The organism is Flavobacterium sp. LHD-80 (assembly GCF_030929605.1).
Lineage (GTDB): Bacteria > Bacteroidota > Bacteroidia > Flavobacteriales > Flavobacteriaceae > Flavobacterium.
In genome coordinates, this window is record NZ_JAVFVS010000013.1 from 1 (window position 1) to 57,671 (window position 57,671).

At 38.7% G+C, this 57,671-nt stretch carries 48 protein-coding genes and 1 pseudogene (1 of these 49 running past the window's edge); 22 read left to right on the plus strand and 27 right to left on the minus strand.

The annotated features are described in order from the left end of the window. Positions 1-90: 90 nt before the first annotated feature. The 8 genes and pseudogenes from RB619_RS18885 to RB619_RS18920 form a co-directional block, all read left to right on the plus strand. Positions 91-240: pseudogene (locus RB619_RS18885) on the plus strand (alpha/beta hydrolase); the annotation flags it as partial. Between the two features lie 120 nt (positions 241-360). Next, positions 361-735 (plus strand): hypothetical protein, encoded by a 375-nt coding sequence (locus tag RB619_RS18890; protein WP_308100425.1) that lies wholly within the window; start codon positions 361-363, stop codon positions 733-735. Further along, positions 719-1,402, plus strand: coding sequence for a PRTRC system protein E (locus RB619_RS18895; RefSeq protein ID WP_308100427.1), 684 nt, complete (start codon positions 719-721; stop codon positions 1,400-1,402). Before RB619_RS18890 ends, RB619_RS18895 begins: the two co-directional genes overlap by 17 nt. Positions 1,403-1,426: 24 nt before the next feature. After that, positions 1,427-1,645, plus strand: a complete 219-nt coding sequence (locus RB619_RS18900) for a PRTRC system protein C (protein ID WP_308100429.1) — start codon at positions 1,427-1,429, stop codon at positions 1,643-1,645. Between the two features lie 16 nt (positions 1,646-1,661). Next, positions 1,662-2,204: a hypothetical protein gene (locus RB619_RS18905; protein ID WP_308100431.1), complete on the plus strand. Its 543-nt coding sequence runs from the start codon at positions 1,662-1,664 to the stop codon at positions 2,202-2,204. An 81-nt stretch (positions 2,205-2,285) separates the two neighbouring features. Further along, the gene (locus RB619_RS18910) at positions 2,286-2,843 is read left to right on the plus strand and encodes a hypothetical protein (RefSeq protein WP_308100433.1); all 558 of its coding nucleotides are present in this window, start codon (positions 2,286-2,288) and stop codon (positions 2,841-2,843) included. Continuing rightward, entirely contained in the window at positions 2,827-3,555 is a 729-nt protein-coding gene (locus RB619_RS18915; protein ID WP_308071063.1) for a PRTRC system protein B, read from the plus strand. Before RB619_RS18910 ends, RB619_RS18915 begins: the two co-directional genes overlap by 17 nt. Then, positions 3,552-4,355 carry a PRTRC system ThiF family protein gene (locus tag RB619_RS18920; protein ID WP_308100435.1) on the plus strand — a complete coding sequence of 268 codons (804 nt, stop codon included), beginning with the start codon at positions 3,552-3,554 and terminating at the stop codon, positions 4,353-4,355. Before RB619_RS18915 ends, RB619_RS18920 begins: the two co-directional genes overlap by 4 nt. A gap of 235 nt (positions 4,356-4,590) precedes the next feature. On the opposite strand, the gene RB619_RS18925 is transcribed toward RB619_RS18920, so the two are convergent. From RB619_RS18925 to RB619_RS18995, 15 genes are all read right to left on the minus strand, one after another. After that, positions 4,591-5,142 (minus strand): hypothetical protein, encoded by a 552-nt coding sequence (locus RB619_RS18925; protein WP_308100437.1) that lies wholly within the window; start codon positions 5,140-5,142, stop codon positions 4,591-4,593. A 194-nt stretch (positions 5,143-5,336) separates the two neighbouring features. Beyond that, positions 5,337-6,227: a conjugative transposon protein TraN gene (gene traN, locus RB619_RS18930; protein WP_308100439.1), complete on the minus strand. Its 891-nt coding sequence runs from the start codon at positions 6,225-6,227 to the stop codon at positions 5,337-5,339. 18 nt (positions 6,228-6,245) lie between these two features. Next, positions 6,246-7,544, minus strand: a complete 1,299-nt coding sequence (gene traM / locus RB619_RS18935; protein ID WP_308100441.1) for a conjugative transposon protein TraM — start codon at positions 7,542-7,544, stop codon at positions 6,246-6,248. A gap of 50 nt (positions 7,545-7,594) precedes the next feature. Next, positions 7,595-7,816, minus strand: a complete 222-nt coding sequence (locus RB619_RS18940) for a nitrogen regulatory IIA protein (protein ID WP_308100443.1) — start codon at positions 7,814-7,816, stop codon at positions 7,595-7,597. Positions 7,817-7,828: 12 nt separating this feature from the next. Further along, on the minus strand, positions 7,829-8,254 hold the full coding sequence (locus RB619_RS18945; protein WP_308100445.1) for a hypothetical protein: 426 nt from the start codon (positions 8,252-8,254) through the stop codon (positions 7,829-7,831). A gap of 10 nt (positions 8,255-8,264) precedes the next feature. Continuing rightward, the gene (traK, locus tag RB619_RS18950; protein ID WP_308100448.1) at positions 8,265-8,888 is read right to left on the minus strand and encodes a conjugative transposon protein TraK; all 624 of its coding nucleotides are present in this window, start codon (positions 8,886-8,888) and stop codon (positions 8,265-8,267) included. A gap of 20 nt (positions 8,889-8,908) precedes the next feature. Beyond that, a complete protein-coding gene (gene traJ / locus RB619_RS18955) occupies positions 8,909-9,904 on the minus strand; it encodes a conjugative transposon protein TraJ (protein ID WP_308100449.1) in 996 nt (331 codons plus the stop codon). A gap of 3 nt (positions 9,905-9,907) precedes the next feature. Next, a complete protein-coding gene (locus RB619_RS18960) occupies positions 9,908-10,540 on the minus strand; it encodes a DUF4141 domain-containing protein (RefSeq protein ID WP_308100451.1) in 633 nt (210 codons plus the stop codon). Between the two features lie 25 nt (positions 10,541-10,565). After that, on the minus strand, positions 10,566-13,070 hold the full coding sequence (locus RB619_RS18965; RefSeq protein WP_308100453.1) for a TraG family conjugative transposon ATPase: 2,505 nt from the start codon (positions 13,068-13,070) through the stop codon (positions 10,566-10,568). Beyond that, on the minus strand, positions 13,067-13,399 hold the full coding sequence (locus tag RB619_RS18970) for a DUF4133 domain-containing protein (protein ID WP_308070932.1): 333 nt from the start codon (positions 13,397-13,399) through the stop codon (positions 13,067-13,069). The genes RB619_RS18965 and RB619_RS18970 overlap by 4 nt, the downstream gene beginning before the upstream one ends. Positions 13,400-13,410: 11 nt before the next feature. Beyond that, complete coding sequence (locus RB619_RS18975) at positions 13,411-13,716, minus strand: DUF4134 domain-containing protein (RefSeq protein WP_308070930.1); 306 nt, start codon at positions 13,714-13,716, stop codon at positions 13,411-13,413. Between the two features lie 211 nt (positions 13,717-13,927). Continuing rightward, positions 13,928-14,776 (minus strand): hypothetical protein, encoded by an 849-nt coding sequence (locus RB619_RS18980; RefSeq protein WP_308070928.1) that lies wholly within the window; start codon positions 14,774-14,776, stop codon positions 13,928-13,930. Between the two features lie 35 nt (positions 14,777-14,811). Further along, positions 14,812-15,441 (minus strand): conjugal transfer protein TraD, encoded by a 630-nt coding sequence (locus RB619_RS18985; protein WP_308100455.1) that lies wholly within the window; start codon positions 15,439-15,441, stop codon positions 14,812-14,814. A 2-nt stretch (positions 15,442-15,443) separates the two neighbouring features. Continuing rightward, positions 15,444-15,860, minus strand: coding sequence for a DUF3408 domain-containing protein (locus RB619_RS18990; RefSeq protein WP_308070926.1), 417 nt, complete (start codon positions 15,858-15,860; stop codon positions 15,444-15,446). A gap of 4 nt (positions 15,861-15,864) precedes the next feature. Next, a complete protein-coding gene (locus RB619_RS18995) occupies positions 15,865-16,632 on the minus strand; it encodes a ParA family protein (protein WP_308100457.1) in 768 nt (255 codons plus the stop codon). A gap of 863 nt (positions 16,633-17,495) precedes the next feature. Here RB619_RS18995 and RB619_RS19000 point away from each other — a divergent pair. From RB619_RS19000 to RB619_RS19020, 5 genes are all read left to right on the plus strand, one after another. Beyond that, positions 17,496-18,044: a BfmA/BtgA family mobilization protein gene (locus RB619_RS19000; protein ID WP_308070925.1), complete on the plus strand. Its 549-nt coding sequence runs from the start codon at positions 17,496-17,498 to the stop codon at positions 18,042-18,044. Positions 18,045-18,046: 2 nt separating this feature from the next. Further along, the gene (locus tag RB619_RS19005; RefSeq protein WP_308100459.1) at positions 18,047-19,024 is read left to right on the plus strand and encodes a DUF5712 family protein; all 978 of its coding nucleotides are present in this window, start codon (positions 18,047-18,049) and stop codon (positions 19,022-19,024) included. Positions 19,025-19,136: 112 nt separating this feature from the next. Beyond that, positions 19,137-21,155: a conjugal transfer protein MobC gene (gene mobC / locus RB619_RS19010; RefSeq protein ID WP_308070923.1), complete on the plus strand. Its 2,019-nt coding sequence runs from the start codon at positions 19,137-19,139 to the stop codon at positions 21,153-21,155. A gap of 237 nt (positions 21,156-21,392) precedes the next feature. Next, a complete protein-coding gene (locus RB619_RS19015; RefSeq protein WP_308070922.1) occupies positions 21,393-22,436 on the plus strand; it encodes a hypothetical protein in 1,044 nt (347 codons plus the stop codon). Between the two features lie 27 nt (positions 22,437-22,463). Further along, positions 22,464-23,078: an NADAR family protein gene (locus RB619_RS19020; protein WP_119790813.1), complete on the plus strand. Its 615-nt coding sequence runs from the start codon at positions 22,464-22,466 to the stop codon at positions 23,076-23,078. A gap of 38 nt (positions 23,079-23,116) precedes the next feature. Here the strand turns inward: RB619_RS19020 and RB619_RS19025 are convergent, their stop codons facing one another. The 7 genes from RB619_RS19025 to RB619_RS19055 form a co-directional block, all read right to left on the minus strand. Continuing rightward, positions 23,117-28,501 carry an N-6 DNA methylase gene (locus RB619_RS19025; protein ID WP_308100461.1) on the minus strand — a complete coding sequence of 1,795 codons (5,385 nt, stop codon included), beginning with the start codon at positions 28,499-28,501 and terminating at the stop codon, positions 23,117-23,119. After that, the gene (locus RB619_RS19030) at positions 28,488-28,925 is read right to left on the minus strand and encodes a DUF1896 domain-containing protein (RefSeq protein ID WP_308070921.1); all 438 of its coding nucleotides are present in this window, start codon (positions 28,923-28,925) and stop codon (positions 28,488-28,490) included. Before RB619_RS19030 ends, RB619_RS19025 begins: the two co-directional genes overlap by 14 nt. Positions 28,926-29,092: 167 nt before the next feature. Next, positions 29,093-31,180 carry a DNA topoisomerase gene (locus RB619_RS19035; protein WP_308100463.1) on the minus strand — a complete coding sequence of 696 codons (2,088 nt, stop codon included), beginning with the start codon at positions 31,178-31,180 and terminating at the stop codon, positions 29,093-29,095. A 5-nt stretch (positions 31,181-31,185) separates the two neighbouring features. After that, positions 31,186-32,628, minus strand: a complete 1,443-nt coding sequence (locus tag RB619_RS19040) for a DUF3945 domain-containing protein (RefSeq protein WP_308100465.1) — start codon at positions 32,626-32,628, stop codon at positions 31,186-31,188. Between the two features lie 95 nt (positions 32,629-32,723). Then, complete coding sequence (locus RB619_RS19045; protein WP_119790821.1) at positions 32,724-33,020, minus strand: helix-turn-helix domain-containing protein; 297 nt, start codon at positions 33,018-33,020, stop codon at positions 32,724-32,726. A 253-nt stretch (positions 33,021-33,273) separates the two neighbouring features. Beyond that, complete coding sequence (locus RB619_RS19050) at positions 33,274-34,122, minus strand: RteC domain-containing protein (protein WP_374119738.1); 849 nt, start codon at positions 34,120-34,122, stop codon at positions 33,274-33,276. 106 nt (positions 34,123-34,228) lie between these two features. Beyond that, complete coding sequence (locus RB619_RS19055) at positions 34,229-36,652, minus strand: aminotransferase class I/II-fold pyridoxal phosphate-dependent enzyme (protein WP_308100470.1); 2,424 nt, start codon at positions 36,650-36,652, stop codon at positions 34,229-34,231. Between the two features lie 244 nt (positions 36,653-36,896). On the opposite strand from RB619_RS19055, the gene RB619_RS19060 reads away from it, so the two are divergent. From RB619_RS19060 to RB619_RS19075, 4 genes are all read left to right on the plus strand, one after another. Continuing rightward, the gene (locus RB619_RS19060; RefSeq protein ID WP_308100472.1) at positions 36,897-37,280 is read left to right on the plus strand and encodes a hypothetical protein; all 384 of its coding nucleotides are present in this window, start codon (positions 36,897-36,899) and stop codon (positions 37,278-37,280) included. Positions 37,281-37,326: 46 nt separating this feature from the next. After that, the gene (locus tag RB619_RS19065) at positions 37,327-38,271 is read left to right on the plus strand and encodes a helix-turn-helix domain-containing protein (protein ID WP_308100474.1); all 945 of its coding nucleotides are present in this window, start codon (positions 37,327-37,329) and stop codon (positions 38,269-38,271) included. An 81-nt stretch (positions 38,272-38,352) separates the two neighbouring features. Beyond that, on the plus strand, positions 38,353-39,885 hold the full coding sequence (locus RB619_RS19070) for a DoxX family protein (RefSeq protein ID WP_308100476.1): 1,533 nt from the start codon (positions 38,353-38,355) through the stop codon (positions 39,883-39,885). A 90-nt stretch (positions 39,886-39,975) separates the two neighbouring features. Then, positions 39,976-40,254: a DUF6520 family protein gene (locus tag RB619_RS19075; RefSeq protein ID WP_308100478.1), complete on the plus strand. Its 279-nt coding sequence runs from the start codon at positions 39,976-39,978 to the stop codon at positions 40,252-40,254. A gap of 66 nt (positions 40,255-40,320) precedes the next feature. On the opposite strand, the gene RB619_RS19080 is transcribed toward RB619_RS19075, so the two are convergent. The 3 genes from RB619_RS19080 to RB619_RS19090 are packed head-to-tail and all read right to left on the minus strand — an operon-like array spanning position 40,321 to position 47,444. Continuing rightward, entirely contained in the window at positions 40,321-42,975 is a 2,655-nt protein-coding gene (locus RB619_RS19080) for a prolyl oligopeptidase family serine peptidase (protein WP_308100480.1), read from the minus strand. Positions 42,976-43,006: 31 nt separating this feature from the next. Beyond that, the gene (locus tag RB619_RS19085; RefSeq protein WP_308100482.1) at positions 43,007-44,410 is read right to left on the minus strand and encodes a RagB/SusD family nutrient uptake outer membrane protein; all 1,404 of its coding nucleotides are present in this window, start codon (positions 44,408-44,410) and stop codon (positions 43,007-43,009) included. 10 nt (positions 44,411-44,420) lie between these two features. Next, a complete protein-coding gene (locus RB619_RS19090; protein WP_308100484.1) occupies positions 44,421-47,444 on the minus strand; it encodes a SusC/RagA family TonB-linked outer membrane protein in 3,024 nt (1,007 codons plus the stop codon). A 962-nt stretch (positions 47,445-48,406) separates the two neighbouring features. Between RB619_RS19090 and RB619_RS19095 the strand changes: the two genes are divergently transcribed. From RB619_RS19095 to RB619_RS19110, 4 genes are all read left to right on the plus strand, one after another. Next, entirely contained in the window at positions 48,407-48,670 is a 264-nt protein-coding gene (locus RB619_RS19095) for a helix-turn-helix transcriptional regulator (protein WP_308100486.1), read from the plus strand. 419 nt (positions 48,671-49,089) lie between these two features. Further along, complete coding sequence (locus RB619_RS19100; protein WP_308100488.1) at positions 49,090-50,205, plus strand: AAA family ATPase; 1,116 nt, start codon at positions 49,090-49,092, stop codon at positions 50,203-50,205. A 1-nt stretch (position 50,206) separates the two neighbouring features. Next, on the plus strand, positions 50,207-50,869 hold the full coding sequence (locus RB619_RS19105) for a DUF4276 family protein (protein ID WP_308100490.1): 663 nt from the start codon (positions 50,207-50,209) through the stop codon (positions 50,867-50,869). 151 nt (positions 50,870-51,020) lie between these two features. Beyond that, complete coding sequence (locus RB619_RS19110; RefSeq protein WP_308100492.1) at positions 51,021-52,670, plus strand: zinc finger domain-containing protein; 1,650 nt, start codon at positions 51,021-51,023, stop codon at positions 52,668-52,670. A gap of 300 nt (positions 52,671-52,970) precedes the next feature. Here the strand turns inward: RB619_RS19110 and RB619_RS19115 are convergent, their stop codons facing one another. Together RB619_RS19115 and RB619_RS19120 are read right to left on the minus strand one after the other, a co-directional pair. Continuing rightward, a complete protein-coding gene (locus RB619_RS19115) occupies positions 52,971-54,059 on the minus strand; it encodes an SMEK domain-containing protein (RefSeq protein WP_308100494.1) in 1,089 nt (362 codons plus the stop codon). Between the two features lie 152 nt (positions 54,060-54,211). Continuing rightward, positions 54,212-57,355, minus strand: a complete 3,144-nt coding sequence (locus RB619_RS19120; protein WP_308100496.1) for an AAA family ATPase — start codon at positions 57,353-57,355, stop codon at positions 54,212-54,214. 65 nt (positions 57,356-57,420) lie between these two features. On the opposite strand from RB619_RS19120, the gene RB619_RS19125 reads away from it, so the two are divergent. Next, positions 57,421-57,671: the 5' portion of an HNH endonuclease domain-containing protein gene (locus tag RB619_RS19125; RefSeq protein WP_308100498.1), read on the plus strand. The gene runs 793 nt beyond the window's last position; 251 of the gene's 1,044 nt are visible here — the first part of the coding sequence; it begins with the start codon at positions 57,421-57,423; its stop codon lies off the right edge, out of view.

A 57,671-nucleotide genomic window follows, 5' to 3' on the forward strand; every position in this document is an offset into this window, starting at 1 on the left:
ATACATGGAGACATGTACGTACGGTTCGGGGGAGAGTTCAGGAAAACCTGTCATAGTGATATGATAAGGCATCAGGTGCTTATCCTACGCTACTTCCAGAATATGAGAAATTACAAAGACAGCGAGGCTAAACTGCAGTCCATCGTAATGGGCGGTACAGCGCAGGGGAAAAGCCAAAAGGCTTTTGAGCTCTGCACGGCTTTTCAGGCAGATGGCGCTGAAATCCTTAACCTTAACTAGAAAGGCAGATAAAGCAAAGGCTGTTGCCCAAACAGCGACAGCCTTATAAATCAAGTTACAGGATGCAGATAGCCAATCGAGAATCTGCGAAATTGAAATGATACAAAATAGTTTGAAAGCATGGCAAAGCAGGACAAAAATGATTTTGAGTTTATACTGTACCTCTATAATGAGTTTGTCAGCAAACACCGCAGTATAGGCAAAGAAGCCCGAGTGTACTGGCATATTTTGGATATGTACATAGAACTGAGGCTTTCAAAAAAAAGCCAGGGAGCCGAAAAAAAGTACGCCCAAAAGCTCATCGCTATAATCAGGGAAGCTGTAGTGGATTGGAATACCCATCTGCTTATCTTAAAAGGAGAGGAAGGGGAAAAGGAATATAAGCAGAATATGGAAAGCTACATCGAACGCCTCTACAAGCTGGGGTATGATGAGAAGAGCATCATGGAGTTAATCATCAAAAAATTAAAATTAAATTATGGAAACGACAACTAATTTTTTCAATCAGATAGCGCAGCTGCAGATTATAGGCGATCTGCACATTACCATTGCCAAAGGGGCAGAGGATAGGCTTATTGTTCTTGTCATGCTTCAAAACGAGGCATGCGCAGATACTGCCAAGCACAGCATACCGCCTTTAAACCTGCGCGGTACTGCCGAGGAACTTGACGAAGGTTTTTTTGAGAATATTACAGCGCCCATTGAATCCGCATCGGGTCTGATGGTGGATATGGAAGGCTATATGAAACAATTGGAAACAGCTAAAAAGCAGTCGGCAATGGAAAAGGAAAAAGCAGAGAGCCAAAAGAAAGAGGCTGAAGCGAAAGACAAAAAATTCAGTGACGCTATGGCAAAAGCCGAAGAGCTTGAAAAAGAAGGCAAATTCCGTGAGGCATGGATAAAAGTGCCCGAAATACATGAGTTTCCGCTGAAGGCGGAGCAGATACGCAAGAGAAAATCGGAATTATCGGCAAAATTTGCACCTGATTTGTTTGATAGTACAGCCCAAACTTCAAAAGCCGAACCGCCCCGAGAGGCACTTTTTCCCGATTATGGCAATGCCGATGCTCAGGAGCAGGAGCATGAAGCCCAAGATGAAGAAACTGAGGTGGAAGAAACGGAGTATTGGGACGAGGACAGTCAAGAAGAACAGGAAACATAAATTATTAATCTAAAAACGCCAATTATGTTACTAGCGACACAATTACAGCGGGTCTTTATACTCAAAGACAAGGGACAGGAAATTCGATTGGCTGACCCCGAACCCAAATGGAGCGCAGAAGCGGTGCTTAATTTTTATGCAGGCACATACCCGATACTGACCACCGCCAAAATATCCGCCCCTGAAATCAGGGACGATGCGGTGGAATATAGATTTGAAAGTGTAATGGGGACGAAAGGTTAACCAAATTTTCTAAGTGATGGATTATGCAAAAGACAATTATATCGGGAAGAGTGCAACTGCCCGAGCGAAAAAGACAAAAAGAGCTTCATACACAGCTCAGCGGGTTTATGGCTTGGATGCAGAGACCCAAAGATGCGGGCGAGGTGCAGAAAGACAAGCCAAGGTCAGTGCCTGCGGGGATGCTTCCGATGGTTTTTTAAAGGTTTCTTTTCTGCCTAAATTACAGGCAAACAAAACAGTACAGGCTTGTGGGGAAACTGAAAGAATGCAGGAGGATTTTTTTGCCTCCCTAGCTGAGCTTTCCGAGCATTACCAAATTGAACCAATGCAGACAGGACAGTTTGAATATCCTTATAAAACGGCGCTCGCTCTATGGGATATAGAGGAAAAATTAAAAAAGAGTGTTTTAAACTGCCCTGAAATCCGCCTGCTGAAGGACGGCAAGAAAACCTATTTTATCAGCGAGGAAAAACACAGTACAGGCACAACGCTTTATTATATCCCAATTCAGCCGTTATATCAAATGCTTCACGACCCGAGGCATAAAAAAAACGCATAGCTTCTTGTGTCAGTCTGCTCTTATCTCTACCATATTGCCGATATTCCATACTTCAGACAGGAAAACAGCTATCTGCATTGGATGTACGAAATGCACAGGGATTGGACAGAGCAGGACGATGAGACGGAAGGATTTCAAAAGGATTTAGGAGAGTTTGATAAAGCGAAATTCATTGGAGACCGCATAGAGCAGAAGATTTTTAACCGCATTAATTTAGCCGTTTTTCAAAAGCGTTTAAATGCCTTTAAAAGCCGTGATGCATTTGACCGCGAGTGTGTGCTTACCGCGCGAAAAGCTTTTGATTTATACAGCGAATATCCAAATGAAAGCATTTTCAGAAACGCGCCCATCAGAGAAGAAGATACCGACGAGAGCGAAAACGAAACTATTGGGATGGAAAAGTACATTTCCTTTATATATGACACTAAAGGATGGCTGTATGAAAGTATTGCCGAGAGCATCAACAGCGAGTTCAACGAGTACGGTGCAATGGACGAGCCGACGATTATAAAGTGCTTTAACGGTGTGGATGCGCCAGCAGTCAGCCTTGATTTTGAGAACCGCTTATTTGCCCTTTTGGACGATATGTGCCAAATATTATACAACTATAAAACCACAGCAGATGAATACGGCAACTGATATAACCCAAAGTTTTGGGACACTCTATTACCCAAAATCCGCCCTTGTATTCTATGAAAGCAAAGGTTTAAGTAAAGAAGTCTATGTAGAGCATTTTGATATGGATAAAAACGGCAGTCCCATCAATGCGCACCCTCTTACAGAGCGTGAAGCGCAGAGGCTTGCCAAGGCACTGCACACCGAAAAAAATAAGGATAGAGCCTTTTTGCAATCCGAGGGAATTCTGCCGACTGCTGTCCTGCATATTAACCCAGGCACGGATAAAGGCGCTGTGCTATGGCATACCAAATCCCAAAGAAGACCGCTTTATTTTATCGAAGGCTTAGGGATTCCAAGCGGGCAGGCTTTTGTGCCTGCAATGGTCTGGCAGGCGGACAAAAACAGCCTTAGGGTATTTGCGCTTTCAAGCGACAGGAGACCCACAGCCAATACACCGCTGTACTGCGCCCCGTTTTTCAATATCTATGAGGACGGCAGGGTGTGCATGGGGTCGGTCAGCATCGATATCAAAAACTCCGCATCGGTGGAGGAATTTACAAGGGCTTGGGAAGACTATTTTTTCAACAGCTACTTCAGCCACCTTATGGGAGAGAACAGCCCTGTAAAGGGCAATTGCGTAGGTCTTTGGAAAGAACTTATCGCAACAAATAGAACCTTTCCGAAAGAAATGCTCAAAAAGAATAACAAAACACTCAAAAATCTACTGCCATGAAAACCGATAAAACCAAAATGCATTTTACAGACCCTTATCTGATAAGTCCAACAAACCCCATCTGTATTAATCTTATCGGGGCAGGCGGTACAGGCTCAAAAGTGCTGACCGCCCTTATGGAAATGAACCACAGCCTCATAGCCCTCGGGCATGCAGGGCTGTGCGTGCGCCTTTGGGATGATGATATTGTGAGCGATGCCAATCTGGGAAGACAGCGTTTTGCGCCCAGCGAGGTCGGACTGCATAAATGCGTTGCCCTTATCAACCGAGCGAACCGTTTTATGGGAACAAACTGGAAAGCCGAAACGGTAAAGTTTGAAAAAGATGCCCTTGGCAGAATTCCTCAAAATACTAAAAGCTCAATTTTCATCTCCTGCACGGACAGCGCAGGGTCCCGCTTTGAAATTGCCGAGATTTTAAAGCGCACCAACAGCAGACAGCACAGGGACGAGCCGAAATACTGGATGGATTTCGGCAACAGCCAGCATACAGGGCAGGTACTGCTCTCCACTATTGGGGAGATTGCACAGCCGTGTTCCGATAAGTTTGAAACCGTTGCAAGCCTGCCTTTTGTAACAGAGGAATTTGCAGAGCTGTTGAAAGAGTCAGAACTCACGGATGATACGCCGAGCTGTTCGCTTGCCGAGGCGCTCGAAAAACAGGATTTGTATATTAATTCTACACTCGCTCAGATGGGATGTTCGCTGTTGTGGAGCCTGTTCCGAGAGGGCATGACCCAAAACAGGGGATTTTTTCTGAACCTGAAAGATTTCCGATCACAGCCCATTGCGGTGGGATAAGCCCCGATCGGGCGGCAAAAAGACACTCCCTTGCACCGGCAGGGAGCGTCTTTTTGCGTTTTAATCGGTAGAGCGCCTCTGCCAAAATGCAGTGCCCGCTATTTTAGAAGACCCGCTGCGTTTTTTTTAAGGGATGTCCGGCATCCCTTATGCTGTTTTTGGCGGGCTTCTTTTCTTTGGGTCTGCGGTCAAAGAAAAGAAGCAAAAGAAGACCGCTTTTTATGCTGGCTTTTACTTATTTCAATTGTTCAATAGGCTGTTTTTTCCAGAGCGCAAATCCTTTGAAAAGGTATTCTATATTTTCAGATTCGATAAAGGCAATGAGCTCTTCTTTGCACTTTGTTTTAAAGCCCCGGAGGCACAGAAAATCTTGAAGCGGAATATCCGCCAGTTCCCCGATGGTGAGTATGTCCAAAGCCTCAAAGATGCCGTTCATCCTCCCGCTGAAATGAAAGCGGCTGTTAAAGAGCAGTTTCTGCCTGTCTTTTTCCATTTTGTCTCTTTTGATTTGGGCAGGGCTCGGATTTAATTCATGCTTTAGCTTCTGCAGCTTTTTATTGTGATGTCCAATTTCTGAAAACAGTTCAGCCGCCGCTTTTGCTTTAATGCAGGCTTTCTCGTATAACTCGCCGACATATTCAGGCGTGACCCCATGAAGTTGGGCCGCTTGCTCTAAGGACATTTTTTCTATCAGGAGTTTCTCAAGCACTCCATACTCTTTTTTAGAGAACAGATGCCGGGACATTAGCAGGTAAAATTTGTTGGTGCGGTCGATAACATTTTGCATAATAATACAATTAAAGTTTTACAGCTTATAGAGATATGTAAATATACTGATTTTTAGATTGTTGTTTGAATTTTTAAAGCATAACGGCAGAAGCTGTAAACAAAACAGCCCGAAGATCATCTTCGGGCTGCCAGGAATGCTAAATGCTGGAGCGGCAATTAGAATCAAAATCCTCTCCAATCCATGCTGAAGTTTTACTGCAGCTGCTGACCGCTTATCAAACCAGCTTTTACAAGATCTGAATTTTTCACACGAAGCGTCTGGTGCCGCCCGCCGTTTTTCTCGAAGATCTCAATGAGCAGTATTTTGTTGTCTTCAAGGGTAAACTGATCCAGAAGAAAGACATTCTGATCCGATGAGTTCCCTTCAATCACGTCCTGGGCTTTATATACAGATAAAGGCTGCAGCTCCCTTTGCTGCAGCGCGGTGCGTCTGGCTGTCTTTTTGTCCACAATCCTGAAATTGACAAAGTCGATGTTAAATGGAACATTGGTGCGGTTCAGCACCTGGGTATGGAAAAAGTATTTCCCCTTGTCGATGTACAAACCTTTTAAGGTAAAGGTTATGCCAAAACTATTATGCCTTAGATGTTTTACAGTGCGCTTGCTGCTATTGTAAATGCACTTCATTATAATTCCGGCGCGCGAGGGGGAAATATTTCCCAACGCTTCAAAAAGGGCATCGTTTGTCCCAGGCTTATTTTTAGTGTTCTGTATTGTTTTCAGGTCATAGCTGACGGTCTGCGGACTGGGGCTGTAATGCACATTAAAGCTGTAAAAACGTCCGTCATCAGTAATGACCGAAAAGTTAGTTTCCGGCTCAAAGTCCTTAATGGCCGCTTTGACGCGCAGTACATTGCGGGCATCCTGAGCCTTTGAAGCCATAAGGTATTCGCTTCCCAGATCAACGTACACAATAGGTGCCGGGAAAATTAAATGCGAAGTTTTATCATAGGTCACTTCCATACTGTAGGGCTCTATTTTTTCCAAAACAGCAGCAGCCGTTTTGTTGTGCTGAGAAAAACAAGGCTGTGCAGCTGTCAAAAGAACAGCACAGGCCAAAAGTATTTTAAATTGATTTTTCATGATTCACTTGATTTAGAATTACTGTTTTTTAGATACCAGCAAAAGCTGATGCCCTGCTTTTAGCGTCACTTTAGAGGTTTTCACTTTTCTGGAGAAGTAACCTGAGATTCCCTGGACCACACCCCGGCTCAGATCCGCTGCCGCCTGCTGCGTGGCAGACTGGGTCAGCATCACACTTGTCCCTGCATTCTGTCCCATATTGGCTGCTATTTCCTTCAGGGCGCTCATCTCGGCAGAGTATGGGATATTAAGGCCCTGCTGGCCGTCCAGATCATAAATGATGATATCCACAGGGATTATGCTGCCCTGGAGTTCTACCGAACTGACCTTTAGCTGCAGGCGTCCTGTCTGAATCTTAGCCGCTGCAGTTAAGATGGTGCCCGGTGGGATAATGCGGTTTTGCAGCTGCGCGGGCTCCAGTAAACGCAGTCTAACCAAACCTTCCAAGACTATGGTTTGCTGATGGTCAACATATGCCTTAATGCTGTTTTTAGGTGCGGTATTAAGCTTTTCGGCATCCGCTGTATAAAATCCGTGATCGGGGTTATAAATGACACTCGGAGAAGGCTCGCACCCAAGTGCTGAGACAATGTTTTTTGATGCCGGCGCCAGAGCTGAGAATTCTTCTTTTTTCGACGCTGGGTCCGAAGCGGCGGCACTGCTGCTCTGGACATCACTTTTGCCTGTTCCCGAGGGAAGATACTTGGCGGCCATCTGATAGGATTTCTCCATAAGGGCCAGCTGGTCGGCCGCGGTTACGCCTGCAGGCACTTCCTTTTCAGCGAGCTTCTTTTTTGTCTCTTCGAGCTGTTTTCGAAGCTGCAGTGTTTCGCTGTTATCATTCTGATAGAAAGACCCCAGCGTATTTTGGGCATTTCGGTAGCTGCTCAGAGCCGGATTCCCTGATTTTTGCGGATTATGGCTTTCTTGCTGCTCTTCATCTGGGACTGCATTTTGATCCTCCTGCCCGCTGTCCTGATTCCAATAATCGGCTAAGGTAGTCAGGGCATTGCGCTTTTGCTGCTCATTCTCTTCGAGCATTTCCTGCTCATAGGCCTTCTGCTTGTCTGCCTGCAGCGCTTCTTCGCTGGGCTGGGGCACCGAATCGTTCAGCCCCGTCTCCTGTTTTTTTTCCTTTTGGAAAGAAGGCTTAAAAATCAGCAGCATGCAGCCTATAAAGACAACACCCATTAAAGCGAAGATGAGCGGCTTTATAAGGCGTCCACTGCCGCTTTTTTTTTCATCATAGCCTAGGAATTCTGTGCTGTGACCGTCTTCTTCTACCAGAATGCCGACCTTTTTTTTATTTTCTTTCATACAAATTTGTTTTTAGGATTGTTGTTCAAGTTTGTTTTATCTGCAGTGTTTCATTTCTTTTTCAGGACAGGATTTTCAATGTGGTTAATCTCCATCGCAGCATTGGATTTTGCTGTGTCGAGGCAGATTTTAATAAGGATCCCAGCTGTAAGAAGCACATAGGCCATAAAAAAGTAAAGGGTGCATTGCTGCTGCCTGCGAAGTTCCAGTGCCCGCCAGCGCTTATCAAGGGACTCAAACCACTTGTCCAGATCTGCTTGTAATTTTCTCATAATCTTATCTTTTTAAAATTTGAAACGCCTTGCTGATTGAATCGTTTTCTGCGCCGCAGCTTCTTTGACAAGCGCTATTGCTTCACTGGCTTTGGGCAAGGATTCAGAAGAAAGGTCCCTTAGTGAGCAGTGCTTCAGCGGAAGTCCGAACTGATCTTTTCTCACGATGTCCATTTTTTGAAGCTCAAAGTTTCCTTTTTCGTGTTTTACCCAGAGCATACATTCAACACTTGGCTTATCATCTCCCGACCACTCCAGATATCCCATCAGAAATAGTTCGGTCTTTAAGGGTTCTGCGCCTTTAGCGCAGGCCTCAAGGTATTCACTGATGCTGTCCTTTAGTTTTCCCGGATAAGCAGCCTGTGTGGTAAAATAGCCATCGTAGCCTTTATCGCAGAGTGCCTTAGTGAATGAGTCTAAATCTAGTAACTGTTTCATAGCTTGTTTTTTAGCGTTCGATGACCTCTAGATTCTTATTCTGTGTTACGGCGAACTTTTCGATATTGAAGCCCTGCGGGTTATTGTCCGAACGTACCGAGTTGACCAAAAAACATGTGGTAACTAGGCTTCGCCTTGTCACATTGCTTGAGCGGATAATGAATTCCCTGGCATAGGTGCGCACCGCATAAGGATAGGTTTCAAAATTGCACACCACGCTGTCTATCTCCACACGCTGCTGCACATTGCCCGATATAATGCGGTTGAAATACCCTTTTTCCGAAAGGTCTTTGTAATAATCAAAAGCACTTTTATCAGCCAGATTAAACGCGCGTTTCATATTGCTTTCAATAGCGTTTTTGTCAGGGGCCAGGGTAAAGAAGAGTTCGTGAAAGCGCCTTACGTGTTCGCGCGCTTCCACAGGGCGGTTAATCGAGGCATCCTGGGCAAGGGCCAGCATGAGTGATTTGCCGTTGTCCAGCACATAAATTTTTTGGCGCTGCTGCTCGGCAAAACGGTAGGACTTCCACAGGGTATACCCTGTGATTCCTGCACAGAGAAGGGCAAATACAAGGGAGAACAGCCTGATCTGCCTGAAACTGTTTTCGATATTTCTGAGTGTTTTGAATTCCATTTTTTTATAGTGTTAAAAGATTACTTGCTCATGAGTCTGCCGCCGATATTGCCTGTTGTTGAACCGGCTGCCGCCCCGGCTAGATTTCCGGATTTCATAGCAGTCTGGTTCACATTACGGGTAAAATTTCCAGCGCCTCCTGCTTGAATAATCCAGCCTGTTACAGTGGGGATTGTAAAATAGCCCACGATGCCTATAATCATAAAGATGATGTAAACGGTATTGGAGGTATCAGGAATAAAAGACGGGTCGGTGAGCATTTCGATATCCCTTTCAATAATCAGCGACTGGATCCTGGCCAGCATCGAGCTGAAAAGGTCCGCAACGGGAAGCCAGAGGTAGACGCTAACATATCTGGTAATCCACTGGGTGAGTGTGGACTCAAAGCCATTCCATACCGATATTGCAAATGCAATAGGGCCCAGGATAGAAAGTACAATGAGAAAGAAAGTCCTGATAGTATCGATAACTAAAGCTGCCGCCTGAAAAAGGATCTCCAGCAGATTTCGGAACCATTCCTTTATTATTTTCTCAATCTGATAGGTCTGCCTGTCCATGTACATGCCCGCCATTGTTCCAATGTCCGAGGGCGACCATCCCAGTTCATCGAGTTTCTTATCAAACTCCACGTCCGATACCATATAAGCGGTTTCCGGGTTTCGGATCATCGCTTCGTGTTCCAGCAGGTCTTTTTTGGCCTGCAGATCGTTCAGGTCCAGCACCTGATGCTCCAGGATACTGTGGGTTCCCTGTACAATGGGGCTGAGTATGGCATTGATGGTGCCCAGCACCATAGTGGGGAAAAACATGATGCAGAGCCCCAGGGCAAATGGTCTCAGGAGCGGATAAACATCAATAGGTTCCGCCCGGCTGAGTGCCTGCCAGACTTTTATTGCCACAAAAAATAGAGCTCCAAGACCGGCCAGCCCCTTGGCCACTGCCGCCATATCGGCGGACAGCGGTAGCATTTCATCATACAGCGAGCGCAGGACTTCATGCAGGTTATTGAATTCCATAGCCTACCAGTATTTTTGGCTGGGTGTTCCATAGAGGTCCAGCACTCTTTTGGTATTGTTCAGCTTCTTTGCCCTTAGAATGCTTACCGAAATATTCTTGTTGGTGTAGTAGCGTACCAGACTGTGGTATTCTTTCACTTCTTTGTACACGCGCTCAATGATATCCATACGCTCTTTATCATTGAGCGACAGGCTTGAAGAGTTTACAATCTGTTTGAGCTCTTTGAGCAGCTCCGTGCTTTCACCCAGAAGCACCGAATATCCGTTGGCAATAGCTGATAGTTCCTGCGCAGAAAAATTCGGGTCATTTAGCATCCTGCCAAAATTCTGAACATACATCTGTGATACATCGCCAACCAACAGTACAGTCTGCTGTACCTTTCTTGCATCTTTGACCAGATTGTTGATGGCCTGCAGTTTGTCATAATATTCCTTGCCCTGCTTGTAGACCTTTTCTACCTCTTTGAAATTTTTCACAACATTGCTTACCGTAGAGGAGGTCTGTATGATTTCATTGGCGCTGTTAAGGATACCTGAAGCCAGATTGGCCGGATCTGTAACTACAAATTGGGCTTTTGCTGAAGGTGTCCCGGCAGTCAGTATTGCCGCGGACACCATAAATAATAATTTTTTCATTTTTGTAAGATTTTAAATTAGTTGACTATTGATTTTCTTTCTCGCGGCGAGAAGCAGCGAGCTGTTTGATGGCGAGCTCTACATTACCGTCAAGCGCCTCTGCAAGCTGCATGACTTCGAGTTTTTCAGTTTCTTCGGTGGTGTAGGCCATATATTCCTCAAGGCTCACTTCTGTGGCATATACCGCAGAGTGCGTGCCGCCCAGTCCGATCCAGACTTCCTTGTAAAGGCGCGAGGGATCATTGTTCATATTAATGGAAAGCACCTGCGCCTTTTCTTTATCGGTAAGACCGAGCATTTTTTGGATCTCATCAAATTTGTTCATGTACTTGCGCTGGTCCAGTAGGATTTTACAGTCCGAATTGTTGATGATGCTTTCCTTGACAATAGGGGACTGGATGATGTCATCGACCTCCTGGGTGACCACAATGGCTTCGCCAAAAAATTTACGAACAGTCTTAAAAAGGTACTTCAGATATTCTGCCATTCCTTCCTTGGCAATGGCTTTCCATGCCTCTTCAATCAGGATGAGCTTGCGGATGCCTTTAAGCCTTCGCATCTTATTGATGAACACTTCCATGATGATGATAGTGACAATGGGAAACAAAATTTTATGTTCCTTGATGGCATCAATTTCAAAGACGATGAAACGTTTGGACAAAAGGTCAAGCTGTTTGTCGGAATTCAGCAGGTAATCATACTCGCCGCCCTTGTAATAGGGCTCCAGCACATTAAGGAAATTGGCAATATCAAAATCTTTTTCTCTGACCTGTTTTTCCTGAAGCTCTTCTCGGTAATCGTCCTGCACATAACGGTAGAAATCATTAAAAGAAGGACAGGCATCACAGCTCTTGACAAAATCGATGTACCCGCTTACAGCGTTGGACAAAGCCACTTCTTCTGAGCGTGTGGGAGGCTCGTCATCTCGTTTCCAGAGTGTGAGAATAAGGGTTTTTATGCTTTCCCTTTTCTCGATATCAAATACGCCGTCATCGGTATAGAAAGGATTAAAGGAAATCGGATTCTCCTCGGTGTAGGTAAAGTAGACCCCGTCTTCGCCTTTGGACTTGGCCCTTATCAGTTCACAAAGCCCCTGGTAGGAATTGCCGGTATCAACCAGCAGCACGTGCGCCCCTTGCTCATAATACTGCCGGACCATGTGGTTGGTGAAAAAAGACTTGCCGCTTCCCGAGGGTCCCAGTATAAACTTGTTGCGGTTGGTAATTATGCCGCGTTTCATGGGCAGATCTGATATGTCCAGATGCACTGGTTTACCGGTCAGCCTGTCAGCCATTTTGATCCCAAAGGGCGAGGGCGAATCATGGTAATTGGTTTCCTGCGTGAAAAAGCATAATGCAGGTGCGATGAAAGTATAAAAGCTTTCCTCACTTGGGAAATCACCTGCGTTACCGGGAATTGCCGCCCAGTAAAGCGTGGCTGCATCAACAGTGTTGTGCCTCGGCCTGCATTCCATCAGCGCCAGGGCGCTGCCACAGTCATTCTTGATCTGTTTCATTTCGGAGGGCTCTTCCGACCATGCCATAACGCTGAAATGCGCCCTGATAGCCGACAGCCCAAAAGAATGTGCCTCATTCAAGTAGCGTTCTGTCCATTCTTTGTTGATCTGGTTGGCGCGGCTGTAGCGGGCCAGTGAGTGCATATTTCTTGCAGATTTTTCAAACCTGCGAAGGCTTTCCTCACTGTTGTCCAAAAACAAATACTGATTGTAAATATGGTTGTAGCCTAGAAGGAGCCCTGCAGGTGCGGCAAAGGACAATCGGCAGTCGCTGCGGTCCGTTGAAAGCTTTTCATACCGGGTATCTGATGACACCGTACCGGGCAGATCATCGGTATCAGACAGCGTGTGAAAGCATAATCTTTTGCTGCCTACGCGCACCTGTTCGCTACCCAGTGCTATATCCTGAAGCGGCGCTCCGGCTTCCCTGGAAAGGGTCAGGTATTGATCCAGTATTCCCTGTTTTTCTTCTGAGCCGATAATATCCTCTTCGCTCAGAGGTTCCAGCTTGATAAATCCGCTGTCACCCATGATGCGCTCGAACTGCGCCACTGCCTCCATAAAACGGTGTATCGTTTCTTTATCCCTGATTTCCTTTGGCAGCAGCGAGCCTTTGCAGAGCGAGGAGAAATTGCTTTGGGCCGCCATGCGCTCTTTGGTAGTCTTGGTCAGAAAAAGATAGCAGTAATGGTTCAGAAACGGGCGCTCGTTGAAATGGCGCTCGTAGGACTTCGCTAAAAAACTCTGGTCCTTGTTTTGTATTTCTGGCTCGTAGCTTTCTTTGATATACCAGTCCTGTTTGTGCACCACCGTGAAATCGGGCAGGGTCTTAATGGCTTTATGCCAGGCAGCATGTATGGCTTCATACTCAGAAGCGCCAGCTGTAAAGAGTTCGGGCAGCTGTACTTTATAACAGGCTGTTATATCTGCATTCTTGGATACTATGCAGTTGTTCTCCACTGCCAGCAGGGGAAACCTGCTCTCTAGTGTGGCGGTCTTTGCTGAATTTCTCATACTCTGTCTTCTTTAGTATTCAACTTTAGCGGGCTCCCTGCAGCCCTTCGGGAGATAAGGTAGCGCGGATGCCTTTTCTTTGCGCCCATTTTCATCAGTCCGTGCTGGCCGTACTTTTTGTTCAGCGCGAAGGTCTGCCACACCAGAAGCGAAGCGCCGCCTGCACCCAAAAACAAACAGATGTAGGAACCGGCGCCAGCCATATAGAGTATCATGACCAGAATAAGGATTCCAAGCAGTCCGCCGGCGAAGATGAACAGGTACTGCGCTTTTAGCCCCTTAAATTCCACTGTTCTTCCAATTCCCTTATTGATGCTGTAAGTGCTCATAACGTTGCAGATTAAAGGAAGAAGGAGCGAAGAATGGTCGCAGCTACGATAAGGAAGATGCAGGCGCCAAACCAGCTTGCTGCGGTTTTGCTGGTATCGGGATCCCCGCTGCTGAATTTGTTGTACACCTTAACCCCTCCGATCAGCCCTACCACAGCTCCAATGGCATAGATGAGCTGCGTGGCGGGATCAAAATAGGAGGTGACCATCTGCGTGGCTTCTGTGATGCCCGCTGTACCGTTTCCCTGCGCCGCGGCGCCCAAACCTGCCAGCATTGTTAGTGCTGCCAGCAGGATTTTTTTTCTTTGTTTTTTCATGATCAATCACTTTAAATTGTTGTCTGTATCCCGCAGGATGCGGGTCTCAGCAGCAAAAGTGTTGTGAAAAACAGCAGTGTATAATGAATTGGAAACCAGCGGTATTACTTGTCTGGCAGTGGCAGTACCAGTAGAGAATCGGACATAAAAAAGCGCCCAAACCATTTGATTTGGGCGTTTGTGTTTCTAATGGAATATGCTTGCGGGCATGCTATAATTTTCGTCCCTTTTTAATTGGTAAAGAATTATCGGGTCCCATTTCATCTGAGGGTTTATTCTGGTCCTGTATTCTTTTTTCCTCCAGATTAAGCTTTATGCTGTTGGGGATATTGGTCGCTTCCCAAGGCAGGGTCTGGGCTTTAAAATGCAGCTTATATTGGTCTTCTTTAATACAGTGGGCGGGTCCAAAGCCATATTTTACATTCCATCCAACCCGGTCCAGCTCCTGAAGATGCGCAAACTTTACTACAATTATGTCTTTGGGCAGTTCTGTAATTTTGAGATGGTCAATTTCCTGGAATTCGTGTGTTTTAGGATTGTAGGGAATGATGTAGGCTCGGGCAAAGCGGTCATAGTACTCGAGGATCTGCTCAAGTGAGATTCCTTTGGATTTAAAATCATCTTTTGGACGCAGTTTTCCGGCGGCTATATCAACAAAAAAAGGATGTCCGGCAATATTTAATATGGGCAGTATTTTTTTATTCCATCTTAAGTCCAGTGGGCTTCCCGGGGTTATAGTCAGCTCAAAATCGGTTTTCCCTTTTATATATTCTACCGTCTGCTTGTACCTTTTGGCCATCCCTTCAGGATCAAGAGCAGTAAGATTGGGAATACTGATGTTTTTTATGTGCCTGTTATTGGTTAAATGAGTATATGATTCAAATGCAGCCAGATTCTTCGTGTTGATGTCATAATGAAAATCATAACCAGAGCCTGTATAAAGCATGTTTGTAATATTCATCCGATTTATAGGATCTGCTTTTTCTATCAATTGCTCATTCAGGCAATCAACGATAAATTCGGTTCCTTCAATGTTCAGTGTAGGGAATATCTTTTCCATGATGGGTGTTTATAAAAAAATGGGGATTTTTATCCTTAGACAAAATCCCCAATATTAAAATCATTCAAATCATCCTTTTGCAAATTAATGAGGCCGGCTCGCTTTTCAGAAGAAAAGCTCTCGTCCAGCAGCGCTGTTATTTTGCGCGAGGCACTGTCAATGGAATTCTCCAGCAGGCTGAATAATTCGGTCCCCTGTATTTTATGAACTAAAGTTATCGCTGTTTGCTTTTTAGAGGGCTCCAGTTTGTTTTTTTGAAGGAGCATCTCTACAGCGCTTAGTTCTTCTAAGGTAACCCCTTGGGCCAGACCGTCATCGCTGATGGAGATTCCATAACTGTTCCATTCCTGCTGCTCTTGTTTCAAATCAGCTGCATTTTTGAAAACATCATCCAGCTCTTCAGACAGATGCTGCATCTGGGGATCTTCGTTGATTTCAATATCAAAATTAGCTCTTTGCGCTTTCCCATTTTTATCGGGGCTCTCAGCAGTACGCTTTGGCATCAAAAGGCTTCTTAAAGGTTTAGACTTCCCCATAATATCGGGCAGTTTGGGACGTTTTTTTTGCTGCGCTGATTTTTTCTTTTGACTTTTAGCTGTCGGGATTTTATCGCGCAGGAGCAGGACAATAATAACGAGCAGGCAGATAACAATCAGATTTTCCATAATTATAAAATAGGTTTGTATTTATCGTTGAAACTTGTGGTAATCTGCTCTCTGAATTCCTGAAAATGATAGTCAAGAAGATTGTCCAGATAGGCGTAAATAGTTATTTTATCTTCGCCGATTACCTGTACGATCCGCGTGAGTTTCTCATGAAAATCCGGCCGGATATATACCGTCTTTCCATTACGCGCATTGGTTGCGGGTCTTTTGAAAAACACGCTTTCATAATCCTTTTCGTTTACTTTTTTAACCTTGTGACGTTCCTTCACTGCAGGCTTTTCAGGTAAAGCTTCAATAGGATCTTCAGGTTCTTCTTTGGGAAGCCGCAGCCCTTCTTTTTTCACACCGTCCACCATCAGACTCATCATCAGCTCCTCGTTGATTTCAGGAATTGGCTTTTTCTTATTGTATTTTTCCATAATCTTACAATTGAACAATTCTTAAAAATTCGCTCATAAATTGATCCAGTCGGCAGGCTTTCATCAGTCGCTCATCGGGTGGCATTAAAGTGGAGCGGAAAACAGTTCTCGCACCCGCTTCGCTTTCTTTGCGGAAACGGGTGCTGTTCATGATCTGGGATTGCATCAAAGGGAGGCCAAGCTCATCAATAAGTGAAGTATAAACTTCGTACAGCGGGGAGCGTTCGCGCCCGTCTACCTGATTCCAAAACAGGTTAATGGATTTGATTGCCGTTTCACCTTTTTTCATAATGACATCCCGCATGAGCTGGGTAAAAATAAGCGTACTTTCCATAACCACACGGTCAGCGGTAATGGGAGTGAAGATATGGTGCATACCGGCAAGGGCTTTTAAAATCCCAGGTGTGTTTACAGTTCCCGGAAGGTCAAAAAAGATAAAATCAACCGGGACGGGGAGAGCTTCTATAAAATCATTTGCCGCCTGAAGCACCCCTTCGGCTTTATGCTGGATGACGGGATACGCTTTTTTGTTAATGGCTGTAAACTGTCTGAATGCCGCCCTTTTTAAAAAGTCATTTTCCATGACCATAGCCAAGTCGCGTGCCTTCATTTTCATAAGGCTGTATTGTGGGAAGTCGGCATCGAATACCGCCACGTTGTAACCCATTCGATAATGAAGGGTACTAGCGGCAAGAGCGGTAAAAGTGGATTTACCTACACCTCCCTTCTGGGAAGAAAAGGCAATAAATACGGGTTTGTGTTCTGTTTTCATTTTTAATGGTATTTAATTATTTATTTATGTTGGTGTGCAGGCAGGCAGGTAGCTATCAGCTGATGTATGTATAGAGTTACTCAAAAAAACAGGCAGCTCTTTAAGCAGTTATTGCCGGGCATCCATAGATACTCAAAGAGGTATAATTACAGCTGTGCGGCTAAATATGCTGCTACCATCAGATTTAAATATGTACATCTCCTGATCTGTAAATCAACACTTACGGAGCTGTGTAATTTTGTACACTTGTATTGCTCTATTTATAGCTGTATGTTTTTTTTACAATAAGTTTACAGATACATGCTTGTGAAACTGCGTAACAACTTATATACGGTTTTACATCTGTTTGGAGAAACAAATAAACGCACATAGGTATGTCGTTTTTCTTTGACGGCTTACATTGGCGTGGTAAAGCATTGTTTGGCGTTATTGCTTGAGAAATTCTCCAGTCACTTTTCCTAGACGGATTAAATGATCTCAAAGGCTGGTTTTTTGTTTTACTAGAATCAATCTATTTACAAATTGATTTTTAGCCAGACTCAGCAGCGCTGAGTATTTTGTTAAAGCGCAGGTTTTATATGGCGTTTAGTGTCGCCTTTTGGCAATACATCACCTTATGCTCTTTTTATTCCGATGTCATTACTTTGTAAAGGGTTTAAGCCAGTTCCTATTGTGTTTTGAAAAAAGCAAGCGGGAGTTGGGCAGAGCCTTACTCGCTTGCCCCTTTGCTGGGGCTGCGGGGGTTTTAAGTATACTCGGGGTATATTCACAGACCTGCAGAGGTATTTATGTAAAGCGATTAGGTATACCCGATGGTATACCGCCATATAGAATGAATAATAGGGATTAAAAAAAAGGATGTTATGAAAGAGAGAGAGACCAACAGTATCCGATATCCAAAAGAAACGGATGATAAGATGCAGAAGCTTTCTAAAAACTTCAGGAGAAGCAAGAAAGAACTCTTCTGCCAGATGGTGGATTATTTTTATAGAAGCAAAAAAGATCCGGCAGACCCTGGTGATGAAATGCTAAAGCGCGAACTGTCTTCGGGCATCAGCCGTATAGTGTCTTTTATACGCCAGCAGGAGAAAGATTTTCTGCTGCCGCTGCTCAGCGATACAGGTAATTTGAAGGCTGTTTTTTCCCGGCATATGGAAATTCTTGAAGGGATAGGCAGGCATCTTTTAGCCGAAAGTGAGAAAAATGTTATTCTTGCCAGCCACAGCCAGCAGCTTATAAATGGTATTAAGCACCTCATTTCAAAGCAGAAAGAGAAAGAAATGCTTAAAGAACAGTTCAGCCAGTTACTGGATTATTACATATCTCAGCGCGAAGAAATGGGCTGGGGTAAAGCGGCGGCAAGGAAAGAAGAACTCATGGTTCGTGTAAAAAAGACACTCGCAAACCTATAGTTATGTATATCAGCATTACGGATTCTGAGACCGGCAGCAATAAAGCAGGCTCTGAGCAATTGGTAAATTATCTGGAAAAGGAGAATCGGGCCGTACGTGAAGACGCTACTAACGCAAGGGAATTGTGGTTCAATACTGCCAGCAAGGAGATCATCCCACAGGAAGTCAGGATAAGAATAGACAATAATATTGCTAAGCTGGGCAGGAATGATGCGAAGTTTTTCCTTATCAATATCAGTCCAAGCCAAAAAGAGATTGGCTTTTTAAAAGAACGTTTCGGGGTGCAGGGAGCAGAAGAGAAACTAAAACAGTATGCTGTGAGGGTAATGGACGCATACGCTGATAATTTTAAACGGCCTTCAGTTCATGACAGTAAAGATCTTTTGTGGTATGGTAAATTAGAGCGCAACCGCTATTACAGTTTTAAGGATGACGAGGTTATACAGGGAACAGTCAAGGCAGGAGACCGCAAGCCAGGGGAACAGCTGCATGTACAGATCATTGTCAGCAGAAAAGACATCTCAAACAAAATAAAACTGAGTCCTCTGAACAATTCACGGGGACTAAACAAAGAGCATTCCGAGAAGCTGGGCCAGTTTGACCGTGTGGCTTTTAAAGGCTCGTCAGAGCAGATTTTTGATCAAATGTTCGGATTTGACCGACCGCTGGAAGAAACCGTTAACTATGCCCTGACCATGAAAAAGGGCTGCACAGATCAGAAACAGGATATTTATCTGAAAAATCAACTTCAAAGCAGACCAATTGATTCACAACAGAACTCGCTCTATGATACAGTCAAGGTTATTTCCCCTCACAATAAACCTGAACTGCAGCAGCTCATTGATGGAATTGATTTTCCCGCAGCAGGCCTTTTTGATATCCTTTCTGCTGACAATGGTTTAGTCTATGAGAATATGGAGGATCAAATCAAGGACTTCAGGAAGAAAAAAAAGAAAAAAAGGCGTCCACCAGGGATTTAAGCAAGCACAAGGTAAATAATCAAACAGTTCCTATCCGTGCCAAATATCGCCATATTATTAATTGCCCTCTGCGCTTGCTATACTTTCATGTCCAATATTGAATAAGTGAAAAATGCAGGGAGACGATGATTTAAGAGGGCTTGCCAAGATTATGGCTTTTATGAGAGCAGTTAGCATACTCATTGTGCTGATGCATTTATATTGGTATTGTTACGGTTTTTTTCTTGAAAGAGGGTGGACTCTGCAGACCATCAATAAAATTTTACGTGGATTCGACCAAAAAGCGGATTTATTTTCGCACATACTATATACCAAAGTTTTCGCCTTACTGCTGCTGGCCTTAAGCTGTCTGGGAACCAAAGGTGTCAAGAATGAAAAAATTACATGGACAAAGATCTATAGTGCTTTAGGGATCGGTTTTGTCCTTTTCTTTTTCAATACTCCATTACTTAAGCTTTCACTGGAAACCGCAGTTTTCTTTTATATCCTCACTATGGGAATTGGTTATATCGCACTTATGATGGCTGGTGTCTGGATCAGCCGTCTTTTACGTACGAACCTTATGGAGGATGTTTTTAACAATGAGAATGAGAGTTTCCAGCAGGAAACCCAGCTTATGGAAAATGAATATTCGGTTAACCTTCCAACCCGTTTTTATTATAAAAACAAATGGAACCATGGCTGGATTAATATTGTTAATCCGTTCCGTGCGACCATTGTGCTGGGTACTCCGGGATCGGGTAAATCCTATGCCATTATCAATAATTATATCAAACAGCAGATTGAAAAAGGCTTTTCGATGTACATCTACGATTTTAAATTTGATGATCTTTCTACCATTGCCTACAATCATTTATTAAAGCATCATGATAAATACAAAACAAGACCAAAATTCTACGTCATCAATTTTGACAATCCTAGAAAAAGCCATCGGTGCAACCCGCTTAATCCTGAATTCATGACCGATATCTCGGATGCCTACGAGGCTGCTTATACCATTATGCTTAACCTGAATCGCAGCTGGATACAGAAGCAGGGAGATTTTTTTGTAGAAAGCCCGATAATTCTTTTAGCAGCCATTATCTGGTTTCTTAAAATCTATGATTCCGGAAAGCATTGTACTTTTCCGCACGCCATTGAGCTGCTTAATAAAAAGTATGCTGATGTGTTTACCATCCTGACTTCTTATCCTGAACTTGAAAATTATTTATCACCCTTTATGGATGCCTGGCAGGGAGGAGCTCAGGATCAATTGCAGGGACAGATTGCATCAGCTAAAATACCACTGTCCCGGATGATCTCTCCGAGTTTGTACTGGGTCATGACAGGTGATGATTTTTCATTGGATATCAATAATCCGAAAGAACCTAAGATACTTTGTGTAGGGAATAATCCCGACCGCCAGAACATTTATTCTGCAGCACTGGGATTGTACAATTCTCGTATTGTAAAACTGATCAATAAAAAAGGGCAGTTAAAAAGTTCTGTTATCATCGATGAGCTGCCCACTATATACTTTCGGGGACTGGATAATCTCATCGCCACTGCCCGTAGCAACAAAGTAGCTGTATGTCTGGGATTTCAGGATTTCTCACAGCTGAACCGTGATTACGGGGACAAGGAAAGCAAAGTGATCCAAAATACGGTAGGTAATATCTTCAGCGGCCAGGTGGTAGGAGAGACCGCTAAGAACCTTTCGGAGCGTTTCGGGAAAGTACTCCAGAAAAGACAAAGTTTGTCCATCAATCGAAATGATACCTCGACATCCATTTCCACACAGTTGGACAGCCTGATTCCGGCTTCTAAAATTTCTACACTTACTCAGGGAGTTTTTGTAGGGGCTGTATCGGACAATTTTGATGAGCGTATCGAACAGAAAATCTTTCATGCAGAAATTGTTGTGGATAATGAAAAAGTGGCAGCCGAAACTAAGTGTTATAATAAAATACCAGAGATTTTATTCTTTCTGGATGAAAAAGGTGAAGATAATATGAAGCAGGAGATTGAAGCGAATTACAAGCAGATAAAAAAAGATATCGTTTTGATTATCGAAAGCGAACTGGAACGTATAAAGAATGACCCTAACTTGCAGCATTTGATACCGAAGGATCCTGGTAAAGCAGATAAATAAATGTAAAAATAATCCGGAAATTCATTTTTAAGATAGCGAGATCTTTGATTGGCTAAATTTAAAAAAACATCCCTATGGAAAGGGCTTAGGAACTGACGGGACATAAATGGCTGTTAACAATTGTGATGCATATTAAAGTGAGCATATCAGAGCAGAGAGAATTGATAAATAGATATTTTCCTGTTATATAATTTTATTACTTTTGAGAAAATATTTAAATTGTAACCAGATTAATTGATGAAAGAAATTGCGGATAAGATATTAGAAACTATTAAAGATTATAGAAATGATGACGGGATTTTTTTAGACAGCGACTATATTATCAATTGGGGAAAACAGTTTAATGAAGATGCTGAATTTGTGCTTAATGAAATCAGTGAGATAATACCGAAGGTTTATGTGTCAAAGGAAAAAGCAAAGGAATATGTTGATCAGCATATTCAAGCTCTGCTGAAAGATTTTAAATATAATAATATATCTCAATTTTTAATTGATACTGAGTTTTTAGATCTGCAGCTGCCTCATAAGAGCCAGCCTGCAATTTTAAGCATACTCGAAACGCTGCTGAATGAAAAATACGACGAGTCATATGTAAAATATAAAACTTATCCCAAAATTAATTTTATTTACTTGGATGATATTTTAGCATCCGGGAGTACAATAGGTAACCATTTGGTAACTTGGCTGAAAGAAACTAATTCGGAAGGTGTGAGTAATTCAGATAATATCTTAAACGATAATTATAAATTGTCAATTAATTTATTTTGTCTTCATAACTGGGGACATTCTTTTCAGAAGTTTAGATTGATGAAAGAATTTGAGGATAAGATTGATAGAAAAATATTTTGGTATTGGAATTATCGTATAGAGAATCATGCTAAATGGAATAATCAGTCTTTAAATGTTGCTTTCCCAACTGATGAACAGCCTACCAATGTCAAATCATATCTGGCAAATTTAGAAGCACCCAAGTATGAGGATTATGCATATAGAAAGTCTAATCAGCCTGCTGCGGAAAGTTTTTTTACATCTGCTGAAAACAGGATTCGTTACGAAAATATTATATTGCAGAAAGGAATATCAATTATCGAAATGATCCAAAATGAAATAAAACCCAATATAAGACCGTTAGGATTAATAAATCCGAGTTACAAAACATTTGGGCTGGGGACACATTTTTTTACTTGGAGAAATATTCCTAATAACAGCCCGCTTGTGTTTTGGTGGGGAGTAGCTGGCCACGATTGGATTCCGTTATTTCCTGTTGCAAATAGAGGTTAGTATAATAAAATTGTTTTAATTTGTATTATGAAAATTAGTGAAAGAATATACAACAAGAATGAAGTAATTACTTTTAGTAAAACTACTGGCAGATTTGGAGGTCTTTCGAATATGGCTCCTGGCTATTCTATATTTGTAAATGAAACTAATATTGCAAATTCTGAAATTCTATATCAGGCGTGCAGGTTTCCATTATTTCCAATGATTCAGGAAGAAATCATTTCCCAGACCAATCCAATGGATGCAAAAGAGATCAGCCGAAAATATAATCAATTTACCAGACAGGATTGGGAGACAGTGAAGTTTGATGTAATGCGCTGGTGTTTACAGATAAAACTTATTCAGAATTTTGATAAATTTTCTGAGATTCTCTTGAGTACAGGAAACAGTACTATTGTTGAGTTCTCAACTAAGGACAGTACATGGGGAGCAATGCCCGTAAATAAAGATGAACTAAAGGGGAAGAATGCATTAGGCAGATTACTGATGGAAATAAGGGAAGTAAACCTCAAAAATCATCAGGATTTAGAATATGTAAAACCATTAAGCATACCCGCATTTTTACTTTTTGACAACCCTATAGATAAAGCATATAAGCCTGAATTTGTCATACATGATCTAGACGATATCTATGCCTATTAAATAGAAAAAATGAAATAAATAAAATGGAAAAGCCCTCATTAATGAGGGCTTTTCCATTTTATAGTAAATTTTTCTTGCACCTGATCATCATCAATTTTAATAGCTTTTTCTTCATTGAGTTGCTCTTTACTTTCAGCAGTAATTGATGACTGTATCTTTCTTTCAATGGCAGCCAATTCTGTTTTTAGTTCGCTTAGTCTGCTCTCTTTAGACCAGCTGGATCTTACTAGCTCCTCAAGCACAGGAAGATCCCTTTGCATTTCTGAAATTTTCTTTTCTTCCTCTTTGATATATCTTGGAAGTTTTTCCAATGCATTGAGAAAATTAAGAGCCGCTGTTTGGGGATCTTTAGCCATTATACCATTGTTGTAAGTGTACTTGATATTGCCGTCGCCCTGAACAAAAAAACGGTTGAATTTTAAATCAATATCCTCTTTTTCCGATATTTCAGTTTTGACCAATGCAATAAAACCATAAAGGGTTCCGATTTCTTGGTATTGGCCTGCTGTTTGGGATAACTCGGCAAGTTGGTTCAGTTTGGTTCCCATTTGTTTAAAATCAGAGTTTATTGGAAGTCCGTCAAGCTGAAGCTGATTTACAATAGTTCCGTCAGGAAGCTTCTGAAGTCGTTTCTTTAAGTTTTCCCAGTCAAGGCTTATACGCTGCAGACGAGTTTGGGAAGAGCCAAGTGATGCTTTAATATCTTCCAATTTATATTTAGAGCCGTACTTGGAACGGTTGAAGGCTTGTTTCTCGCTTTCGAGTCCGGCAACCTGTTTTTCAAGTTTTGCTTTTTCCAAAAGATCCGTATTGCCAGATAGTATGGCAACGTATTCTGAGAAGTTCATCCCCGATTTTTCATCCATGCTTCCTTCATCAATGGTACGCTTGCCTAGGGTGTTGTTCTTGAGCTGGTTTATGAAAAGCTGTTTATTGTAAAGAAGGTTGAATTTATAACTGTCCAGGGATTTCTCTACAGCATAAATAATCACATCGACGTTGTTAGCTGCAAAAAACTTGGCTATCTCATTGCCTTTACGAATAGCCCTGCCATCGCGCTGGGCGAGATCACTTGGCCGCCACGGCGTATCGAGGTGATGTACGGCAACTGCTCGTTTTTGTGCATTTACGCCCGTACCAAGCATATCAGTAGAGCCGAACAATATTCGAATCCTGCCGTCATTCATACCATTTATGAGTTCCCTGCGCTGTTTATCATTTTTAGCTTCCTGTATAAATCGTATTTCGGGAACTGGGATGCCGTGGTCCTGCACCAGTTTGCGTTTGATTTCCGAATACACATTCCACGCATCAGGTTTATAAGTTCCTAAGTCCGAAAATACAAACTGTGTTCCTTTTTGTGCCTTAAATCTGCTGTGGTATTTGGCTATATTAGCCGCGCAGTGTGATGCTTTATTATCAGGATGGTCATCATATTTACTGCTTACCATCCGAAGATCCAATGACATTTTACGGGCATAATCTGTTGCAATTAGCATTTTGGCTTTTTCTTCACTCTGCGATAAAGGAGCCCGTCCAAGTAGAGCCGCATTGCCTGTTCTTGCAAATTCCATAAGGTTTTTAATAAAGGCTTCCTGTTGGGGTGTAGGTGTTATGTTGTAAAGGATCTCATTTTTTTCCGGACGGTCAATACCGATATCCCTGGCAGTGCGATAGTCTGTGATTTCGGAATAAAACTGCGCCAGCTCAGGCACTTTTATAAAGTAACGGAATCGTTCTTTCTGCACTATATTATTGGCCACCGAAAATTCATAGTCCGTTGTTTTTCTGGCATAAATAGCTGCCCAGGCATCAAAACAATGGATCCCTTGTTTCTCTAACGCCTGAGGACGCAGGTATTTAAAGAGCAGGTAGAGTTCAGTGAGTGAATTGCTTATGGTAGTGCCCGACAGAAAAGTTGCGCCCAGATCCTTTCCCGTTCGCTCCTGAATGGTGCGAATGGCAAAAAGCAGGTTTATTGCCTTCTGGCTTCCTGACATATTGCCCAGACCGGCAACCCGCTCATGACGGGTATTAAACATCAGGTTTTTAAAACGATGACTTTCATCTACCAGTAAATGATCAATGCCCATCATCTTAAAGTCTACAACATCATCTTTGCGGTTTTCAATATCGTGCTCCAGGGTTTTAAGTTTTACTTCAAGGTTCTGTTTTCTAAGAATCACACCTTTGAGCATTCCTCTTGATATTTCACTGCCTTGTGCCTCTAAGGCTGAAAGGTTGTCCTGAACAGAATCAAGCTCAGCCTGCAGTATCTGTTTCTGTATTTCAGGGGACTGCGGTATCATCCCGAACTGGTCGTGGGTGAGTATTACACAGTCCCAATCGTTATTTTTAATATCTCCAAAAATTCTGTGGCGTTTTTGAAGTGTAAAATCTTCTTTTCCAGGGTATAGTATTTTTGCATGCGGATAAGCGGTCCTGTAAGTTTCAGCAATTTCATGTACATTGGCCTTAAGTCCCATAATCATGGGCTTATGCACCATTCCCAGCCGTTTCATTTCCTGCGCCGCGCTGCACATAATGAGCGTTTTACCAGCGCCTACTTCATGATCGCAGATTGCGCCACCATTTAGTTTTATCATCCACACTGCGTCTTTCTGGCTGGAGTAAAGGTCTTCGATGTCTAAGGCTTTTCTGTCAAGTCCCGGGAAATCCTGATGACCGCCATTATACCTTGGGCGGACAAAGCAGTTAAAAGTGTTGTTGTACTGATCGGTCAGCTGTTTTTTAAACTCTTCATCTTGCGCATGAAGCCAATCGGTAAAAGCAGTACGGATCTCATCAATTTTGGTATTTGCCATCTGTATGGCCTCCATATCACGAACTTTTATTTCCTTATCATCAATTGTAATTTTCTTGGTTATCTCCGGTGTGGTGTTGACCAGCGCGTGCTTGAGCAGTGCTATTCCATCATAAGTGTGGCTATCGGATTTGACTGCGTATTTATCGCGTATGTGCACGTTTTTAACATTGCAGTTAATATTAAAATCGTCGCTGTCCTCAGAGAAGTGGACACGTACATCTGAATCAAATAAATGCGAAGCGAAATCAGCATAAATGCCGGTAGGAATCCACCGCTCGCCAAGGTTAAAGTCGAGTTCTTCAAATTCGATGCGTCGAGGCTGGGCTTCTTCCAGTGCAGTAAGGCTTGCCTTGGATTCCCCAGTATAAGAATTCCTTTCAAAATAAGATTTTAGCTGCTGGGATTTTTCAACTACATTTCCTGCTATCCATCTTTCGGCTATTTCGTAATGTTTTTCAATAGGATTATAAAAAATTTGCCCCATCAGCGCTTCTTTCAAATCGTGCTCGTTCATACCGCTTATTCTGGACATGTAGTCCAAATCAACATTGCCGTATTTGTTCAGTGATGCAGCTAGCGCTTCATCAGGATTGCCTGCTGTGAGTTCAGTAATGGAGAAACTAACGGGATGGTCGAATATATCAGCCTTATGTACCACACCGCCGATAATACGCTCCAGATAAGGGATTTCTTTTCCTGAACTGTCGGTTTTAATGAGCTTGATATTTTCTGAGCTGTTGAGTCTGCCGTAATTTTTTACAAAAACATCGTATAGTCTGTTTAGGTTTTCCCTTTCCTCAGTATGTAGTGTCTGCAGCTTTGCCTCTTTCTGATAGAGATCCAGATAAGAATCTCTGAGATTAATATACGCCTCGGTTCTTGCTTTCTGTAATACTGGAAGCTTTAAAGGGTGGAAAATCATCTGGCTGTTGTTGTCCTCAGAATCTTTGAGATAGCCTACCCATCCATGATCCATAGCAAGGCAGCCGCTTCGGTAAAAAGACTGCTTTGCTTTGGAATAAATTGCAGGCTGGGGGATAGTTCCGTTTTGGTAAATTGTTTCAGTCTGATCGTCTGCTCCCAAACCTGAAAATAGGTCACCGGTAATAACCAGCTTGCTTTTATTGCTTTGTGTATTCTCTCTGTTGTAAGAGTCAGATTTGTTTAGAGTATCAACTTGTTTCAAACCACTGAAGAGATCCGGTTGCTTTTTGCCGATATTTCTGCTTTTTTTAAAGGTTTGTTTTTTAGTTTTATCAGATGGAGGTGATGTAATTATTTCTCCAAGGTCTTCAAATATATCAAAAAGGCTCAATTGCTTTTCTTGTTTTCTAGCAGAATTATTGTCTTGGGTTTCTGTTGTCAATACCGATGCAGCTGGTTTAGTATTTAGTAATTTTTGAGAATCAGACGACGTGTTTTCAGGAAGCGAAAGCTTTTCATCTCTCTTATCTCTGTACAATCCTAAATCCAGATGATTTGTAAGGTCTTCTACTAGCATTCTTTTTAAGTCTTTAGCAATTCCCTGTACGCCGTCCTGATGGTTATAGATCATTGCCGTCCTTCCATAGGGATCGGTGCCTAGCGTACTGCTAGTATGTATGATTCTTTTGTTGCCGTCAAACAAAGCATTTCCGGCAGTATTGTCGTGAATTAGACTTTGGCAAAACAGTTCTTCGTCTAGGGTCAGGTTTTTCTTTTGTGTATTCTTCTGCAGTATGATCAAATCGCTGCCCACTTGTGTACCAGCATACTCGGTAAACAGGTTGTTAGGCAGCCTGATTGCTGAAACTAAATTGTTATCCTGCATAAGCGCCCTGCGGATACTCTCATTTTTCGGGCTGTTCACGACTCCTTGTGAAGTTATAAAAGCCAGTATGCCACCATCACGGATCATATCGATTCCCTTAAGAAAAAAGTAATTATGTACACTTCTTGCAGCCTGCACTCTTGCCTCATTTTTGCTTCTCGAATACGAAAGGTCAAAAACGGAGGCATCTCCGAACGGGATATTGCTGGCTATAACATCATAGCCGTTTTGTTCTTTTTCTGGCACTTTTTCAAAACCTTTTATCCGAATTACACTATCTGGATAAAGCTGCTCTAAAATCCTGCCGGTAAGCAGATCCTTTTCATAAGCCACAGCCTGTAATTGGTTTTTACTAGCAAAAGATTCGATAAAAGAGCCGATTCCGGCAGAGGGTTCCAGAAATTTCTTGATATCTAGGCTACTTTCCTGCAGTGAAGCTGCTATGACATCTATAACCTGAGGAGGGGTATAAAATGCTGTAAGTACAGAACTCTGCATGCTCTGTACATAACTTTGGTACTGCTTTTGATCAGCTGCGTTTTCTTTTAACAGCTCGTACAGTTTCTGGGTCAGAGGGAAAAGTTCCTGTTCTGTTTTTCTCCAATGCTTAATGTCCAGAGAGTTTTCAGCTGGGTACAAAACAAATTTAAGACCGCCAAATCCGCTGTATTGCATCATTTGCAGTCTTTCATCTGTTGAGGCTTTTCTGTTCTCCTTTTCCAGTTTAAAAGCAATTCTCAGTGCCTCAATATTGCCTTGGAGATGTAGTCTTTTATTGAAGGCCATTTTCTTCTATCCAGATGGCTATGGTTCCGGTCAGTTCGGTATAGAGCTGGTCAAAGTCCGCGCTGTAGGCAAAGTCATCTGTTAATTTGTAGTTGCTGAAAACTGCTGAGCAGACAATTAGCATCTTTAGGGAAAATGGACGTAATTCCTCATCAGCCATTCTCCTATCGAATTCATTGCAGACAACCTGAAAGATTGTATCAAACCTTGAGAAGTACAGCCCTTCAAAGAGAATATGCAGCGCAATGTCATCGCATTGAACTGCAGGGTTTCCTGCTATGAATGCCCCTTCATAAGCATTGGCTGCCCAAGAAGAACGCTGGTCAATAAATTGAACATCGTGCGCTTTTTCAGGAAAGCTTGTATTTAAAAGTTCTTGAAGCCTCAGCCTGTAATAGGATAGTTCTTTATTTTGTATATTCATCTTACTTGATTTATTTAGTTATTTAGTTATTCGATAATTGAATTTAGAGTGTCCTGCCAACGTTTATAATCTTTCTGGAAAAGTGGACTCTTTTAATTACAGTTTTTTATTGCTGTACTTGTATATATTCACTGTTATCTCAATTTTAATTAGTGTATTACTGTTACTTATTTATTCTTTAGTTTGAATTTTTCAAATTCAAAAGAACTTTCGGCCTTATTATTAAGTTTTATATAAGCATCAAACTTTTTTCCAGTTTTACTTTGCATGGCTTTAATAAGATGAGTTTTACCGCTGCTCACAAGACTTTCAATATCATATATGCTGAGCTGTACACCGCATACGTTACGGAATTGAAACCAGCTGCAAGCGTCATTTGGGCACTTGACAATTTTGCTTGTGATTATTAATTGTTTTTTATTGCATTTAGGACACAAAAGGTCAGGAAGATTGGTCTTCGCGACCGAAGTTTGAAGTAGTTCGTCCGTAATAAAGACTGCATATTTTTCCATTCTATTTTGGAAATCTGCGGCATCAGCTTTGCCCTTTTCAATTTTCAGCAGTTCTTCTTCCCACTCAGCGGTCATTGAGACATCAGAAATCTTTTTGTCTTTTACCAGTTCGAACACCTGCAATCCTTTTTGGGTTGGTACCAGGTATTTCTTTTGCCTCTCAATGTAATTGCGGGCAAAGAGTATTTCTATAACAGCTGCTCTTGTGGAAGGCGTACCGATGCCTGTATTTTGTAATACCTTGCCCTCCTGTTGATCTTTGCCCTGTTTTGTGGCAGTTTCCATTGCCGATAAAAGATCCGCTTCGGTATATAGCATAGGCGGTGAGCTTGTTTTTTCAAGACTGCACGCATTTTTTATTTTAAGTTCATTATCCTTTTTAAGTTCTGGGAGTATCTGCAGAGTTTCAGTTGCATCATCAGAAAAATTGCCTTTGACCATGCGCCAGCCTGTTTCTATGATTTTAGAGCCTTTCAGGGTAAATTCATAATGAAGAATCTGTAATGAAACGGCAGTGATCTCTTTGATACAATCCTGCGATATTGCTTCAAGTATTCTCTGGGCAATCATATTGTATAGGGCATTTTCTTTTGCAGATAAAGCAAATGGCATTTTTTCTGTAATGAGAAGGCCATGATGGTCTGTAATACGCAGGTCGTTAATGATACTTTTGTTTAAATAGCCCCATTTAACTCCATTTAAAGCCTGGTTCCACCTTCCTGTTTTCTGCATAGCTCGTAGGATGGTGGATATTTCTTCCCACATATCCTCTGGAATGTATTTACTTGCGGTGCGCGGATAGGTAATAAATTTCTTTTCATACAGGCCCTGTGCGATGTTTAGGGTTTCTTCAGCTGAAAAGTTCAGTTTTTTATTGGCTTCCTTCTGCAGACCAGTCAGGTCAAAGAGCAAAGGCGGCTTCTCGGTCAGTTTTTTGTTTTCAACCGATGTGATAATAGCAGTATTTCCGTTTCTTTCGATACATTTCAAGGCATGTTCTGCAGATTTTTTATCTTCCCATTTGTTTTTCGAAAGACTTTTAAAATCTATGAATTCCTTGGTATGCAATAACTGCAGCTGCCAATATTTCTGCACTGAAAATGCTTTGCTTTCCAGATATCGTCTGCATATTAAAGCCAGGATAGGTGTCTGTACTCTTCCCAGGGAATAATTGCCATCACCTGCGGCAATAGTAAGTGCTTGGGAAGCATTAATTCCTATGAGCCAGTCAGCACGGCTTCTGGATAGTGCGGCCTTATATAGACCGTCAAAATCACTTCCGGGTTTCAGGTTTTCAAAGCCTTGTTTTATAGCTTTTTGGGTAAGGGAGCTGATCCATAACCTTTCAAATGGAATGCTGCAGTTCAGATATTGATAAATGTAACGGAATATCAATTCCCCTTCGCATCCGGCGTCGGTGGCTGCAATGATTTTTTTGCTTTTTTCAATGAGCTGTCCAATTATTTTTAACTGCTTCAGAGAGCTTGCATCGGCAGTGTAAGTATTGTCTTTTTTTTCTTTGCGGGGAGTCAATAAAAAAGGATCAGGCAGTATGGGCAGCGATTTTTTTCCAAATTTGCAAATGCCATAATCCTCCGGCATCCCTAATTCTATTAGATGTCCAAAAGCCCATGTAACAAAATAGCCATTGCCTGACAGGTAGCCCTCTTTCTTTTCGATGGCTCCCAAAAGGGTGGCTATTTCCCTTGCTACACTTGGTTTTTCTGCTATAACTGTTTTCATTTATGTTACATTTTACGTCCCTTAGATTTGGCTGGCGCCTGGAAATCTTCCTGCTGTTTTTTATTATCTGGATTTGTCTGTCCTGATTTCAAAGGTTCATTGCTGTTTTTGGTTGCTTCATTAGTTTTTCCTTCTGAGTTGACCGCCGTTTGTGTTTTATGAGCTTCAGCAGGTTTTACTTGTTCTTTTAGTTTGTCTGGATTCTGGAAAGAAAAATCAGTTTTATTAGTTTCCTTATCGAAGGTGATATAACCATTGTATTCTTTTCCTTTTTTATCCACCAGTCCGCTTATATAAACAGTTTGTCCATCTTTGAATTTTTGATATTGCTCGTTATCCAGTTCTTTATCCCTAAAGATTTTAGGCGCTTCTTGAGATTGGCTCTGCCCGGTGACTTGTGACTGTTTGTTAGGCTCATTTCTGTCAAAGAGAAATTCTACAAAACGTTTGTCGGCATTGAATTGCACTGTTGCATCAAACAAGGTTCCTTTTTTGGAAATCATTCCTTCTAAATGAATTGGTTTTCCTTCCTGTAAGGTCTGCTTTTGCTCATCGCTTAGTTTTAATCCTTTAATTTCTTCAGGGATTTTAATAAAATCGGTTTTTAGTGCGACTATCTCATTGGTTAGCCTGTCTACACTAATCAAAGAAGGCATGATTTCATCCGTTCTTGGATTAACCAAGTTAACGACACGGCCCATGTTACCGTTCTGAAGAAGATTATCTTTATCTTCTTTAGTAAACTCGTGTCCAAAGAAAGGATAGTTTAGGTTCGGAGCTTTTCGGATGCCGTGGATAATAGCCACAATTTCTCCATCATCATTTGATCTAAGGGATAGACGCGCATCCATTCGAGTAACTGCGGTGCCAAGGTTAAGGGTAACAGGTACAAGCTCGTTAGTCTTGTATCCTTTTAGTAAGGGATCCAGCAGGTTCATTTTTTCAAGTTTCTCTTTGCTTAATCCCAGATGATTTAATGTTTCCCAATCAATCTGTTCCGGTTTGAATTTGTATTCATTTGTTTCCGGATTTGTCTGTGTTGTTTCCATACTATTTTTATTTTCTTGTTTATTATTTTTCATTTCTTGTGTTTTCATTTCATTCTCCTTCATTACCTTTTCAAACTCAGGAGTTGGATTAAGAATTTGTTTCTCCAATTCTTTCGCCGCGTCAAGAGCCAATGGTGAAGGGACTTTGAAAAACATGAAGTTTGTTGGATTGCGGAGCTGACTGAAAAAATTAGAAAAGAAGTTGGAAAATAAATCTCCCTGTCTGTCTACCCTCATAAATTGATTCTGATTTTTTTTGGTAGGGTCCACGGTTTTCAGATTTCCATTTTGATCCACTCCCGTTACTGCCTGAATTTTCTTTTTCTCTTTATCAAATACCAGAAGGATATCCGATAATTGTTCAGCAGATGTTATTATGTCCATTATTTTTTCGCTCATAACAATCAGTTTTAAATTGTGATTCGAAATTAAAAGCTGCTGGCACTATAGAATAGTAAGTGGTATTCTGTGGCTCTGTTTTTCTCTCGCTAGCGTTATGTTTTTGCTATACGGGCGGTAAAACTATCTCTGATGAACTGATGAACATCAGAGAGTTTATAATATATTTTACCGCTGATTGTGTAATAGGGGAGTCTGCCGGATGATCTGTATCGCTGAAGCGAACGGCCGCTAATCTTTAGCATTTGTAAAATATCCTGATTATCTAAAAGTTCTTCTCCATCAACACTTGCACGTTTTTTATCAACTTGGGTAATGTGTTCAGTTAGGAGGTCAAAACGTTCAATAATTCGTTCCATCCATGATAGGAATTCAATTCGGTCTAAGTTCATGATGAATTGTTTTGCATTAGTACTGTTTATTCTGCTTCATGCAGTATGATAATGCAAAGTTGGGGAGCATGGAAAGTTTTCACTGCCAATGCCTGCCAATGTAAAACTGTATTTTATGATTATTTTAACAATTTTAAAATCATAAAAAACAATGATTTTAAAGGGCTTGGAGTAGATAACTAAAGTTATAGATGCAGTAAAATATCATTAGCCAATTGCATACCCATTGGCACTAATTGGCGCATCATTGAAGTTAGATTTCTTTGTCCATATGCTGCTTTAGTGAAGACTTAAGCTGATCCAGAAAAATACTTTTACTCTCTGTCCTGTCTTTCATTCTGTGGAAGGCATGGTGGACGTCACCCAACTGAATTCTGAAAAGCAACTGGAAAACCATGCTTATTTTTCGAATGCCTGCTTTTCCGTGAGAAATGCTTCCAGAAGCATGCAGGGCATATATAAGCTCTATCAATGCGCTTTTTGAATCTGTCCAGAAAAAATCTCTGGAGTTGCCTTTACCTTCAGCAAAAAGCATAGTTTCATCTTTATCAGATTCAATTTTGGACAGAAGATACTTGTAAAGAAGTTCATTGGCGATTATGCGTGAAACCTTGTAATCGTAATAGGTTGAAAACTCTGTATCAATTTCAAAAACAAAACTTTTGACTCCTTCATGAAGGTCAATTTTGCCAAGACAAAAAAAGTGATGATCCCATTCGGTTCTTCCCGTACGATAGTAGCGGTAAAAATCAGTATTGTAAAACTGCTCCTTGAATTCCTGTTTTAAAAGGTTAAGCTCATTGGAGTAATGCTTGTGATGCATTTTTCCGCTTACAACTGGGCAAGACGCCTCAATTCTGAAAACCTTATTGTAAAAGATTAGTTTTCCAAGTATTTGAGGCTTTACGGTTTTAAAAAAATTAATTTCTTCATTTTCATCTGAGAATCCTTTTTCTATGACATTTTTCTTGACTGTAGAAAGCACGTTTCTAAGTACGGTAGTCATGTGGTAGGATTTTTCAATAATTTGTTCAGGATCTAAGCTGAAGTCCTGTTCCGCTTTGCGGATTACCTGAAGTGCGTTCTCACATGTAGATCTTATCATGGCAACAGAATTTAGATTTTTAAGAACAAGGAAAAGCGTGGGCATCAGCCCAAGAGAGTTAAAATATCACTTTTCATTGGAAATTTAAGATTGCATTATTTTCTCAGCGTGTAGCTTTATTTTCATTCTGAAGCGTGTGCAAGAGTTCCATAGCATAGTTATCTCTTGCCTGTACGTAGGCAATTTTTGATATAACTGTGGCTCCAAGTTTTTTCTTCTCAAAGGTGGCCGATATCCCAAAATCGATCCTTGGAACTTCAAGTGCTCCAGCTCTTTTGATCGTTTGGTACAGAAGCTGTCTGTAAAGATTGTATCCATCTCCTGTAATATAGTCCATCCCGATAAGCTGTGGCACATATACGGTGGAGGAATTTTTGTAGCAGAACATTATCCCGATAAAATCCTCGGCAGCCGCATCCTTGAGCTTTAATATAATGAACTCCCAGTTAGAACCGTTGTTCATATTTTCGAATACTATTTTGTTGTAGGTAAAGGTATTTATAGCCATGTTGTGTTCCTTTACATTGCAGTACAGCTGGTAAGCCTTTTTTAATTGTTGTTGATTGAGGCTTTCTTTTATTTCTACATCATAGAATTTTTCATACTTAAGTATTTCTCGATTGAAATGCTGGCGGGAACGGGAGGAAAGCATGGAACCATAATTCTCATATTCACTAAGATGCTTATGCTCAATAACACATGATTCCGGCATATCGATCCTCAAGTAGCCTTGGTTTCTGATTATTTCATCCCAGTGAAATCCATGTTCAAAATCACGCAGAATCAGCATATCTGCCTGCAGCATATTGTATTTTTCTTCTAGTTTTTCCAATAGCATTCGCATTGACTTCTCTGCCAGAGGATGGCTATCGTCAATATAGCAGTGTTGTCCTTCGGTAAACAGAGATCCTGTACTTAATACTTTGGAAGTCATATGCATGGGGTCTTTTTTACGAATTTCTTCAAGCTGCCTTGACACTGATTCTGTAGCCAGCATATCATCTTTCCATATCCCAAGTGTACAATAAGTCATTAAAACCACTTTCTTATTCTGGTCACGGATTATATAATAAAAGAAATCCCATCTATTGGCAGGGTCCTCATTATGTGAGAAAGTGTTTTCAATATACAGCATTCCTTCCCAGTCAAAGATATTGTGGATTCCAAGATGCTTGTTCCATTCCTGCTTATTGATGTTATTTATTGATGTTGTCTCTTCAAAATGTAGTTCAGTCTGCTGTTTTTCAGCTGGAAGAACACTTTTGACATCCATTCTAAAAGCCTGTCGTATCTTATGCTCACTACTTGCGGTTTCTTCAACCGCTTTGTGGAAGTGGTGATCCATTGCCAGTGCAAGATCTCTTATGTCATTGATCTGGTTGTGCGCTGATATAGTGATACGGATTCCGGTATTTTTTATAGGCACTGCCGGATATATACCAAGATTGAGGTAAAAACCTTCTGAGAAGAGGCGCTTGGTAAAATTATAGGCAGTCGCAGGGGTTCCCATTCCAATAAAGAAAACTGGAGAATCGTTATTAGAGACCAGTGGCAGACTGGTTTTTGAAAGTAGGCCAACGAAATGCGCTGTTTTTTTTGCCAGTTCATTCTGGAGTTTGTAAATTTCATTGGATAGATGTATGTCGCAGGATGCTATCGCGGCGGCAACTGATGCTGGCTCAAGTTGGGCGGAGAAGGTTAGAGGTCCCCCAAAAGTTTTAATTTTTTCACGTAATTTGAGATCACTGCAGAAAAATGTGGCACCGCTTGCGCCAAAAGTCTTGCTAAGCGTACTCACAACAACAATGTTTTCTTCCATATGTCCAATAGAATCAAAAATAAAACCGGTTCCATTTTTACCTTTCCAGCTCATTCCGTGGACATCATCAAAATACAGGCTCAGCTGTGGATATTTTCGGGTAAGTTCCAATAGATCTTGTACTGGCGCATAATCGCCGTACATGGAATAAACACCGTCCGCCATGTACCATATTTTGTTTGATTTGCCACTCAGTGCCCGAATTTTGTCTTCAAGCATTTCCAGATTGTTATGCCTTATCATCTCTACTGGGATTCCTCTAAGTTTAAGGAGTTGACAAGCATTCTGCACGCTCCAGTGCGCTTGATGGTCAAGAATTACTGCATCTTCATCCCTTATAAGTGTAGGGATGATTGCCATATGCCCTAGGGTGCTGTTTTTGGTTATAATTGGCGGTATGCCGTACATTTGTTCTATCTTGCTTTCCAGCTCAGCATATAAAGGATGGGAAAGATAGGTTTTAGAAAGCGGAAACTGTGTTCCATAATTATTGATAGCAATTATCGCTGCCTCTTTGAGTCTTTGGTCCTGTTCAAGACCAAGATATCCTGTAGTGCCAAAATGGAGCATTTCTTTTCCATTAATTTGAATGTTTCTGCCATTAAGACTTTCTCCTTGTGCATAAAGGTGCAATATGCCTTTTTCTTTTGCACTTGAAAAAACAGTATCCACTGTATCGATAAAATTGTTGTGCTTAATTTTTGCCATTTTCTTTAAAAATTTTAGGATTTAGATCTGAATTTTTTAATTATCTGAAAAACAGACATCTAAAATTCATTATAAAAAACGAAAGTGCTTTTACTTAAAGATATTTTATTCCCAATTTGGCAAGGGTAATTCCCGATTTGACAACAAATTGCAGTGTTTTGCAAGAAATAATCCACATTTGACAATGATTATGTTTCTAAATCTTTATATTTTTGTTAAATTTCAATTTCTAAAAAAGCAGGTAATGGTCTCACCAAATGAATCTTTTGAGAATCAAAATGCAAGGTTTTGGATTGAAAACGGCATACTATTTTTCGAATACAAAGCTAATACAACAGTTGATTTGCAGGTAGCTATGAGAGTAGTGGCAGACAGGATTGCGTTTCAGAATGAAAGACATCTTCCTGTATTTTGCGATATTAGGGGAATAGCCTCAATTGATAAAGCTGCCAGGGATTATCTCGCAAAATCCGGATCACTCCTTGCAAAAGCAGTCGCGCTGATGGGTGGTGAAAATGTTTCTATGACTATGAGCACATTTTATCTGGAGATCAGCAAGCCCTCCGTGCCTACGCGGATTTTTACTGTCGAGCAGGAGGCATTGGATTATTTAAATGACTTCGTTTAGATAAATAATAAAATAAGTAGACGGAAGTATATAAAATTCAACAGAAATGAAAAACCCTTACAACCGCCAGCGGATGGTATCGATGCACAAGATGTTATTTGAAATGGCAAGGGGCAATTTCAATAATCAGATTCCTTTGAGCAGCAATGACGACGAAATTGAAACGCTGGTAGTCCTGGTCAATATGGTCGCAGAAGAGCTTAAAGAGTCAGCTTTTCATTCGGGCTTTGTTAATCCCTACATAACTCATAGGATGGTGACTCCTGCAACCTTTATCTTAGATGAAAATCATTCCATAAAGGATGTGAATCAAGGAGCTTTAAAAATTTTGGGTTATGATTCGCTTGAGATGCTCAGCAGGCCAATACAGGAATTCTTACTAGATGATTTTGCAGATATGACAGATCTGGAGAAAAAAGCGCTTGAGGAGCTTCTTCTGTCAGGCGAAATTATTACGCTAAATTTCATAACATATAAAAAGCTGATAGTAAGTGCCGAATGTTCGGTATCGCGATTGTCGGAAGGTAAGTTTACAGTACTCAGCTTTATAGCTCCCTTTCTCCAGCTTGATGACGCTGTTCCGGCATCGTACGAAACAAAAGAGCAAAGGCCGCATAATTTTAGAAAAACCGATGCGCGCCTGATGCAGCGAGTTTACGATTACGTACTAGCGAATTTGGCAGAGCCTTTGCCTTCAATAAAGGAAATTGCTAGACTTTTTGGGACAAATGATTTTAAACTCAAAGACGGATTCAGGCATTTTTTCCATACAAGCGTTTACAAGTTTTATACAGAGCAGCGCCTCCAAAGGGCTTACCTTATGATAGAGCAGACTGATATTCTGCTCAAGAATATTGCCTTTATGAATGGTTTTAACAGCTATCCTAATTTTTCTAAATCATTCAAGAAGCAGTTTGGATTTTCTCCGAAAGAACTCGGAAGAGGTAAAACTGGTGGTCCTTTCCCTCTGGATGACCTTAATCCTTCCTAATTAATTTTTGCTCCCGATAGTATAAGTGTTATTCTTTTGTAATTCAGAATTTTACATTGTTGAATTCAAAAGGACTTAAATATGATACTGAATGCGAAAAAGGGATTGAAAAAATATATTATTGAGGTTGTCTGTCTTTTGTATATACTACTCTTTGTATATGCTGCTGTAAGCAAACTCTTGGATTTTGAAAATTTTCAGGCAGAGCTGGCTCAGTCACCTTTGTTTAGTGCTTTCGCACATTGGCTATCATGGGTAGTATTGATCACAGAATTAACAATTGCACTATTACTTATTTTTCCGGTAACACAAATTAAAGCACTGTATGCAGGATATTGTTTAATGGTGATGTTTACGGCCTATATTTTTATAATATTGAATTACAGCTCATTTGTTCCTTGTTCATGTGGTGGCATCTTGGAAAAAATGAGTTGGGAGACCCACCTGTACTTCAATGTTTTCTGTGTTGTATTGGCTGCATTAGCACTTTGGTTAAACCATCCTGAAAAAAGATATGAATCAAAAATTATCGGGATGTATTTATATCCATATCAGCTGTTTTTCACTTTTGCGCTAAGCAGCGGTGCGGTAGTAGTTTTGTTTCTCTCATCAGAAAAAATCATTCATTATCAAAATCCGTTTATCCGCCGATACCCGCATCATCCTGTTACTTTAATTCAGACTATTGATCTGGAATATAATTCGTATTATTTTGCAGGAGCAGGGGATGGTAAAATATATCTTGGGAATTCAACAGTTCCTTTGTACCTCTTGTCAATTGATGCTAATTTAAAGCAACAAAAAATACGCGTGACGTTTAATCAAAAGAGCTTTCTGTTTAAATCCACCAGAATCGTAGTCCGACCTCCTTATTTCTATATACTCGACGGAAGGGTTCCAGCTATTTTCGTTGGAAGAATTAAAGATTGGAAGGCCAAACTGCAAAAAAACAGACCACCGTATTTTAACATTGCAGAACCTGTGGATAGTAATACTGTTGTTTTTAGAGGAATAAGTAAAATAAATAGAAACAATGTACTTGGAATATTTACTTCCATTCAGGAAAAAACAAATATAGCATCCGATTTATTACAAAAACAAATTGATGGTGTTTTTGACACGGATGGAATGTTGCATTACAGTTCTGAAATGAAAAAAATTGTGTATCTCTATAGCTATAGAAACCAATATATAGTTGCAGATCAAAATGGAGAACTGGATTATCGGGGCAAGACAATTGATACAATATCTCATGCGCAAATAAAAGTAGCGTACCTTAAGAATAAAACAGAAAGAACACTGGCCGCACCTGCTTTAACTGTCAATAAAAACAGTTATGTATACGGTCACTTACTTTTTGTAAACTCCAATGTTCCTGGACGTTACGAACAAAATCAGGTTTGGAAACAAACTTCTGTAATTGATGTATATGATCTTAACAAAAAAACTTATTTGTTGAGTTTTCCTATTTATGGGATCGATCATAAAAAACTTAGAAATTTTGTGGTTACCCCAACCCATCTGTATGCTCTTATTGATACGAAATTGGTTGTTTATCAATTGAATGATAAATTAAAAAATGAAATTAATCATGTATCAGAAAATAAATTCTGATGCAATAAAAATATACTAGCGCTAAGTATCAGGAATCAGATCGAACACCTGTAGAAAAAAGTAGATCAATTAATCTTAAATTATGATATTATGAAACCGATAATTTTAAAAAAAATGATGCCCTTTGCAGTTGTTGTATTGGGAACTTTAGGAGCATTTGCAACTACATCTATGCAAAGCGCTTCTAAATCAGAAGCAGCACCGATATATGGTTATGTTGCTATTCCTGGTAATCCTTGTGGATTAGAAGTTCAATGTAGTGATACTGGAAATCAGGTATGTCATCTTAATGATGATTCCGCACAACCACAAGCATTTGCGAAAGACAGCCAAACTACTTGTGCACAAGAGGTATATCGCCCTGATTAATTTTTAGAATACAATTTAAAAATGCAATGCAGTCCTTATGAGACTGCATTGTCATTTTATAAATTCTTATTTTAATCCTTTTGATATCCATGAGGGAGCAGGCGAGTCTTTTAGATGATAATCAAACCACTCATGTATTCGAACATGCAGATCCTTCTGATTTTGTTTAACTTCAAGTGTATGGCCTTCTTTTGGATAAAGAAGCATAATATGTTGTTTTTTCAGTCTCCTTAATGCCAGATAAAATTCGATACTCTGATTCCAATTTACTTGCATGTCATTGTCTCCGGTCCAAGATAGTAACGGAGTTGTAATATTGTCTACATGCATAATGGGAGAGTTTCTGTTGTAGCCGGCCTGATCTTCAAACAACGATTTACCCATACGCCACTGCTGGTTTTCAAAGCGCCACATATCTGGTCTTCCATTATTCCATCCGATCGTAAGATAAAGACTTGACATATCAGTTGCGGCGCTGCCTGCAACTGCAGCGGCAAAAAGATTGGTTTGAGTAATTATAAAATCAGTTTCGTATCCACCGAAAGAATGACCGGTAATTCCAATTTTATTAGGAAAAATTAATTTTTTCGCGATCACTTCCCTAGTAGCTGATACAACACAATCGGTCGCTGACACTCCTACATTCCCTATTTCATATGATATATCAGGAGCAAGAACAAAATAATCCTGTGTTGTAAAAGTTGAGATATTAAATTGTCCATCTCCAATATATTGTGAAGGATTGATATATTTATTAAGATGCTGCGATAATTTTTCATAAACATAAACAACCATGGGATATTTTTTTAAGCTGTCGTACTTTGCAGGATAATATAAAATAGCCTGCAGTGCTTGGCCTTTTGAATTTTGATATGGAATTAATATTGATTTACCCCAAAAAAAATGCTTCTGCTGGGGGTTACTTTGATAGATGATTTTGGATGATTTTTCACCTTTACCACCAAGCATTAGCCGTGGAGAAAGATCATAATCCTGCTCCCTGTAAACAAATGTATTTCCTTTGTCAGATTGCATCAACTGATCTAGTGCTGTGCCGTTAGAGAAAATAATTTTTTCATTTGAATCAGATGTCAATCTGTAGTAACCCGAACCTCCAAGTTTGTTACTGGCTTCCAATAAAAGCCCCGTTTTTAGATCGATAATTTCATCGATTCTACCATCATAGTTTTCTTTTCCTGTAAACATACTGGAATAACCAGCTAGCCTGAATTTGGTTTGCATTTCTCTACCTTTTGTTAATCTGCGCGCCGAAGATCCATCAGGTGTAATGGCCCACAGATCATATTGATCGCAAAGTATGATTTCCTTCTCCTGCATGGTCCATCCTAAGGCTGGATAAGCATTAATATTATTCGGATGCTCTTTTTCATTGTGAAAAAATGGCTGTCTAATGTTTTCGGTAATATTGATGTGTCTATTTTTTGCAATATCGTAAACCCACCAATTTTTTTCCTTAAAATAAGTAATGTATCTTCCTTTAGGTGACGAAATGGTATAGCTGTTGTATCCAGAATGATTTTTTAATAACAGTTTGTTATTACCTGTGGAAATATTCAAAAGATAAAAATCACGTGGGCTCTCGTAAGCAAATTGAGGTTCATATTGTTTTTCATTCGACAAGAGGGCATATTTCTGATCACCATTTAGTAAAATTTTGGGCAGGAAGGAGGAAGAAATAAGCTTGCCTTGATTTTGAAATGGAAACCATGCTGTAAGATAAGATTCTTGAAATGGCTTTTGTTTTTCTTCCATCGGATACACCCATTTTGCGTTTCCATTCCATATTTGTACATTCGAATTTTGACTGTTTTTTGGTATGGGTTTGCTTTTTACAACAAAAAACACTTTTTTCAAATCATCTGAAATTCTAAGTTTACGTCCCGGGTTTGAAATAAGAAGTGTATCTCCAAGAGATTTTTGCATATCTGATTGGGTATAATTATACAATTTCTTATTAACAAGGCTATAATAGGAAATAGTATTATCAAGACTTCCAGTATCTGGATTGTTTTGCATAAATGCTACTGCTTTGCTTTCAATGTGCCAGGTCAGATTACGATATGTTCCCAAGCCTTTACATATAGTGATCTTTCGATTGCTATGTGAAAGCTCCAATATGTTCATACAATTTTGTTCCTGTATTGAGGTGGCATATAAAATAATTTTCTCCGACGGGTCTATTAAAAATTCAGTTACTCCAGTAATCTGTTCTTGGATTGTGCCACTGAGGTCACGAATATGCAAGGTACCTTCGTTTTTGCTTTCTTTCACCAAAATTAAAAGGCGTTTAGCTTTAGTAGTATATAGGTATTGGGTGGCATGAGGTACAATCTCTTGCTTGCCGGTTTTTACATTCATCAGATGTAATCCTTCAGTTGTGTAGTATGCAAAACAATCTTGAGTGATAAAATCTGCTCTTTTACCTAAAGGAAAAGCAAATGTTTTTAACGATTTGGTATTTGTGAGAAACAGGGTGTCAAGTCCGCTTTCGTAAGACATTCCATAACTGACCCATTGGCCAGTTGTATTTAATTTATAAAGCTGTAATTGTCCCCATTTCGGATAATCCGATTCAGTGAGTACTTTTTTTTGCAAAGCCTGTCCCCAGAGGGAGCAGGCTACTAATTGCAAAATTAAAACTAAGAAAAAGGATACCTTTCGGCGAGGTAATCTATTGTTTGAATAGCATTGTATTTTCATTTTAGCATTGTATTTTCTAAGTGCGTTAAATCTAATAACCCGGATTTTGAGATCCTAAATTAGGATTGACAATGAACTCACTTTCTGGAATGGGCAAGAGTCGGTCAGTGGAATTCCATCCCCGTTTTGCAGATAAAACGGCATCTAACTTGCCAGTTCTTTTGAGATCAAAAAACCGATGTCCGTATTCCGTAAAAAGCTCTTTTCTTCTTTCGTTGATTATCGCCTCAAGTAAATCTTCTTTAGTATTAGCAGTAATGTCTGAGAGACCAGCGCGATTTCGGATTTTATTCAAATCTTCCTTTGCTGCATCAAAATTTTTCTGTTCCGCTCTTGCTTCTGAACGAATAAGGTATTGTTCGGACAATCTAAGAATTATGGAATATTCTTTAGATGCTGCTGTAACTTTGGATTCCTTATATTTAGAGGCATAATACCATGTGCCTGTTGCATTGCTTACGCTAGTGGTCCAGTGCGTTTTTCGCAGGTCATTGAAAGCAAAGGAATTTATAAGCGATTGGTTTAGTGCTACTACTTGCGGAGGTCCGGATGCAAAAAAGAACATTGCTCCTTCGTCTGTATTTTTACCTGCCACGGTTGGCATAAATTGCCATATGGTTTCCGAACTGTTTTTTAAAAAGACCTTATCGGGATTATTTTCAAAAAGATATAAAGAATTGTTTTGTATTACTTCTGTTGCCATTTTTAAAGCATTTTCCCAATCCCCCTTATACAAATAAACCCTTGCTAAAAGCGCTTTCGCTGCCAAAGCGTTAGGGCGCACCCTTTCTGTATTGGAATACGCAGGTAGCAATAACCCGGCTGAAGTTTTCAAATCTTCTATAACATTATCATAAACCAAAAGAGCGGGCATTCTGGCAACAGTGCTATTGGTTTTATAATCGGTGGTCTTTATATACGGAATGTCTCCAAAAAGTTGTAGCAAGTAAAAATGAATTAGTCCCCGCACAAAGAGAGCTTCACCTTCTAATTGTGCTTTTTCTTTAATGCTAAATGATGATGTATGAACTCCCTCCAGTATGGCGTTGACAGCGTAAATCTGATTGTACGAATTGTTCCAGTAAAGTGCTACCGTACTATTGGAAGGTAAAATAGTATTGTTATAAAATTCTGTTGTCGAATTGCTAGGGGGACCATAAAATGTCAATTCATCAGTATAATTACCTAAATAGTTTGAAATACCAAATTGTATTCCGGTTAGAATTCCTTTGTCTCGAATCTTGGCATATACATCCGCCATAGCGGCATCTGCAGTATTGTAATCCTTAAAAACTGCAGTTTTGGTCAGCTGTGATTCCGGGAGATCGACCTCTACAAAAGAATCACATGAAATCATCAATATGGAGATCATTGGGAATAGCAGCACAGAAAATATCTTTAAATTTGTTTTATTCTTTATATATCTAGTTTTCATAACTGTTGGATTAAAAAGTTAATTGTATTCCGGCATTTATAATTTTCAATGGAGGGAGATAACCACTGCTTTTAAATTCAGGGTCACCGTCATCATATGAAGTGAAGGTTAAAAGGTTTTGACCCTGTAGTGTAATACTGCACTGCATATCTTTTAAAAGCAGTGGAAGATTATAACTAAGTGATAGTGTTTTTAGCCTTATATAAGAAGCGTCCATAACGGTAGCATCACTTGAAGTATAGCGTGATTGGGCAGAAACTGCAGCAGTATTTAATCCGGTGGTGTAAAGCTGATACGATTTTATATCCCCTGATTCTTTCCAGTTATTTACCAGTCTCTCGGCGCGATTGGCCATATTTCCGGCCATGCCTACAAGATTGCTTGCGTTGCGCTGTTTTACAAATTGAAATAGGAAGTCCAGTTTCCAGTTTTTATAACTCAGCTGGTTTTGAAATCCTCCAAAATAGTCAGGAGTGAAGCTCACAACAGTTTGTTTATCATCAGGTGAGGATAATAAGCCGTCTTTGTTTTCGTCAGTAAATTGATAGATGCCTGTCTGCGGGTCAACACCTGTATTGTGATATAGCAGTTGAATATTCAACGGCTCTCCGATTCTGTAGGTATTTTTATAGGTGGAACTTTTTAAATTAGGAAAACTTACGAGCTTATTTTTTGAAAAACTCAGATTGATACTGCTGGTCCATTTAAAGCTTTTGGCTGAAAAATTAACGGTTCGCAGGGTAAATTCTATTCCTGTATTCTCGACAGTGGCTTCCAGATTGGCTTGAAGCTGCGTAAAACCAGTTGTGCCCGCAAGTGGAATACCCACAAGTTGGTTGGAAGAACGGTTTTGATACCATGCCCCTGTTAGAAAGATTCTGTCAGAGAAAAAACCTAATTCCAAAGCAGCTTCGAGTTTTTTGTTGATTTCCCAGCCAAAGTCAGCATTATATAAACGGGAGGGCTGAAGTCCAATGATATTTTGATAATTCACTCCAGATGAGCTGTAGGTGTCTAGAAACTGGTAATCACCAATTTGATCATTTCCAGTTGTTCCGTAGCTGCCGCGAATTTTACCAAAGCTTAACCAAGAACTGTTTTTAAGGAAACTTTCATTTGAAAACAGCCAAGCGACACCCATGGCGCCAAAAGTAGCAAACTGATTGCCTGGTCCAAAGCGGCTCGATCCGTCTCGTCGGCCTGTTAAGTTCATAATATAACGATCCTGCCAATTATAATTTATCCTGCCAAAGAAAGCTTGATATTTATATATGGTTTCATCACTTACCAGTACCTGCTTTGTTGTTGCTGATGAAAGGTCATGAATTAGGCTGTTGGATGTAAATCCACTTCCTGACTGAAATAGGCGGGTGGTAGTCTGCTGTTGAAAAGTTCCTCCAACAATTAAATCAAATCTGCCTTTCGCAAAATCCTTTTTCCAATTTAACTGAGGCTCTATAATCCAAGAATTTCTTTGTGTATTACTCAGGTATAAACTCGAATTTGCACTTGTGTATCCGTAGGCTGGACTATAAACTGTTGAAGGACGTGTCCTGCTTTCTGTATGCTGTGTATCGGAATAGCCTAAATTGCTTTTCAGCAATAGATCGGGAATTACTTCATAAGATATAACAGTATTTGCGAGAATATCTTTTGTTTTGGACAGATATTGAGCCGTCATGTTTCGCAGAGGATTGTCCCACGTTCCATTTTCCCAGTTAAGATTTCCCTCTTTATCATACAACGCAGGGGCATTGGGGGCAAGTGCACGGGCTTCTGTAGTCAGGTCACTGGCGGGCTGATCATTGTTTTGCGCCGTGTAGCCAACTGATAACACCACTCTAAATCTATTATCTGCTGATTGATGGTTCACGCTAAATTGAGAGCCACCTTTTTTGTATAAAAAATCTCCTGGAAATACTGTAGACTCACTATGATAATTCCCGCTGAACAGAAACTGTGTGTACTTTGATCCCCCGCTCATACTAGCCTGATAGTCTGAAATACTTGACGTGCCACCAATCAGTTCTTTTTGCCAGTCAGTATAGCGGTTTTGATCCCAGATACCATTAACATCATAGGCATTTGCCGGATAGGTTGTTATCTTGTCATTTCTATAAGCTTCTCGGCGCATGGTAAGATACTGCTCGGTGTTCATGAGTTTCATGAATCGGGTGACACTTCCTGCTCCGGTGGAGGCATTGAAGGTGAATTTTGTTTTTCCTTCCTTCCCTTTTTTGGTCGTAATAAGTACTACTCCGTTAGCACCTCGCGAACCATATATAGCAGTAGCGTCGGCATCTTTTAAGATTTCAATACTTTCTATAGCATCGGGATTGATACTGTTCAAGGGACTGGTTGTTGTTGGAAAAATTGTTGAGGTCTGCGAGTATCCAATGGCATCCGACGCATAAGGAACCCCATCAATAATATACAGCGGTGCATTGGCTTCTGGACGGATGCTGTTCTGTCCCCGTATCTGGATCTCAAATCCTCCGCCTGCCGTTCCAGTAGTTTGAGTAACATTAACACCTGCCATACGACCCTGCATGGTAGCAAGCACATTAGTTACAGGCTGTGTTTCAATATCTTTTGAAGTGATTCTGGCTATACTACCAGTACGCTCGCTTTCTTTTACTGAATAGTATCCTGCATTTACTCGTACTTCCTGAAGTGTTGTGCTATCGTAGGAAAGAATAATATTTACTACTGAGCGTCCCTGAATGGGAACAAGTGCAGTTTTAAAACCTATATATGATACTACCAGTGTATCATAAGGAGAGGTGATTAGTGAGAATTGACCGTTGTAATCGGAAATTACAGCGCCTTTTTTTTTGTTTTTAATAGCAATTGTCACGCCGGGTAGCGGATTGGAACCATCTGTAACAGTTCCCTGAATCTTATGCTGTTGTGAAAAATAAAGATTTTGCCGAAAATGATTTTTGGCAGAAATTGGTGAAAAAGTAATGAGAAAACCTAGAAAAAATAGGCAATAGAAAACTCTTCCACCCTTGGAAAATGAAAAAATATTCATAATTTTGGGTTGGTTAAATGAAACTTTTGGTTTTATTAGCTGTGGTCCTCTAGTCAACCGCCAAGAAGATTTAGAGGGCCTTTTTATTTTTTCTTGAAGTGAAATGTTGGACTTTTATTTTTGGCTTCAAGTATTTTATTTCATATGCATTTAAGTTTAAAGATTAATGATTGAGAAGCGCACCACCGTTTCCTTGTTATAGTCTAGTATGGAGAGTATGTTTTCCATCTAATTCAAATGAACCATCAGATTTTATTTGATAGGTAACTAATCTGATGAAGCAGTTCCTTTGTAGGATTTTTAGAAAACATTTTAAACTTTCAGTTGTGAAATAGAAATAAAGGATATACTTTTAAAGTGCGAGTTTAAATATTTTTATCTGGTCATTCTAATTGTAAATGAGAGGGTTGTTAGATTGGAATAATTAAGGTTATTTAAAGTTTTCTAAAGGATAGCTATTATTAAGATGGCTTAAAAAAATTGTCTCCCTCTGACTAGAGCAAACTAATGACGTACATCACCACTGGTTGTTTAGTAGGGAAACAAAAAAGTTACCTTGATTAAGGAGGTATGGCAATTAAGGGTTTTAGGTAATTCGTTCTCATCAATTATTTATTTTATGATAGTTGAACGATGTCTTTCAGAAAAGTAATGAAGAGAAACAATAAAGCGAGCTTCAAAACTTTGAAAGAGGTACCGCTAAGAACCCTACAATCGAAATTGTAGTCCACAAAGATTTACATGAAGCTCGCCCTATTAGATATTATACAAAAATAGTAAAATCTAATAGATAGTGGCGAACTCATATCTTCTCATGTGGAATTTTAGCGGTTTTCTTTCATGAGAGACATCTTCAATCAAGTCGTATTAGACTTAAATGAAATTTATGTCGCAAAATTATAAGTACAAATATACGAAAGTTTTACGTTAAACGCAAAACTTTTGTGGTAATTTTTTTAAAAATGAAATTAAATAGATTAAAAAAAGTCTTTGACGATCAGAAAATTAAGAACCGAGTAATTGCTGTATATTTAGGAAAATCAGAATCCACTATATCTTTATGGCGTAATAATAAAAGGCAACCAAACCTTGAGGAGTTTTACCAAATAGCAAAACTTTTACGCATAAACATACATAGTTTGATAGAACCTACTAATTGGAAAGATGAAACTTCAGAAACATATGAAGAGCTTGCAAAGAAGTATCAAGATAAAAAAAACAATTAATCAAAATATAAATTCTATCTTAAATCCACCTGCAATTAGTATAATTATAAATTTAATAAAATTACCAACATAATTAGAAAACATGTTATATGTAATTGTATTAATAGAAAGTTGATCTTGTATTTAGATGATTTACTAAATTGGAATAATTGCTTAATTTAATCCCATGTCCCAAGGTATAGTATAATATAAATAAGCAATTGTAGTCTACAAATATTATATAACTTATAAATTTGGGTATAATAATTTCATTTAATTATATTTTCGGTATTTGAGTTTAGCACAGTTAAATGCTTATCAATTATGCGAGACGTTGAGTATCTGATGAGATTCCAAAAAGTTGCACACTCTTTAATAATTTATAGATTCTATCTAAATAATAAAATGCTAAATTTACAACGTAATTTAAATAACTAGAAATGCCAATTAGTAGTATCAATATTAAGAACTATAAATCTATCAAGGACTCGGGAATCATTTATATTAGGCCCATCAATATTCTTATTGGTCCTAATGGAGTTGGAAAATCGAATTTTATTAGTTTTTTTAAATTACTTAATAATATCTATAAACAAAGACTGCGAAATTTTGTGGCTGAAAATGGCTATTCAGAAAAATTGCTTTATTTCGGAAGAAAAAAATCAAGTTTTCTGGAAGGTAATATTGTCTTTAAGCCAGATAACAAAAACGTTAATAACAGATATGATTTTAGATTGATTCCTCAATCTAATGGTAATGGTTTCTTCTTCGGAAGAGATGCGGGCGGTTATAATCTTTATGCAAAGAATTATAATGAAAATTGGAATTATATTGATTTTGGAGGGGAATTTAAAGAAGAGAGTGAACTGACAAATAACTCTTCAATTAGAGCTGATTATCTAAAGGATTATTTTCAGGAATTTAGAATATTTCATTTTCATGATACGGGAAATAATTCACCTTTGAAGCAATCTTCTAAAGTCGATGATAACCGAACGCTGAGGGAGGATGGTGCCAATTTAGCATCATATTTATATCGAATACAGAAAACAGATATTAAGCACTTTAATATCATTGAAAAAACTGTAAAATCAGTTGCACCATTTTTTGAAAAATTTGATTTACATCCAGATTTATTAAATAGCGATTTAATACAGTTAAACTGGTTTGAAAATAACTCAGATGAAAGATTCAATGCTCATAATTTATCAGATGGAACGCTGCGATTTATTGCTCTAAGTACACTCTTATTACAACCAAATCTTCCAAAGACAATTATAATTGATGAACCTGAATTAGGTCTTCATCCCTTTGCAATTCAAAAATTAGGTGCTTTGATAAAGTCTGCTTCAACGCGCTCTCAGTTAATTATTTCAACACAATCTGTCGGCCTTATTAATCAATTTACAGTTGAGGACTTGCTAATTGTAAACCGAGAAAATGGCCAGTCAACTTTTAAAAGATTAGACTTTTATGAGTTTGAAGACTGGTTAAAGCAATATTCGTTGGGGGAGCTTTGGGAAAAAAACTTATTAGGAGGACGTCCAAAAAATTAATATGAGAGCTATATATATTATTGCAGAAGGTCAAACAGAGGAAGAATTTATCAATGAAATATTAAGGCCTTATCTAAATAGATTTGAGATATATGACGTAAGGGCAATTCTTATGGAAACAAGTCCTGGTTATAAGGGCGGAGATGTAACTTATCCAAGATTTAAATATAATGTGGAGCTATTGTTGAAACGAGAAACTGACGTGATAGTAACTTCATTGATTGATTACTATAAATTAGATACAGGTTTTCCAAATTTTAATGAATCGATTCGGATAGTAGACAAGTTAAAAAGAATGGAATTTCTTGAAGAAAGTATTGGTAATGATATCCAAAATCGCAGATTTTTGCCATACATACAACTTCACGAATTTGAAGGCCTTTTGTTTTCCTCAGATTTAGGATTTGATTATTTGCCAGGTATTCCACTACCGAATATATCTCAGCTTAAAACTCTAGTCAATCAATATGATAATCCGGAATTAATAAATGACGGTGAGGAAACGGCCCCTTCTAAAAGGCTAATTAAATTGATACCTGGCTATCAAAAAACACTTCATGGGCCTATAATTGCTGACGAAATTTCTATAGACGTAATATTAAGAAAATGTTTGAGATTTAATGAGTGGGTGAAAAAACTAATAGATCTTTACAATTCTTTGTAAAATATACTGATAATACACTATTTATTAAAATTAATGAAAAAATCTTACAGATTTAATTTTTATTTTCGATTTCCATACAATTGAAATTAATCAATGCAAATCTTAAAAAAAATATTCATAATCTTAAAAAAGGATAGATAACTACTGTTAAATGGCAAAATCAACTTTATTATCAGAATTTGTAGCAGCACAAGAAATAAAAATGTCTCCAACTCTTTTAAGATGGTTTACATCTTATTCTCCAAAGCAAGATGGAAGAAAACTAAATTTCAAAGAAGAATTAGGTGTTTACTATTATGAGAAAAAAGAACTTTTAGATTTTAATGCATATTTACATGCGCCTTGGGACATACCAGCAAATGGTTCAAGACCGACAATACCTGAAGGTATCAAATTGGAAATTAAGACCGAAAGTCATTATCGTTGCCCTTTATGTAATACAAATATTGGTGAATTGGCACATATTAAACCAGTTGCCAGAACTTTTGATAATCACCCTCACAATCTGATTTTTCTTTGTCCAAATCACCATACAGTTTATGATTTTGGTTTTAAATATAATAATATCAGTGAAGAAGAAATTGTTGATCAAAAAAAAGTTTTACAACGTTTTCAGTCCTTGACTTGGGGGCTTCAAAGCAATATTGTGGATTCCTATTTAACTCTAATAAATAAGATTGGCAGGTTACAAGAAATAGAAAACGAGCTGTTTGGCTCAGACTTGCAACTAGATTTTGAAAAAGTACTAGATAAAATTTTAAATAAAATTGATTATTTAAAAACTGAGAACAAACAGGGGCAGAAAATTGAAAAATTAGTCAATTCGGTTATACCAGAGGCTAAAGCTAGCACAACGCAAAAAGCTTATTCATTCCTTTCAGTCCGTGATGAGATTAAAATTGAGTACACGCATACTGCGGATGTGATTGAATGTCCACTGTGCCATAGCAATGGTTACACAAAAGAATTTGATACATGCCCGGTTTGTATAGGGGAAGGATATATAGACAACAAACTTGATTTTGATATTTCAATTTATGAGTTTGAAAATTGCCGATTATGCAAGGGCAAGGGATTTACAAGTGATTTTGAAAATTGCCCACCTTGTAATGGAAGTGGCAAACTTACGAGAGAGCAAAATGAAGACATAAATTTTTCAGTTTATGAAATGGAAGATTGTCATTTGTGTAAGGGCAAGGGATTTACAAGTGATTTTGAAAATTGCCCGCCTTGCAATGGAAATGGCAAACTAACGAGAAGGCAAAATGAAGACATAAATTTTTCAGTTTATGAAATGGAAAATTGTCAATTGTGTAAGGGTAAGGGATTTACAAATGACTTTGAAAATTGTCCGCCTTGCAAAGGGAGTGGTAAACTAAGGGGTGAGCAAATTGCTGATATAGATTTTTCACAATATGAAATAGAAGACTGTACTGTATGCAACGGACATGGATCAACCAGAGACTTTGAAAATTGTCCGCCGTGCAATGGAACTGGTAAACTAACGGGTGAACAGATTGCACATGTTGATTTTTCTCAATATGAAATGGAAGATTGCCCTGTATGTAATGGACAGGGATCAACTAGGGTCTTTGAAAATTGTCCGCCATGCAATGGAAGTGGTAAACTAACAAATGAGCAGATTGCAGACATTGATTTTTCTCAATACGACATGGAAGACTGTCCATTGTGTGAAGGCAATGGTTATACTAATAAATATGAAGAATGCCCACCTTGTAATGGAGCCGGCAGTCTGACAAGGCAGCAAATTTACTATATTGATTTCAACAACTATAAATAATCAATTTGGTCAGTAATTATGCCATAGATTTACTTACATAGCAAAAAACATTGTAATAATAATTTTTCCCACTCTCCAAATTTTTATGAATACAAATGAATTATTCAACTAAAAGAGGAGAAACTTATTAAATTAGATTAAGATGGAAATTTCACATGACTGCATGTGATATAAAAAGCTTGAAACCTAAATGTTTTTCTTAAGTAGTATTACTGTAAATTTTTAAAAAAAAATCTATATAAAGAACACTTGATCTGAATTCCCTAGAAAGCATTAATATTGATGTATAGTTGAAATGGGTTATAAGTTTTCATCTTTTTCAGATAATTCAAAATAATGAACTTTCCTGCAATCGTTTTCATCATGGTAGTAACCAATCAGAAATGGAATTTCTTCAGAGAAAGGTTTTTTATCATTTTTATACTCGACATAAAGAGTTGGATATCCATATACGGGATCAGGATTCATGTCCAGCTTAATAATATTATCGAATGGAATTCTTTGCAGAATTGTAGCTCTGAGATAGTTTATCCTCAATGGAAGTTTATTTTTATCTCTTTGATTTAAAAAGTTCCATTTTCCTGATTCATTCATTACTAAATCAAATGAACTCGGAACCATCGTCTCGATTCCATATTCAGATATGTCATGAATTTGGGCTCTATACCATGTTGAAATGGGATGGTTTTCGTCATCATCAATATTTGGATAAGAAACATCATCAATAGACCTTATGATCAAAGAATCATATACAAATGAGCGATATGGAATATAATAAAGTATTTCACGATCTTTGACTGATAAATTCCTTTTGTAAAGTTTATTACAAATTTCATTTTTTATGGCGAAGTTTTTTTTGAATCGATTAACAGGATTTTCTTTTTTGATGCCAGGTAATTTATCATTTTTTAAAACGTTTCTAATTTTCTCAATTTTAGCAGTTGGTAGTGTGGGAAATTTTAAAACAATATCGGTGAAATCCAGAATATGTTCTTTTGCATTGAAATAGAATCCCTCATTAATTCGTAAATTATTATATGTTTTTTGTTTTTTTCCTAAAATGAAAACTAATAGAATTTCAAATTTCTCGTTTAAATTATTGAGAAAAAATTTATCTAAAGTCTCTTGGACTTTAACCTTGTTATTTGTTGCAGTAACTTGAACAGCAATTTTGTTATCTCTATCCTCTAGATCGATAGAAACAGCATTCTTGGTAACTGAATTTGAACTTATAAGATTTAGATTTAAAATAATATTTAAAATTTCCTGAATATGATATTCAGAAATAATATTTATGTCATGGAGATTTCCTACTGATAAGAAATCTAATTTATTTTTTAAGATGCTTAATTCGTCAATTATCTCTTTAATAAGTAATTCTCTTTTCATTTATTAATTTTTATATGTATTTATAGATTTAAGAATTAATATACGGTTGTGTTATAGATTTCGTCTCTGCTTTTTAAATAAAACATTGACATATTAAGATAAATACAGAAACTTTGATATAAAATATTAAAATCTTCGATAACTTCATTATCTTATAGAAGCTTGATCATATTACTTGGGAATGACCATAAAATATGAAAATGGTCTATTGATCGCAATCTCGAAGTCATAGCATTATACAAAATAGTCTTGATGTTGGTCTTAATATCTTCTTTGGTAAAAACCTTAAAAATATCTGGATCCGCAAGTGCCATATAATTTTCATCACTATATGACGCTACTTCATATGATTTTAATTTTAACTTTTTAATCATCCCAATATTTTCTTTCTCTAAGATTCCGCGTTCTAATTGTGATATCCCCGTGGATTTGGAACTTACATATTCTTTGTCTTTATAAGTTTGATATGGGATTTTTAAAGCTTTTAATCTTTTAATTTCTTTATTTTTTTCTTTAATCCAAATGCTATACCTATGAAAAACTAAATCATTTTTAAATTGTTCAAGTCTGTTTGAATTTAAAAGATTCTCTATTTCATCATAGTTTATATTTTTACTAGATCGATTATACTTTAAAATGCTTGTTTTTTCAAGGTTGTAAACTAAATCAGGCAATACGTTTATATATTCTGCAGGTAAAAGAAACCAAGAAATCGTTAGGTTGCTTGGATGGAAGTGATCAAGAATTGTTTTGATAATATCTGGTGGATGTTGTAAGATATAATCTGCTAATAGACCGCGGTATCCCTTCTCGGAGATATTCTGGATTTTAGTAACTAAGCTAACAGAATCATATGCTTGAATGTAATTTAACTTTTCAAATACAGGTAAAGCAGTGTCTAAACTATAAAATGAATAATCTTTTCTTTGATAGTATTTTGTCCAGAATAGTGAAATGGAATCTAGGTCTATTTTTTTTCTGTTATGTAGTGCTAATCGAATATGATTCAGAATGTATACCCATGTATCAAAACTTCCCAAAGCTTGATGTCTTAAAATATTTTCTTTTAAAGAAAGATTTAGATAATCATTATCTTTCTTATAATGTCCAAGTGCCAGTATGTTTTTTCTTGCATCTTTTAATATCCAGGCTGCTTTAAAGTCTTCAATTTCAAAATCCGAAATTATGTTCATGAGGATGGATTGGGCTTTCCAATCTTCACCATTCATGTAATATTTAATAGACAAAAACAATTTTTTATTAGCTTCTCGAGCAACATTATGTATATATAAATTCTCAAGGATATGAGTTATGATCTCCTGATATTCCCACCGGTTTTTATTCTTTAAAAGTGATTTTATTTTTGTGACCGAAAGTGCTTCCTTGTGTTTTTCAAAAAAATTAACCTCATCAAGAGCATCATTTTGAAGTTCTGCATAAAATCTACTTGTATCATAATGATTATCACTTGTTGTATTTAGAATTAATGAGCCATCATTTGTTTCTATATAGTACAGCATTCCAAACAAATATCGGGAACTTGTAAAATCATCATATGTATATTCATTGTGCAGTAGTGATTTACAATAAGTGTAGTGAAAACCATTTAATGCTGATATATGGTCTCTGCTGATCATATTTATTATTAAGGATAGGTCATAATACTCGCTTACTTCAAAATCCTCTGCTGACAGCTCTGTTATTGCTTCACGAATTTGGCTGTAAAAATCCTGTATAGCTTCAAAATCGATTACTCCATTCATTAGCTTTCTAAAGTTTGCTATCGAAGAATATTTTTTGATGATATTTTTCTTTTCATCAATTGGAAGGTCAAAATAAGCAAACCTGGATAAAAACCTTTTTTCATCTTTCATTATAGATGAATAAACAATTCTATTGACGCTAGCCGAAATGATTTTATAGTTCGTATTTATTTTACGTAAATAAGTTATAAAGCTATCGTGAAAAAGCGAAATTCTGTTAAGTTTCAATTCAAAAAGGTAAGGATGTTCTTTAATAAATTCACTTACAAATAATGAGCTAATTGGATCTAAAAAAAGTTCAATTTCGGTTTTCATTATGTATGACCTAACACAAAGAAAAAGTGATAGGGCAAGTTTTCCTTTCTCACCATTAATAAGATTTTCATAATACTTGTCAATTGAGTCAAAACTTTCAAAATCTGGAACTTTCCCTTCCAGTTTAAATTGCTCAGCAATATATCTAACTAGAATTGGATACCCATTGCTAATTTTGTATATTTTTTCAATGTCAGCGTAGTCCTCAATGTGATATAGCTCATTAAGCACCTTTTCCGTTTGTTTTTGATTCCAATTACCAAGGAGCTGTTTTTTCCATATTAATTCTTTTTGTAATGGGCGGCTTAATACAATTACTTTACAGCTTTCTTTTAAATTATCTATAAATGAAATATAAGCTTCAAGGTCTTTTGAATTATAGTTCTCAACATGATCTAATCCGTCAATAATTACAGTCTTTTTCAGTTTTTTTAACTTTGCAATAATTTCTGCTTTGGTGTATGGTTTTAAATTACCAAACAGTTTCGTTGAGAAGTCTCGAGTGAAATTATGGTATTGCAAACGTTCATTATACTCATTGTCCTGATTTGAAATCCAAAAGCGATAAACAATACTATTTTTATATTGTTTCTCTAAATTTACTACCAAATGACTTTTGCCAACTCCTGGTTTTCCTTCAATAAATAAAATCTTTTCCCCATCAAGCATTTTTTGAGTTAAGTTAACTGTTGGTTCTATTAAGGAAGTTTTAAAAACATTAAATACTGGTAATTCAACTTTTTTAATTAATAAATTTCTCTGGTCTAGACGCTCACTAAAAAATTGGTCGATGATGTATTTACGTAAATGGTCAGCTTTATACAAAGTATTTATCTTATCATCTATTGCAACACGGCTTAATGAAATGATATAAATATTACTCATTTTGTAAGCTTCTAAATCCAAGATCTTACAGTCAGGAATAATATCGATACTTTTGAAAAAAATTACATTGATAGATGATGAAAGCTTATGTTTTTTTCCTGCAATTGAAATTTCATCTTTTGAAATAACAAGATCTTTAATTGAAATACTATCAAAATCTTTTATTTGAAAATAGTATTCTATATTTTCAGTTATTAATTTGATATCGTCAAATTTGTGATTTACGTTAGCCTCAATTTCAATTTCAGTTATATTTCTTTCAATATCCATTTTAGCAAGCATAAGCGATGTTACGTGCTCCTGGTATGAATAGCCAACAAATGCATTTTTCATGTATTTTCTTTTTATACTCGAAATATAATATTAAATTTCTTTAACTGTATATTTAAACTTTATTTATGGATTTGCCACATTCTCAATATTTGCCAGTAAATAAATTGGCTTCAGTTTTTACAAATACTTCTGCCACCTACAAGTTTTACTGGTTTTTAGCAATTCTTGAACTAGTAGAGGAGGGAAATGTTAAAATTTCTAAGAAAAAAATATTTGCAAGAATGATTAGTAACGCTTGGTATACTGTTAACTATTTTCATGTTTCTTTTGGTAAACAAGATCTTATTCAGGATTCAGTAAGAGCTATTATAAAAAT

Excerpts from the sequence above, each read along its gene's own strand:
- RB619_RS19095 (WP_308100486.1), top strand. The coding sequence starts at position 48,407 with ATGAAATTAAATAGATTAAAAAAAGTCTTTGACGATCAGAAAATTAAG.
- RB619_RS19055 (WP_308100470.1), bottom strand. The coding sequence starts at position 36,652 with ATGGCAAAAATTAAGCACAACAATTTTATCGATACAGTGGATACTGTT.
- RB619_RS19000 (WP_308070925.1), top strand. The coding sequence starts at position 17,496 with ATGAAAGAGAGAGAGACCAACAGTATCCGATATCCAAAAGAAACGGAT.
- RB619_RS18915 (WP_308071063.1), top strand. The coding sequence starts at position 2,827 with ATGAATACGGCAACTGATATAACCCAAAGTTTTGGGACACTCTATTAC.
- RB619_RS19105 (WP_308100490.1), top strand. The coding sequence starts at position 50,207 with ATGAGAGCTATATATATTATTGCAGAAGGTCAAACAGAGGAAGAATTT.
- traJ (WP_308100449.1), bottom strand. The coding sequence starts at position 9,904 with ATGGAATTCAATAACCTGCATGAAGTCCTGCGCTCGCTGTATGATGAA.
- RB619_RS18900 (WP_308100429.1), top strand. The coding sequence starts at position 1,427 with ATGTTACTAGCGACACAATTACAGCGGGTCTTTATACTCAAAGACAAG.
- RB619_RS19020 (WP_119790813.1), top strand. The coding sequence starts at position 22,464 with ATGAAAATTAGTGAAAGAATATACAACAAGAATGAAGTAATTACTTTT.
- RB619_RS19015 (WP_308070922.1), top strand. The coding sequence starts at position 21,393 with ATGAAAGAAATTGCGGATAAGATATTAGAAACTATTAAAGATTATAGA.
- RB619_RS19035 (WP_308100463.1), bottom strand. The coding sequence starts at position 31,180 with ATGAAAACAGTTATAGCAGAAAAACCAAGTGTAGCAAGGGAAATAGCC.
- RB619_RS18990 (WP_308070926.1), bottom strand. The coding sequence starts at position 15,860 with ATGGAAAAATACAATAAGAAAAAGCCAATTCCTGAAATCAACGAGGAG.
- RB619_RS19045 (WP_119790821.1), bottom strand. The coding sequence starts at position 33,020 with ATGAACTTAGACCGAATTGAATTCCTATCATGGATGGAACGAATTATT.
- RB619_RS18925 (WP_308100437.1), bottom strand. The coding sequence starts at position 5,142 with ATGCAAAATGTTATCGACCGCACCAACAAATTTTACCTGCTAATGTCC.
- RB619_RS18945 (WP_308100445.1), bottom strand. The coding sequence starts at position 8,254 with ATGAAACAGTTACTAGATTTAGACTCATTCACTAAGGCACTCTGCGAT.
- RB619_RS19120 (WP_308100496.1), bottom strand. The coding sequence starts at position 57,355 with ATGAAAAATGCATTTGTTGGCTATTCATACCAGGAGCACGTAACATCG.
- RB619_RS18920 (WP_308100435.1), top strand. The coding sequence starts at position 3,552 with ATGAAAACCGATAAAACCAAAATGCATTTTACAGACCCTTATCTGATA.
- RB619_RS19005 (WP_308100459.1), top strand. The coding sequence starts at position 18,047 with ATGTATATCAGCATTACGGATTCTGAGACCGGCAGCAATAAAGCAGGC.
- RB619_RS19040 (WP_308100465.1), bottom strand. The coding sequence starts at position 32,628 with ATGAGCGAAAAAATAATGGACATAATAACATCTGCTGAACAATTATCG.
- RB619_RS19030 (WP_308070921.1), bottom strand. The coding sequence starts at position 28,925 with ATGAATATACAAAATAAAGAACTATCCTATTACAGGCTGAGGCTTCAA.
- RB619_RS18985 (WP_308100455.1), bottom strand. The coding sequence starts at position 15,441 with ATGGAAAATCTGATTGTTATCTGCCTGCTCGTTATTATTGTCCTGCTC.
- RB619_RS19065 (WP_308100474.1), top strand. The coding sequence starts at position 37,327 with ATGAAAAACCCTTACAACCGCCAGCGGATGGTATCGATGCACAAGATG.
- RB619_RS19075 (WP_308100478.1), top strand. The coding sequence starts at position 39,976 with ATGAAACCGATAATTTTAAAAAAAATGATGCCCTTTGCAGTTGTTGTA.
- RB619_RS18975 (WP_308070930.1), bottom strand. The coding sequence starts at position 13,716 with ATGAAAAAACAAAGAAAAAAAATCCTGCTGGCAGCACTAACAATGCTG.
- RB619_RS18890 (WP_308100425.1), top strand. The coding sequence starts at position 361 with ATGGCAAAGCAGGACAAAAATGATTTTGAGTTTATACTGTACCTCTAT.
- RB619_RS18895 (WP_308100427.1), top strand. The coding sequence starts at position 719 with ATGGAAACGACAACTAATTTTTTCAATCAGATAGCGCAGCTGCAGATT.
- traN (WP_308100439.1), bottom strand. The coding sequence starts at position 6,227 with ATGAAAAATCAATTTAAAATACTTTTGGCCTGTGCTGTTCTTTTGACA.
- traK (WP_308100448.1), bottom strand. The coding sequence starts at position 8,888 with ATGGAATTCAAAACACTCAGAAATATCGAAAACAGTTTCAGGCAGATC.
- RB619_RS19025 (WP_308100461.1), bottom strand. The coding sequence starts at position 28,501 with ATGGCCTTCAATAAAAGACTACATCTCCAAGGCAATATTGAGGCACTG.
- RB619_RS19070 (WP_308100476.1), top strand. The coding sequence starts at position 38,353 with ATGATACTGAATGCGAAAAAGGGATTGAAAAAATATATTATTGAGGTT.
- RB619_RS19100 (WP_308100488.1), top strand. The coding sequence starts at position 49,090 with ATGCCAATTAGTAGTATCAATATTAAGAACTATAAATCTATCAAGGAC.
- RB619_RS19090 (WP_308100484.1), bottom strand. The coding sequence starts at position 47,444 with ATGAATATTTTTTCATTTTCCAAGGGTGGAAGAGTTTTCTATTGCCTA.
- RB619_RS18965 (WP_308100453.1), bottom strand. The coding sequence starts at position 13,070 with ATGAGAAATTCAGCAAAGACCGCCACACTAGAGAGCAGGTTTCCCCTG.
- RB619_RS19080 (WP_308100480.1), bottom strand. The coding sequence starts at position 42,975 with ATGAAAATACAATGCTATTCAAACAATAGATTACCTCGCCGAAAGGTA.
- RB619_RS18940 (WP_308100443.1), bottom strand. The coding sequence starts at position 7,816 with ATGAGAAAATTACAAGCAGATCTGGACAAGTGGTTTGAGTCCCTTGAT.
- RB619_RS18995 (WP_308100457.1), bottom strand. The coding sequence starts at position 16,632 with ATGAAAACAGAACACAAACCCGTATTTATTGCCTTTTCTTCCCAGAAG.
- RB619_RS18910 (WP_308100433.1), top strand. The coding sequence starts at position 2,286 with ATGTACGAAATGCACAGGGATTGGACAGAGCAGGACGATGAGACGGAA.
- RB619_RS18980 (WP_308070928.1), bottom strand. The coding sequence starts at position 14,776 with ATGGAAAAGATATTCCCTACACTGAACATTGAAGGAACCGAATTTATC.
- RB619_RS19110 (WP_308100492.1), top strand. The coding sequence starts at position 51,021 with ATGGCAAAATCAACTTTATTATCAGAATTTGTAGCAGCACAAGAAATA.
- traM (WP_308100441.1), bottom strand. The coding sequence starts at position 7,544 with ATGAAAGAAAATAAAAAAAAGGTCGGCATTCTGGTAGAAGAAGACGGT.
- mobC (WP_308070923.1), top strand. The coding sequence starts at position 19,137 with ATGCAGGGAGACGATGATTTAAGAGGGCTTGCCAAGATTATGGCTTTT.
- RB619_RS18905 (WP_308100431.1), top strand. The coding sequence starts at position 1,662 with ATGGATTATGCAAAAGACAATTATATCGGGAAGAGTGCAACTGCCCGA.
- RB619_RS18960 (WP_308100451.1), bottom strand. The coding sequence starts at position 10,540 with ATGAAAAAATTATTATTTATGGTGTCCGCGGCAATACTGACTGCCGGG.
- RB619_RS19115 (WP_308100494.1), bottom strand. The coding sequence starts at position 54,059 with ATGAAAAGAGAATTACTTATTAAAGAGATAATTGACGAATTAAGCATC.
- RB619_RS18970 (WP_308070932.1), bottom strand. The coding sequence starts at position 13,399 with ATGAGCACTTACAGCATCAATAAGGGAATTGGAAGAACAGTGGAATTT.
- RB619_RS19060 (WP_308100472.1), top strand. The coding sequence starts at position 36,897 with ATGGTCTCACCAAATGAATCTTTTGAGAATCAAAATGCAAGGTTTTGG.
- RB619_RS19085 (WP_308100482.1), bottom strand. The coding sequence starts at position 44,410 with ATGAAAACTAGATATATAAAGAATAAAACAAATTTAAAGATATTTTCT.